The 45,327-nt window shown below is 59.5% G+C and carries 43 protein-coding genes and 1 riboswitch; of the genes, 19 read left to right on the forward strand and 24 right to left on the reverse strand.

Annotation, left to right across the window (positions count from 1 at the left end):
- Positions 1 to 273: 273 nt before the first annotated feature.
- From LRL22_RS19555 to LRL22_RS19570, 4 genes are all read left to right on the forward strand, one after another.
- Positions 274 to 726 (forward strand): pullulanase, encoded by a 453-nt coding sequence (locus LRL22_RS19555; protein ID WP_270906164.1) that lies wholly within the window; start codon positions 274 to 276, stop codon positions 724 to 726.
- Positions 727 to 937: 211 nt separating this feature from the next.
- The gene (locus LRL22_RS19560) at positions 938 to 3,085 is read left to right on the forward strand and encodes an adenosylcobalamin-dependent ribonucleoside-diphosphate reductase (protein WP_202003505.1); all 2,148 of its coding nucleotides are present in this window, start codon (positions 938 to 940) and stop codon (positions 3,083 to 3,085) included.
- A 10-nt stretch (positions 3,086 to 3,095) separates the two neighbouring features.
- Positions 3,096 to 3,779, forward strand: a complete 684-nt coding sequence (locus tag LRL22_RS19565; protein WP_021231985.1) for a TSCPD domain-containing protein — start codon at positions 3,096 to 3,098, stop codon at positions 3,777 to 3,779.
- A gap of 220 nt (positions 3,780 to 3,999) precedes the next feature.
- The gene (locus tag LRL22_RS19570) at positions 4,000 to 5,370 is read left to right on the forward strand and encodes a PhoH family protein (RefSeq protein WP_270906165.1); all 1,371 of its coding nucleotides are present in this window, start codon (positions 4,000 to 4,002) and stop codon (positions 5,368 to 5,370) included.
- Between the two features lie 80 nt (positions 5,371 to 5,450).
- Here LRL22_RS19570 and thiQ read toward each other — a convergent pair whose 3' ends face one another.
- From thiQ to thiB, 3 genes are read right to left on the reverse strand one after another with little or no spacing between them, the layout of a single operon-like run.
- Positions 5,451 to 6,146 (reverse strand): thiamine ABC transporter ATP-binding protein, encoded by a 696-nt coding sequence (gene thiQ / locus LRL22_RS19575; RefSeq protein WP_270906166.1) that lies wholly within the window; start codon positions 6,144 to 6,146, stop codon positions 5,451 to 5,453.
- Positions 6,133 to 7,752 carry a thiamine/thiamine pyrophosphate ABC transporter permease gene (gene thiP / locus LRL22_RS19580; protein WP_270906182.1) on the reverse strand — a complete coding sequence of 540 codons (1,620 nt, stop codon included), beginning with the start codon at positions 7,750 to 7,752 and terminating at the stop codon, positions 6,133 to 6,135. The genes thiQ and thiP overlap by 14 nt, the downstream gene beginning before the upstream one ends.
- Positions 7,749 to 8,729: a thiamine ABC transporter substrate binding subunit gene (thiB, locus tag LRL22_RS19585; protein ID WP_236324084.1), complete on the reverse strand. Its 981-nt coding sequence runs from the start codon at positions 8,727 to 8,729 to the stop codon at positions 7,749 to 7,751. Before thiB ends, thiP begins: the two co-directional genes overlap by 4 nt.
- 60 nt (positions 8,730 to 8,789) lie before the next feature.
- Positions 8,790 to 8,880: riboswitch (TPP riboswitch) on the reverse strand.
- An 89-nt stretch (positions 8,881 to 8,969) separates the two neighbouring features.
- Between thiB and LRL22_RS19590 the strand changes: the two genes are divergently transcribed.
- Positions 8,970 to 9,260 carry a PilZ domain-containing protein gene (locus LRL22_RS19590; RefSeq protein ID WP_005339160.1) on the forward strand — a complete coding sequence of 97 codons (291 nt, stop codon included), beginning with the start codon at positions 8,970 to 8,972 and terminating at the stop codon, positions 9,258 to 9,260.
- 30 nt (positions 9,261 to 9,290) lie between these two features.
- Here LRL22_RS19590 and LRL22_RS19595 read toward each other — a convergent pair whose 3' ends face one another.
- From LRL22_RS19595 to leuA, 5 genes are all read right to left on the reverse strand, one after another.
- Entirely contained in the window at positions 9,291 to 10,220 is a 930-nt protein-coding gene (locus tag LRL22_RS19595; protein ID WP_270906183.1) for a transglutaminase domain-containing protein, read from the reverse strand.
- Between the two features lie 117 nt (positions 10,221 to 10,337).
- Positions 10,338 to 10,937, reverse strand: coding sequence for a 3-isopropylmalate dehydratase small subunit (leuD, locus tag LRL22_RS19600; protein ID WP_270906167.1), 600 nt, complete (start codon positions 10,935 to 10,937; stop codon positions 10,338 to 10,340).
- Between the two features lie 12 nt (positions 10,938 to 10,949).
- Positions 10,950 to 12,347: a 3-isopropylmalate dehydratase large subunit gene (gene leuC / locus LRL22_RS19605; RefSeq protein ID WP_270906168.1), complete on the reverse strand. Its 1,398-nt coding sequence runs from the start codon at positions 12,345 to 12,347 to the stop codon at positions 10,950 to 10,952.
- Positions 12,348 to 12,380: 33 nt separating this feature from the next.
- Positions 12,381 to 13,466, reverse strand: coding sequence for a 3-isopropylmalate dehydrogenase (gene leuB / locus LRL22_RS19610; RefSeq protein ID WP_236767606.1), 1,086 nt, complete (start codon positions 13,464 to 13,466; stop codon positions 12,381 to 12,383).
- A 56-nt stretch (positions 13,467 to 13,522) separates the two neighbouring features.
- A complete protein-coding gene (gene leuA / locus LRL22_RS19615; RefSeq protein ID WP_058057212.1) occupies positions 13,523 to 15,085 on the reverse strand; it encodes a 2-isopropylmalate synthase in 1,563 nt (520 codons plus the stop codon).
- A gap of 408 nt (positions 15,086 to 15,493) precedes the next feature.
- Here leuA and LRL22_RS19620 point away from each other — a divergent pair, with 408 nt between their 5' ends.
- From LRL22_RS19620 to LRL22_RS19655, 8 genes are all read left to right on the forward strand, one after another.
- Entirely contained in the window at positions 15,494 to 16,114 is a 621-nt protein-coding gene (locus LRL22_RS19620) for a TetR/AcrR family transcriptional regulator (RefSeq protein WP_005349170.1), read from the forward strand.
- A gap of 126 nt (positions 16,115 to 16,240) precedes the next feature.
- Positions 16,241 to 16,744: a phosphatase PAP2 family protein gene (locus LRL22_RS19625; RefSeq protein WP_005339149.1), complete on the forward strand. Its 504-nt coding sequence runs from the start codon at positions 16,241 to 16,243 to the stop codon at positions 16,742 to 16,744.
- Positions 16,741 to 17,850 carry an MJ1255/VC2487 family glycosyltransferase gene (locus LRL22_RS19630; protein ID WP_204484112.1) on the forward strand — a complete coding sequence of 370 codons (1,110 nt, stop codon included), beginning with the start codon at positions 16,741 to 16,743 and terminating at the stop codon, positions 17,848 to 17,850. Before LRL22_RS19625 ends, LRL22_RS19630 begins: the two co-directional genes overlap by 4 nt.
- Positions 17,851 to 17,887: 37 nt before the next feature.
- Positions 17,888 to 18,040, forward strand: a complete 153-nt coding sequence (locus tag LRL22_RS19635; RefSeq protein ID WP_005341188.1) for a hypothetical protein — start codon at positions 17,888 to 17,890, stop codon at positions 18,038 to 18,040.
- Between the two features lie 390 nt (positions 18,041 to 18,430).
- Positions 18,431 to 20,149, forward strand: a complete 1,719-nt coding sequence (locus LRL22_RS19640) for an acetolactate synthase 3 large subunit (protein ID WP_043823044.1) — start codon at positions 18,431 to 18,433, stop codon at positions 20,147 to 20,149.
- Entirely contained in the window at positions 20,149 to 20,643 is a 495-nt protein-coding gene (ilvN, locus tag LRL22_RS19645) for an acetolactate synthase small subunit (protein ID WP_005311605.1), read from the forward strand. The genes LRL22_RS19640 and ilvN overlap by 1 nt, the downstream gene beginning before the upstream one ends.
- A gap of 104 nt (positions 20,644 to 20,747) precedes the next feature.
- Positions 20,748 to 21,374, forward strand: coding sequence for a LysE family translocator (locus tag LRL22_RS19650; RefSeq protein WP_236283348.1), 627 nt, complete (start codon positions 20,748 to 20,750; stop codon positions 21,372 to 21,374).
- Positions 21,375 to 21,509: 135 nt separating this feature from the next.
- Positions 21,510 to 22,469, forward strand: a complete 960-nt coding sequence (locus LRL22_RS19655) for a LysR substrate-binding domain-containing protein (protein WP_270906169.1) — start codon at positions 21,510 to 21,512, stop codon at positions 22,467 to 22,469.
- Positions 22,470 to 22,558: 89 nt separating this feature from the next.
- Here LRL22_RS19655 and LRL22_RS19660 read toward each other — a convergent pair whose 3' ends face one another.
- The 6 genes from LRL22_RS19660 to dusB form a co-directional block, all read right to left on the reverse strand.
- Positions 22,559 to 23,740, reverse strand: coding sequence for a M20 metallopeptidase family protein (locus LRL22_RS19660; protein ID WP_270906170.1), 1,182 nt, complete (start codon positions 23,738 to 23,740; stop codon positions 22,559 to 22,561).
- A complete protein-coding gene (locus LRL22_RS19665) occupies positions 23,740 to 24,189 on the reverse strand; it encodes a hypothetical protein (RefSeq protein ID WP_033114935.1) in 450 nt (149 codons plus the stop codon). The genes LRL22_RS19660 and LRL22_RS19665 overlap by 1 nt, the downstream gene beginning before the upstream one ends.
- Positions 24,186 to 25,004, reverse strand: coding sequence for a DUF3100 domain-containing protein (locus tag LRL22_RS19670; protein WP_270906171.1), 819 nt, complete (start codon positions 25,002 to 25,004; stop codon positions 24,186 to 24,188). Before LRL22_RS19670 ends, LRL22_RS19665 begins: the two co-directional genes overlap by 4 nt.
- A 258-nt stretch (positions 25,005 to 25,262) precedes the next feature.
- A complete protein-coding gene (locus tag LRL22_RS19675; protein ID WP_270906172.1) occupies positions 25,263 to 26,144 on the reverse strand; it encodes a DMT family transporter in 882 nt (293 codons plus the stop codon).
- Positions 26,145 to 26,256: 112 nt separating this feature from the next.
- Positions 26,257 to 26,553: a DNA-binding transcriptional regulator Fis gene (gene fis / locus LRL22_RS19680; protein WP_005309538.1), complete on the reverse strand. Its 297-nt coding sequence runs from the start codon at positions 26,551 to 26,553 to the stop codon at positions 26,257 to 26,259.
- Between the two features lie 26 nt (positions 26,554 to 26,579).
- Positions 26,580 to 27,545 carry a tRNA dihydrouridine synthase DusB gene (gene dusB, locus LRL22_RS19685; protein WP_005341156.1) on the reverse strand — a complete coding sequence of 322 codons (966 nt, stop codon included), beginning with the start codon at positions 27,543 to 27,545 and terminating at the stop codon, positions 26,580 to 26,582.
- Between the two features lie 338 nt (positions 27,546 to 27,883).
- Here dusB and LRL22_RS19690 point away from each other — a divergent pair, with 338 nt between their 5' ends.
- The 4 genes from LRL22_RS19690 (at position 27,884) to LRL22_RS19705 (ending at position 32,661) form a co-directional block, all read left to right on the forward strand.
- On the forward strand, positions 27,884 to 29,233 hold the full coding sequence (locus tag LRL22_RS19690) for a TolC family protein (RefSeq protein ID WP_270906173.1): 1,350 nt from the start codon (positions 27,884 to 27,886) through the stop codon (positions 29,231 to 29,233).
- A 73-nt stretch (positions 29,234 to 29,306) separates the two neighbouring features.
- On the forward strand, positions 29,307 to 30,311 hold the full coding sequence (locus LRL22_RS19695; RefSeq protein ID WP_080771367.1) for an HlyD family secretion protein: 1,005 nt from the start codon (positions 29,307 to 29,309) through the stop codon (positions 30,309 to 30,311).
- Positions 30,311 to 31,465: an ABC transporter permease gene (locus LRL22_RS19700; protein ID WP_270906174.1), complete on the forward strand. Its 1,155-nt coding sequence runs from the start codon at positions 30,311 to 30,313 to the stop codon at positions 31,463 to 31,465. The genes LRL22_RS19695 and LRL22_RS19700 overlap by 1 nt, the downstream gene beginning before the upstream one ends.
- The gene (locus LRL22_RS19705; RefSeq protein WP_270906175.1) at positions 31,465 to 32,661 is read left to right on the forward strand and encodes an ABC transporter permease; all 1,197 of its coding nucleotides are present in this window, start codon (positions 31,465 to 31,467) and stop codon (positions 32,659 to 32,661) included. The genes LRL22_RS19700 and LRL22_RS19705 overlap by 1 nt, the downstream gene beginning before the upstream one ends.
- A gap of 110 nt (positions 32,662 to 32,771) precedes the next feature.
- Here the strand turns inward: LRL22_RS19705 and LRL22_RS19710 are convergent, their stop codons facing one another.
- The 3 genes from LRL22_RS19710 to LRL22_RS19720 form a co-directional block, all read right to left on the reverse strand.
- A complete protein-coding gene (locus LRL22_RS19710; protein ID WP_270906176.1) occupies positions 32,772 to 33,407 on the reverse strand; it encodes an NAD(P)-dependent oxidoreductase in 636 nt (211 codons plus the stop codon).
- 133 nt (positions 33,408 to 33,540) lie between these two features.
- Positions 33,541 to 34,395 carry a DnaA ATPase domain-containing protein gene (locus LRL22_RS19715; RefSeq protein ID WP_236372495.1) on the reverse strand — a complete coding sequence of 285 codons (855 nt, stop codon included), beginning with the start codon at positions 34,393 to 34,395 and terminating at the stop codon, positions 33,541 to 33,543.
- A 71-nt stretch (positions 34,396 to 34,466) separates the two neighbouring features.
- Entirely contained in the window at positions 34,467 to 35,165 is a 699-nt protein-coding gene (locus LRL22_RS19720) for a DnaT-like ssDNA-binding domain-containing protein (RefSeq protein ID WP_270906177.1), read from the reverse strand.
- Positions 35,166 to 35,404: 239 nt separating this feature from the next.
- Here LRL22_RS19720 and LRL22_RS19725 point away from each other — a divergent pair, with 239 nt between their 5' ends.
- Complete coding sequence (locus LRL22_RS19725) at positions 35,405 to 36,376, forward strand: response regulator (protein WP_270906178.1); 972 nt, start codon at positions 35,405 to 35,407, stop codon at positions 36,374 to 36,376.
- A 74-nt stretch (positions 36,377 to 36,450) separates the two neighbouring features.
- Here the strand turns inward: LRL22_RS19725 and LRL22_RS19730 are convergent, their stop codons facing one another.
- From LRL22_RS19730 to LRL22_RS19750, 5 genes are all read right to left on the reverse strand, one after another.
- Positions 36,451 to 37,848, reverse strand: a complete 1,398-nt coding sequence (locus LRL22_RS19730) for a peptide MFS transporter (protein WP_270906179.1) — start codon at positions 37,846 to 37,848, stop codon at positions 36,451 to 36,453.
- Between the two features lie 213 nt (positions 37,849 to 38,061).
- The gene (gene galU / locus LRL22_RS19735) at positions 38,062 to 38,973 is read right to left on the reverse strand and encodes a UTP--glucose-1-phosphate uridylyltransferase GalU (protein ID WP_270906180.1); all 912 of its coding nucleotides are present in this window, start codon (positions 38,971 to 38,973) and stop codon (positions 38,062 to 38,064) included.
- Positions 38,974 to 39,068: 95 nt separating this feature from the next.
- Positions 39,069 to 39,389 (reverse strand): ComEA family DNA-binding protein, encoded by a 321-nt coding sequence (locus LRL22_RS19740; RefSeq protein WP_019445026.1) that lies wholly within the window; start codon positions 39,387 to 39,389, stop codon positions 39,069 to 39,071.
- A 377-nt stretch (positions 39,390 to 39,766) separates the two neighbouring features.
- Entirely contained in the window at positions 39,767 to 41,947 is a 2,181-nt protein-coding gene (gene pta / locus LRL22_RS19745) for a phosphate acetyltransferase (protein WP_005339119.1), read from the reverse strand.
- Positions 41,948 to 42,001: 54 nt separating this feature from the next.
- Positions 42,002 to 43,204, reverse strand: coding sequence for an acetate kinase (locus LRL22_RS19750; RefSeq protein WP_005349210.1), 1,203 nt, complete (start codon positions 43,202 to 43,204; stop codon positions 42,002 to 42,004).
- 304 nt (positions 43,205 to 43,508) lie between these two features.
- Between LRL22_RS19750 and yfbV the strand changes: the two genes are divergently transcribed.
- Entirely contained in the window at positions 43,509 to 43,949 is a 441-nt protein-coding gene (gene yfbV / locus LRL22_RS19755; RefSeq protein ID WP_005339116.1) for a terminus macrodomain insulation protein YfbV, read from the forward strand.
- Positions 43,950 to 44,008: 59 nt separating this feature from the next.
- On the opposite strand, the gene LRL22_RS19760 is transcribed toward yfbV, so the two are convergent.
- Positions 44,009 to 44,509: a YfbU family protein gene (locus tag LRL22_RS19760; protein ID WP_019446223.1), complete on the reverse strand. Its 501-nt coding sequence runs from the start codon at positions 44,507 to 44,509 to the stop codon at positions 44,009 to 44,011.
- A gap of 163 nt (positions 44,510 to 44,672) precedes the next feature.
- A partial coding sequence (locus tag LRL22_RS19765) for an IS3 family transposase (protein WP_270906181.1) occupies positions 44,673 to 45,327 on the reverse strand: 655 nt, incomplete at its 5' end.

The following is a 45,327-nucleotide window of genomic DNA, read 5'->3' on the forward strand; positions in this document are numbered from 1 at the left end:
TAAGAACCCCGCTCATCGAGCGGGGTTTTTTATTGGCTGCTATTCAGCATGTCGCCAGATTATTAAGCTTTTCCCTTCTTGTCATTCAATGAACTCCCCTCTATAGCTCCAAAGGAGTTCTTTTCTGTTCGGTATTTGCTCACTGGTTCAATGTGTTTGATATAAAAAACACAGAATGTGATGCCTCTACCTTTCTTGTTATGCCTGCTCTGGTTTAATTCTTCAGTCCACATGGATGGACCAAGGAATCACAATAATTTAAGGAATAGACTCATGTTCAAGAGAACAGTAACGATGATGCTGGCGGCGGGAACCCTGGTATTAGGCGGTTGCGCATCCAATGGTGGTGCAGAGCAGGTTGGGGCAGACAACAGCGACTTCGGTGGCAAGTCCATCTACCTGCGCGGGGAGATGAACGACTGGATGGCGACTGATGAAAGCAAGGTAGTCAAGGTGGCTGACAAGCTCTATATGGCCAAAGGCACTCTCAAGAAAGAGTGGGCCCCCTACAAGTTCAAGTTTGCTGATTCAGGCTGGAGCTGTGGCACCAACTTTGGCTACAAGAGCCCGAGTGATGGTGTTGCCGTACTGGGTGGTGAGGCTGTGCCGGTCAACCCCTGTTCCAAGTATGAGGACATGAAGTTCTCACCGGATGCCGATGGCGTCTACGAGTTCTATCTGAATATGGCGGGTGAAACACCGACGGTATACGTCAAGAAGCCCTGATCTATCTCTGAGTGTTAAATCTCTCAGTAAATTAATCAGTTAAGTGCCTCGGCCCAGAAATCTGCTGGCCGGGGCATTTTTTTAGGTTAGAATCGGCGCCCTCATGGCATCAGGTGTACTATATGTTGTGCCATTAATTTTAGATGGCACCATTGGTTGTGTTTTCTGCTGTTGTCATGATGTCGATGCATTCACATAAGGTTGATTGAAAATGGCTAAATCGAACCCGGTGCTGGAGAGTGAGCTTGGCTCCCGTCTTATCCCCATGCAGGAAACGTCCCTCGAGATCTGGGATAGCAAGTATCGCCTCAAGAGCAAGGATGGCACTCCCATCGACAGCTCTATCGATGAGACCTACCAGCGGGTAGCCCGTGCGTTGGCAGAGCAGGAGCTGGAGCCTGAGGCCTGGTATGAGCCGTTCCTGTGGGCGCTGCGCAATGGGGCCATTCCGGCGGGCCGGATCACCTCCAACGCCGGGGCGTTTGAGCACAAGCCTGCCACTTCAACTATCAACTGTACTGTTTCCGGCACCATCGAAGATTCGATGGACGATATCCTAGGCAAGGTGCACGAGGCTGGCCTGACCCTGAAAGCTGGTTGTGGTATCGGCTATGACTTCTCGACTCTGCGCCCGCGCGGTGCCTTTGTCTCCGGTGCCGGTGCCTACACTTCCGGCCCGCTCTCCTTTATGGATATCTATGACAAGATGTGTTTCACCGTCTCGTCAGCCGGTGGCCGTCGCGGTGCCCAGATGGGCACCATGGATATCCGCCATCCCGATGTGATCGAGTTTATTCAGGCCAAGCGTGAAGATGGCCGCCTGCGTCAGTTCAACCTCTCTCTGCTCATCACCGAAGATTTCGTCAAGGCGGTGAAAGAGGATGCCCCCTGGTCGCTGATCTTCCCCTATACCGCTAAAGAGGTGGAGCAGGATGGCATTGCGCTGGACGATCCCGCTCAGGTGCTATGGGCTGACTGGCCCAACAAGGAAGGGGTTGTATTCAACGAGTTGGGGCAGGTCGCTTGTAAGGTCTACAAGACCATGCCAGCCCGCAAGCTGTGGAATGTCATCATGACCTCCACCTATGACTATGCAGAGCCCGGCTTCATCCTGATCGACAAGGTCAACCAGATGAACAACAACTGGTTCTGTGAAGAGATCCGCGCGACCAACCCCTGTGGTGAGCAGCCGTTGCCGCCCTACGGTGCCTGTCTGCTGGGCTCGGTCAATCTGACCAAGTTTGTGCGCGACCCTTTTACTGAAAACGCGGCATTCGATTGGCAGGCGTTTCGCAAGGTGGTGGCCATCTTTACTCGCATGCTCGACAACGTGGTAGAGATCAACCAACTGCCACTGGCCAAACAGCGCGAGGAGATCACAGCCAAGCGCCGTCACGGCATGGGTTTCCTGGGTCTTGGTTCAACCCTCACCATGCTGCAGATCAAATATGGCTCTGCGGCATCCGTCGCCTTTACCGAGCAGGTATCCCAGGAGCTGGCGATGACCGGCTGGCAGGAGTCCCTGCGTCTGGCCAAGGAGAAAGGCTCTGCCCCCATCATGGAGCAGGAGTTTGAAGTGACCGGCAAGATGCTGCGTCTGCGCCCGGAAATGGCGGCTGATGGCATCAAGGTGGGTGACAAGGTGAAGGGCAAGGTGCTGCATGCGCGTTATAGCCGCTATATGCAGCAGGTTGCCGAAGTGGATCCTGCGCTGGTCGCCGAGCTGGCGGAAGTGGGTGGGCGTTTCACTCACCACAGCAGTATTGCGCCGACCGGCACCATCTCGCTGTCACTGGCCAACAACGCCAGCAACGGCATCGAGCCGAGCTTTGCCCACCACTACAGCCGCAACGTCATCAAGCCGGGCAAGAAGAGCAAGGAGAGCGTGGATGTCTACTCCTTCGAGCTGCTGGCCTATCGCGAGCTGGTGAATCCGGCCGCCATGCCCTATGCCGATGATGAGGCGAGTCGTCTGCCGGACTACTTCATTACTGCTGATGACATCACCCCGGCACAACATGTGGACATTCAGGCTGCGGCCCAGCGCTGGATTGACTCCTCCATCTCCAAGACTGCCAACGTGCCAACCGATTTCCCGTTCGAGCAGTTCAAGGACATCTACATGTATGCCTCGGACTCCGGCCTCAAGGGCTGCACCACCTTCCGCTTCAATCCGGAGGCCTTCCAGGGCGTGCTGGTGAAGGAGAAGGATCTGGAGAACACCCTGTACGATTTCACCCTGGAGGATGGCTCCGTCATCTCCGTCAAGGGGAACGAAGAGATCGAATACGATGGCGAGCTGCATACGGCCGCCAACCTCTACGATGCCTTGAAAGAAGGCTATTACGGTAAATTCTGAGAACGACATTATGGTCAAGAAGATCGACAAGAAAATCGTCGCCTACAAGGTGCGTACCAAGGATGAGCCGCAAGAAGATCTCTCTGCGCAGGATGACGTGGTGCACATGCACGAAACCGTGCTGCGCCCGGAGCGGCTGATGGGAACCACCTACAAGTTGAAGACGCCGGAGCATGTCTCCGAGCACTCGCTGTTCATCACCATCAACGACATCATTCTCAACGAGGGCACGGTGCACGAAACCCGCCGTCCGTTCGAGATCTTCATCAACTCCAAGAGCCTGGAGCACTACCAGTGGATCGTGGCGCTGACCCGCATTATTTCCGCCGTATTCCGCAAGGGGGGGGATGTCACCTTCCTGGTGGAGGAGCTGCGCTCGGTGTTTGATCCCAAGGGCGGCTACTGGAACAAGGGCAAGTATGTGCCATCGCTGATCGCCGAAATTGGCAACGTGATCGAGAGCCATCTCACCGAGATCGGCATGCTCAAGGCGCCGGGACTGGACGAGCATCAGCAGGCGTTTCTGGCCGAGAAGCAGGCCGAGTTGAAAGCCGCTCAGGAGGCTGAAGAGCAGCAGGCGAGCAGTGGTTTCCCGGCCAATGCCGCGCTCTGCTACAAGTGCCACACCAAGGCGCTGGTGCTGAAGGATGGTTGCATGACCTGCCTCAACTGTGGCGACTCCAAGTGCGGCTGAAAAACATGCCCAAGTAGTTGAACGATAGAAAAAAGACCGGCCACAGTGCCGGTCTTTGTATTGCTGTTTTTATGCGCAATCAAATCAGGCGGCCAAGTGATTTGTTGCGCGATAGTAAAATCGGGCGTAGCGTTGAGGGTAATAAAACTGTCACGGCCGTGTGGTTTCAATGACATCTGAGATTCACACACGTGGCCCTTCAGTGCCAAGGAGGATGCTTATGGACAATACGGACCGAAAGCTGTTTATCCTGGATACCAACGTTCTGCTTCACGACCCCCTCGCTATCTACTCCTTCAAAGAGCACGACGTGCTCATCCCCATGACGGTGCTGGAAGAGCTCGATAACATCAAGGATCGCAACAAGGATGTCAGCCGCGACGCGCGGGTGGCCATTCGTGCGCTGGAAGATGTGTTCCGCGATGCAACCCCGGATCAGATCACCCAGGGCGTGCCGCTGGCTGGCGAAGCGAGCGGCAATATCTGCATCTTCAGCGATCACCATCTGCCGCAGGATGCCGAGGTGTTTACCGACAAGGAGGCCGACAACCGCATCATCAACGCGGCCCTCTATCTGCAAAAGCATGAGTTGAAGCGTCAGGTGGTGCTGGTCACCAAAGACATCAACATGCGCCTCAAAGCCAAAGGGGCCGGTCTTGCCCACGTCGAGGATTATCGCAGCGACCAGCTGATCGACGATATCCGCCTGCTGGCCAAAGGCTTTCAGGTGGTGCCCGGCAGCTTTTGGGAGCGGGTTGGCGAGTGCGAGAGCGAGACCCATGGCCGCGACACCATCCATGTGATCGATGCCAATCTGCTGGAAGGGGTTCACGTAAACCAGTATCTGGTGGATGAAGAGAATTTCTTCGCCGCCCGGGTGCTCAGCCACGATGGCAGCAAGATCCGCATCAAGGATCTGGGCCGCGAGCGGCTGATGTCCCGCAAGGCGTGGGGTGTACATCCCAAGAATGTCTATCAGGGGATGGCGCTGGATGCACTGCTCGATCCGCACATCGATCTGGTGATCCTGACCGGCCCGGCGGGTTGCGGCAAAACCTTACTGGCAATGGCGGCGGCCTTGGAGCTGGTGATTGAGAAGGGCATTTACGAGAAGGTGATCGTCACCCGGAATACCCCGGAAATTGCCGAAAGCATCGGCTTCCTGCCCGGCACCGAAGAGGAGAAGATGATGCCCTGGCTGGCGGCGGTGACCGACACCCTGGAGGTGCTGCACAAGCAGGACGAGAACATGAGCGGCTCGCTCAGCTACATCATGGAGAAGGCCAATATCCAGTTCAAATCGGTCAACTTCATGCGCGGGCGCAGCATCCAGAACACCTTCGTACTGCTGGATGAGTGCCAGAACCTGACCGCGTCCCAGATCAAGACCATCATCACCCGCTGCGGCGAGGGCACCAAGATCGTCTGCTCCGGTAACCTGGCCCAGATCGACTCCAACTATCTGAGCCCGGTGACCTCGGGGCTCACCTACATCGTCGAGCGTTTCAAGGATTTTGACGGCAGTGCCAACATCTTCCTCAATGGTGTGGTGCGCAGCCGGCTGGCCTCGTTCGCCGAGGAAAATCTCTGATTTAGATGAATATTTCCAGATACAAAGGGAGGCCAAGCGGCCTCCCTTTTTGATCATGGCGCAGTCTTTATTCCCAAGGGCTATTGGCCAAGATAGCGCAGTAGCCCCGGGTGGTCACTGTTTTGCAGAATATCCGGCTTGCCTTGCAGGGCGATGCGCCCCTCGTCGACAAACAGCACCTGGTCGGCGATAAGCTGGGCATCTTCCGGATTGTGGGAAACCATCAGCACGGTGATGCCCTGTTCGCAGGCGAGGCGCGCCACTTCGGCTAGCATCTCCCGGCGTAGGGCGGGATCGAGGGCAGAGAAGGGCTCATCCAGCAGCAGCAGCGGTTTGTCGCGCACCAACGCGCGAGCCAGCCCGACTCGCTGCTGCTGGCCGCCGGAGAGCTGCTCCGGCAGGCGGCTTAACATCTCGCCAAGACCAACCCGTGCGGCTGCATCGATCACCTGTGCCCGCTGGGCGGCACTCAGGCGCAGACCCGGGTGCAAGCCGATGGCGATATTGTCGAACACCGACAGATGGAGGAACAGGTTGTGATCCTGAAACAGGGTGGTGACTGGTCGCTCGGCCGGGCCCAGCGGCAGCAGATCTTCGCCATCGAAGCTGAGGCTGCCTGACTCCACCGGCACGAAGCCGGCGATCATCCCGAGCAGGGTCGACTTGCCCGCGCCGCTTGGGCCTATCAGCGCGGTGATCTCCCCCTTGGGCAGGGTCGCGCTGAAGCTGACGCGCCAGTCGGGGTAGCTGGTCACCAGCGTATCAATGTTCAGCATGTTTTCCTCCAAGCCCCCGTTCCACCAGCCAGAACAGGGAGAAACAGAGTGTCAGCAGCAGCAGAGCGGTGGCGGCCGCCTCGGTCAATCGATAGCTGCCAAGCTGTTGGTAGAGCAGCCAGGGCAGGGTGGTGAGCTCCTGACTGCCAAACATGGCGATGGCGCCGAGATCCCCCAGCGAGAGGATCATCGACAGCGCCATCGCCAGTGCCAGCGGGCGGCGCAGCAGCGGCCACTCCACCAGTCGCAGGCGATGCAGGCCACGTACCCCCAGGCTGTCCGCCAGCCGGTCGTATTGGCGCACCACCAGCTGCATGGGGGCTGAGAGGGTGCGCATCACATAGGGCAGCGCCATCAGGGCGTTGACCAGTACCACCAGCCAGGGGCCGAGGGCGAACACGTCGGCAAAGGGCATAAACAGGATAAAGAGACCGGTAGAGAGCACCACCGCAGGGATCATCAGGATCACCGAACCGCTGGCCTCCCACAGGGCGGCAGCTCGCCGCTGGCGGGTGCGCACCTTGAGGTGACGGCTGGTGAGCAGCAGGCCGCTGCCGAGCAGGGTCGCCAGGGTGCCTGCCGCCAGCGCAATCAGCAGCGACTGGCCGCTCGCCTGCCACAGTTTGGCGGAAGTGAGCGCCGTCAGCAGACCGGGGTGGAGGCCAGCGACGACGATGGCCAGCAGCGGTGGCAGAAAGATGGCGAGGCCGATACAGAGCGAGAGCAGATCCACCACGGCCGTGCCCGGCTGATGACGGTCCGGCCGCAGACAGGGGCGACGGGGAGTCACCCTGCTGGCCGGGGTACTCTGCAGCTTGTGCTGCAGGGCGAGCAGGGCGGCGGTCAGGATCAGCTGCACCAGCGCCAATCCGCCCGCGGTGGCGAGATCGAAGTCAAAGCGCAGCGCCTGATAGACGGCCACCTCCAGCGTGGTGGATTTCGGCCCGCCCCCCAGCGCCAGCACGGTAGTGAAGCTGGTGAAGCAGAGCATAAAGATGAGGCTGGCCAGCCCCGGCAATATGCCGCGGATCAGCGGCCATTCCAGCAGCAGGAAGATATGGGATGAGCGCATGCCGAGCTGGCTGGCAAGGCGCCAGCTCGATTCGGGGATGCTCTCTATGCTCTGCAACATCAGGCGTGCCGCCAGCGGCATATTGAAGAAGACGTGGGCCAGCAGGATACCGAACAGACCGTAGAGGTAGTTGCCGGGATCCAGCCCCAAGGTGCGCAGCAGCTGCGGCAGCCATCCCTGTTTGCCGTGGACAGCCACGATACCGAAGATGGCGATGATGACAGGTAGTACCAGCGAGAGACCAAATAGCTTGATCAGCAGGGTTCGGCCAATGAAACGGCGCCGCGCCAGCGCGCGGGCCACCGGAATGGCCAGCCCGAGACTGAGCAGGGTGGAGAGCAGTGCCTGCCCCAGACTGAACCCCAGCACATGGCGCAGATAAGGATCTGCGAGCAGGGTGCGGGGGGCCAGCGAACCGGCCTGCCACAGCAGGGCCGCGAGCGGCCCGAGGGACAGCAACAGGATCAACAGGGTGGCTGCACTGCCCGGCAACCACCAGAGGGGACGAGCCTCTAGTTTCAGATAACGGTTCACTGGGTGACGGCTTGCAGCCACTCGCGGATCCACCCTTTGCGATTGGCGGCCACCTCATCGCTGCTGAAGGCGAGCGGCTTGGCTACGGTGATCATCTGCTCGAAGCCCTTGGGCAGCGGCGTGTCGATAACCGGATACATCCAGTTGCCGGTCGGGATTTCCTGCTGGAAGGCGGGGCTCACCATAAATTGCAGGAACTGGTCAGCCAGCTTCTCCTGTTTGGCGCTCTTCAGCTTGGCGGCCACTTCTACTTGACGGTAGTGACCCTCCTCGAAGGCGGCAGCCTGATACTGGGGCTTGTTCTCGGCAATCAGGTGATAGGCCGGAGAGGTGGTGTAGGAGAGCACCATGTCCGCTTCGCCATCGAGGAACATGCCATAAGCTTCTGACCACCCCTTGGTGACGGTGACCGTCTTTTTGGCAAGCTCGGCCCAGGCGGCAGGCGCCTTGTCGCCGTAGACAGACTTCATCCACAGCATCAGCCCCTGCCCCGGGGTGGAGGTGCGGGGATCCTGATAGATCACCTTGAGATCGGGCCGCTCCACCAGCTCTTTCAGGCTCTTGGGTGGTTGCTTGAGTTTGTCCTTGTCATAAACAAAGGCGAAGTAGCCGTAGTCGTAGGGGACGAAGGTATCATCCTGCCAGCCACCCGGCACCTTGATGCCGTCGAGCTTGGCGGGATGGGGGGCGAACAGGCCGCTCTGCTTGGCTTCACTGATGAGGGCATCGTCGAGCCCCAGTACCAGATCAGCCTTGCTGTGGTTGCCCTCCAGCCGCAGCCGGTTGAGGATGGCTACCCCATCTTCGAGGGGAACCAGATTGAGGGTGCAGTCGCACGCTTTCTCGAAGGCCTGTTTGATCTTGGGCCCCGGACCCCACTCGGCAGTGAAGGAGCTGTAGGTGTAGACGGTGAGGGTGTCGGCGGCGAACACATTGGCCGACAGCAGGCCGGTGGTGACCAGCAGCAGGGTCTTCATGGGTGGCACTCCCTATTACTTGTTAATAACGAGGTGCCAGCGGGTGAGGGCGCAAAAAATGAGCGCCATGCCTCAAATTCCTCCGCCAGCATTATCTGGATCAGGTACACGGGTATAATCTCAGCGGTAAACCGCACCCCGTTTGAGAAACGAACCGCATTGTATTAACGTTCTTTTGGGTAGACCAGCACAATTGTGCAATACCCATGAGATGACGCCCACCCAACAGAGGATGTTCGCGTGCTTACCAATACCAAGGAAAGGCGTGCTTTTGCGCGCATGGTCATCAATGCTCCGGTCACCGTCTATCAGCAGCAACTGGTGCTGGAGGGGATCTGCCGGGATCTCAGTGCCAACGGCATGGGGATTGCGGTCTCTGAACACCAGCTCGACATCAATCAACCCATCCGGATCAGTCTTGCCACCAACAACAACCTGTTACCTCCCTTTGAAGCCCATGCCCGTATTATCCGGGTGCTGGAGGAGGAGAGCGGGTTGTTGCTGGCGGTGGAGTTTCTGCCTCAGGGTTAATCCTCTCTCCCCATCGGCAGAGGGAGGGGATTAGCCTTTTTCCTGAACCAGCTGCACACTCAACTGCTTGCTATCGACCAGCGTTTTGCTGGTCGATGCTATTTGGCCTGCAGGCAAGGTGGCGGGACCGGTAGGTTCGAGCAGCAGGTAGTTCTGCCCCTGCCAGTTGAGGGTCACATCCCCCGGCTTGGCGGGCAGATCAACGGCAAGCAGGGCATGGCCGGGGACGAACACCATGGCCTGTTTCAGCTCGGGAAAGAGCTGGGCCAGCATGGCGGCCATCAGGGTTACCTTGCTGTCGCAATCACCCCGGTTCTGCTCCAGCACCTGACGGGGAGATAGAAATCCCTTGCCCTGCCTGCCGTTCAGGCTGTCGAGCTGCTGATAGGGGATGCTCTGGATAAAGGTGAGCATATGGGCCACGGTCTTCTGGCGCGCTTCCGTTTCGGTGCTGCCCTGCTGCTTGAGTTGATCCGCCAGCGGAGCCAGCCCGCTGCGACTCTCCAGCGCGATGCGCACATGATCCTGCTTCACCGCCAGCTGCCCGTCGGGGGTATTGAAGTACTGGAAGTAGTGTTTGGTCAGCCACGCCTGCTCCTCTTTGCTCCGCTTGGACTGCAGAAAGGCCATCGCCTCGCGCGCCTTGTCCTGATTGCGGCTTTTCAGATGCAGCTCCAGCGAGGGACGGGCGAGGGTGAACTGCACCTCGGGGTAGTTCTGGCGCACCTCCCGCAGCAATACCTGCAATACCTCCTCCTGCATTCTCGCCGGGCGATAGGCGATAAGAGGCGGCAACTTGCCCTGTTCGAGCCGGTAGGTGAGCTGTTGGGGTTTACCTTCGCTATCCTGCCAGCCAACGCTGATCTGGCCGAGGCTGTTGTTGAAGCTGGTTTGGCTGGCCCCCGCAGGCAGGGCAAGCAGCAGGGCACAGAGCAGAGGAATTGCCGTCGGTCTCTTCATCATCCTTTCCTGTGGCACGGGCCAGTTCCGGTGGCCCAAAGTGGGAAGCGTAGCGGACAGTAAAACAGGGAGCCGAAGCTCCCTGTTGATTCTACTCGTTTTTTTGCAACTGGCGCGTTAAATCCAGCTCGGCTGCTTCGCCTCAAAAGCGCTGATGGCGGCCTCGTGCTGCAGGGTCAGACCGATGGCATCCAAGCCGTTGAGCAGACAGTAACGGCGGAATTCATCGATCTCGAAACCGAAGCTGAGGCTAGCTGCGTGCACCTGATTCGCTTCCAGATCCACCTCGATCTCGATGCCCGGCTGGGCGGCCACCAGCTGGAACAGGGCATCGACCTCCTCCTCCTTCAGACGCACCGGCACCATGCCATTATTGATGGCGTTGCCGTAGAAAATGTCGGCAAAGCTCGGGGCTATGATGGTCTTGAAGCCGTAGTCGGCCAGCGCCCAGGGGGCGTGCTCGCGACTAGACCCGCAGCCGAAGTTCTCGCGGGCCAGCAGAATGCTGGCACCGGCGAATTGCGGCTGGTTGAGCACGAACTCGGGGTTGGGCTGCTGGCCGGCATCGTCGAGGAAGCGCCAGTCGTGGAACAGGTGCTTGCCAAAACCGATGCGGTTTACCTTCTGCAAAAACTGCTTGGGAATGATGGCGTCGGTGTCGACGTTGGCGCTGTCGAGGGGGACGACGATCCCTTTATGCTGTTTGAATCCTGTCATCTAAATGTCCTCTTACAGTGCGCGAATGTCGGCGAAGCGGCCGGTGACGGCGGCAGCGGCGGCCATGGCCGGGCTCACCAGATGGGTGCGGCCGGCGCGGCCCTGACGCCCTTCGAAGTTGCGGTTGCTGGTGGAGGCGCAGCGCTCTCCCGGTTGCAGCCGGTCGTTGTTCATGGCCAGACACATGGAGCAGCCGGGCAGGCGCCACTCAAAACCGGCCTCGATGAAGATCTTGTCCAGCCCCTCGGCTTCGGCCTGCGCCTTCACCTGCTCGGAGCCCGGCACCACCAGCGCCTGCACGCCAGCGGCTACCTTGCGACCGCGCGCGATGGCGGCGGCAGCGCGCAGATCCTCAATGCGGCTGTTGGTGCACGACCCGATAAACACCTTGTCGATGGCAACGTCGGAGAGCTTCTGGCCTGGCTGCAAATCCATGTAGGCGAGCGCCTTGCGGGCGGACTGCTGCTCCATCAGATCGGTAAAGGATTCCGGTGCCGGAATCGGCTCATTGACGGCAATCACCTGACCCGGATTGGTCCCCCAGGTGACCTGCGGGGCGATATCAGCGGCGTCCAGCACCATTTCGGCATCGAAACGGGCACCTTCATCGCTCTTGAGGCTCTGCCAGTAGGCGATGGCCTGCTCCAGCGCCTCGCCCTTGGGGGCAAACTCCTTGCCACGGATGTAGTCGATGGTGGTCTGGTCGGGGGCGATCATTCCCGCCTTGGCGCCCAGTTCGATGGCCATATTGCACACCGTCATTCGCCCTTCCATAGAGAGGCTCGCAATGGCCTCGCCAGCGAACTCCACCACGTAGCCGGTACCACCGGCGTGGCCGACCTTGCCGATAATGGCCAGCACCACGTCCTTGGCGCTGATCCCCTCGGCCAGCTTGCCGTTGACCGAAATCCGCATGGTCTTGGCGCGGCCCTGTTTCAGGGTCTGGGTCGCCATCACATGCTCCACTTCGGAGGTGCCGATGCCGAATGCCAGCGAGCCGAAGGCGCCGTGGGTGGCGGTGTGGGAGTCACCGCAGACGATGGTGGTGCCGGGCAGGGTAATGCCGAGCTCGGGGCCCATCACATGGACGATCCCCTGATATTTGTGGTTGAGATCGTAGAGGCGAACCCCGAACTCCTTGCAGTTGTCGGCCAGCGTCTCCATCTGGATGCGGGCCATCTCGCCGGAGGCGGCGATGTCCTTGGTGGTGGTGGAGACGTTGTGATCCATGGTGGCCCAGGTCAGGTCCGGGCGGCGCAGCTGGCGATTCATGGCGCGCAGGCCGTCGAATGCCTGCGGGCTGGTCACTTCATGCACCAGATGGCGGTCGATGTAGATGAGGGGGGTCTCCCCTTCCACTTCCCGTACCACGTGGGCGTCGAATACTTTCTGATAGAGGGTCTTGGCCATTGCTTCTCTCTTCCTTGTTCTCTGTTATGCGGCTCAGATCCGGGCGGCGATCTGGCTACCCATCTCGGACGTGCTCTGCACCGGATGGCGGGCGCTGGCCTGATGCAGGTCGGCGGTGAAGTAACCCTCGGCCAGGGTCTGGGCCACGGCCTGCTCGATGGCTTGAGCTGCGGCTTCCTGGCCCAGGCTGTAGCGCAGCATCAGGGCGGCGGAGAGGATCTGGGCGATGGGGTTGGCAATCCCTTTGCCGGCGATATCCGGGGCCGAACCACCGGCCGGTTCGAACAGGCCGAAACCCGATTCGTTGAGGCTGGCTGAGGGGAGCAGTCCCATGGAGCCGGTGATCATGGCGCACTCGTCGGAGAGGATGTCACCAAACAGGTTGGAGCAGAGCAGCACATCGAACTGGGACGGATCCTTGATGAGTTGCATGGTGGCGTTGTCGATATACATATGGTTGAGGGTTACGTCCGGATAGGACTTGGCGACTTGCGTCACCACCTCGCGCCACAGAATGGAAGAGGCGAGCACGTTGGCCTTGTCGATGGAGGTGACTTTGCCACGGCGCACGCGAGCCGACTCAAAGGCAATCTTGGCGATGCGCTCAATCTCGAAGCGATGGTACACCTCGGTGTCGAATGCCTTCTCGTTCGCCCCTTCTCCCTCACGCCCCTTGGGCTGGCCGAAGTAGATGCCACCGGTCAGCTCGCGCACGCAGGCGATGTCAAAACCGCGATCGGAGATATCGGCGCGCAGCGGGGAGAACTGTTCCAGACCGGTATAGATACGGGCCGGACGCAGGTTGCAGAACAGCTTGAAGTGGGCGCGCAGGGGCAGCAGTGCGCCACGCTCAGGCTGATCGTTAGGGGGCAGATGTTCCCATTTCGGGCCGCCCACCGAGCCAAACAGCACGGCATCGGCCGCTTCACAACCCGCGATGGTGCTTTGCGGCAGCGGGGTGCCGTGGTTGTCGATAGCGATGCCGCCCACGTCGTGGTGATCATACTCGAAGGCGAGGCCGAACCGGGCCTGCACCTTCTCCAGCACCTTGATTGCCTCGGCCATCACTTCAGGGCCAATGCCGTCACCCGGCAATACTGCGATCCGATAACTGCTCATACACTCTCCATCCTGATATTGTCATTCCATGCCGTCTGTTTGGTATCGAGTTCGGCTCAGACGGTTTCTGATTTGATGCTGTTATTGCGTTCCATCTGCTCGGCCACCTGATCGGCGCGCCAGATGCTGTTGATCACATGGAGCAGGGCGTGGGCCGAGGATTCGATGATGTCGGTGGCCAGCCCCATGCCGTGGAATTTGCGCCCCTTGTACTCGGCGACGATATCGACCTGACCGAGGGCATCTTCCCCTTCGCCCTTGCTCTTGAGGGCATATTTGTCGATGCGGATCTCATAGCCGGTGATGCGGTTGATGCACTGGTAGACCGCATCCACCGGGCCATTGCCGGTAGCCGCTTCGCAGATCAGATCCTGCCCCACTTTCAATTTGACCGAGGCGGTGGCCAGTACCGAGCTGCCGCTCTGGACCCCAAGATACTCCAGCTTGAAGTGTTCCGGCTCTTCGTGGATCTGGCTGAAGAAGGCCAGCGCTTCGAGGTCGTAGTCGAACACCTGCCCCTTCTTGTCGGCCAGGGTCAGGAACTTGCCGTAGAGGTGGTCGAGGTCGTAGCTGCTCTCGGCATACCCCATGGACTCCATCCGGTGCTTGATGACGTGACGGCCGGAGCGGGAGGTCATGTTGAGGTTGTTCTGGGTCAGGCCAATGCTCTCGGGAGTGATGATTTCGTAGGTATTTTTCGCCTTGAGCACCCCATCCTGATGGATGCCGGAGCTGTGGGAGAAAGCGTTGGCCCCGACGATCGCCTTGTTGGGTTGCACCGGCATGTTGCAGAGCTGGCTGACCAGCGTGCTGGTGCGATGAATTTCGCTGTGGCGGATATTGGTTTGTACCCCGAGCAGGTCGGCGCGGGTTTTGAGGATCATCGCCACCTCTTCCAGCGAGCAGTTGCCCGCCCGTTCGCCGATGCCGTTGATGGTGCACTCGATCTGGCGGGCTCCCATCTGCACCGCGCCGATGGAGTTAGCCACCGAGAGCCCCAGATCGTCGTGGCAGTGGACCGAGATGATGGCCTTGTCGATGTTGGGCACCCGGTTGAACAGGGTGTGGATGATGCCGGAGAACTCGGTCGGTACCGTATAGCCCACGGTATCCGGGATATTGATGGTGCGGGCGCCAGCCTTGATGGCGGCCTCCACCATGCGGCAGAGGTTATCGATGGGGGTGCGGCCTGCATCCTCGCAGGAGAACTCCACATCATCGGTGTAGCGCAGCGCGTGCTTGATGGCGCCGACCCCCATCTCCAGCACGTCTTCGAAGCTCTTTTTCAGCTTGCTCTCCACATGGATGGAGGAGGTGGAGATAAAGGTGTGGATGCGAAACGCTTCGGCGACCCGCAAGGCTTCGCCGGCGGCGTCGATATCCTTGGGCAGGGCGCGGGCGAGGGCGCAGACCCGGCTGTTTTTGATGTGGCGGGCGATGGTCTGCACCGATTGAAAATCGCCGGGAGAAGAGACCGGGAAGCCCACCTCCATGACGTCGACACCGAGCCGCTCCAGTGCCTGGGCGATCTGCAGCTTCTCCTTGACTGTCAAACTGGCCGCCAGGGCCTGCTCACCATCACGCAAGGTGGTGTCGAATATGATGACCCGATCTGACATGTGACTTCCCTCTTCCTAAGTTCGGTAACGTGCATCCTGCGGAGGCATAAAAAAACCCGTGCAGGGTGCACGGGTTTTTGTAAATTCCGGCTATGCCTTAGCCCGGCTACAAGGATCCCGCGCGAGTTAACGCGATTAGGGAGATTAGTAGTAGCGGGGTGGCGATACGCATGACGTTGTTATTCCTTCCAGTCGATAACGCTTTTACCAATATCGAGATTTTTATGCTGTGTCAACACGGAAGGTCAGGGGCAATCTGCTGACGTATTTAATCGGATTGTAAAGGATTGCAAATTTCCTTGTCCCATATTCGGCCCATGACCGATTATCTGGTCATTCCTGCTGTGCTCTATTCTCTGCACAACCAGATCGACTTATCAGCATTGGCTGAATTATCTGAGGTGTTAAATGGAAAAACGTAGACCTGGTCGTCCGGTCGGACGTTCTGACATTCGTGACAAGTTGCTTGCTGCCGCCCGCGAGCGTTTTCTCAATACTCCCTATAGCAAGGTAACTACACGCGAAATCGCGGAGCTGGCTGGCTCCAATCTGGCAATGATCCACTACTACTTCGGCAGTAAAGAGGGTCTTTACAAAGCGGTGCTGGGCGATGTGGCCGAGCCCCTCGACCATGCCTGGCAAGATGAACACAGCAATCACAGCCTCAACGAGCTGCTCAATACCTACTATCAGGTGATGGCGCCCAACAGCGAGCTGACCTCCGCTATCTCCAGCGCATTGTCGACCGAGAAAAGCCCGGGCCGGGATTTTGTGCTGAACCGCCTGCTGGAACGTCAGCTGCCGCAGTTCGATGCCCTGCTGGAAACCATGAAGTCTAACGGCGAGCTGGGTGACAACCTGGATCCCGACATGCTGAAGATCTCCTTCCTCAGCATGATGTGGCAGCCGTTCGTGATGAAAGATCTCTACGAGCAGGTGTTTGGCCTGAAAGTGGATGAGCACTTCATGGCCCGTCTGGCGGACCACAACTGCCGTCTGATGGAGACCGGTCTGCGCGGCAGCCACTGATTTTGCCGCCACATCGAGATTAAAAAGGGCCATTCGGCCCTTTTTTCATAAATCTGTTATCCCTTGTTCAACGTAACGTCATCCCGCTTTCTTACTCTGCAAGCAGAATTCAGGGAAGGAGGGGATATGAACAAGATCCAGCAATGGGACCTGCAGGTGTGCCGGGTCTGCCTGCTTCACGGCTACAACCGGCAGCAGGCGAGGGTGAGTCGTCTCATTTCCCGTACCGGTGATGGCCCGCTTTACGCCGTGCTGGCCGCCCTGCTCTGGTGGCAGGGGGAAGCAGAGCGGGAACTGGTGCGACTGGCGCTGCTTGCCTTCGCCATCGAACTGCCCCTCTATCTGCTGCTGAAAAACAGCCTGAAACGGCAACGGCCGGTCGGCTTGCCGGTCTTTATCACTCCTTCCGATCGTTACAGCCTCCCCTCCGGCCACACCGCCGCCGCTTTTCTGATGGCCACCATACTGGCCACCGGCTTTCCGCTCTGGGCGCCCCTGCTGTTTGGCTGGGCGGCGCTGGTGGGAGCATCCCGGTTGCTGCTCGGGGTGCACTACCTGAGTGATCTGGTAGCCGGTGCCCTGCTGGGTGGCGGTTGCGCCGTGCTGGCGCTCGGCTGGAGCCACTCATGAGGATACTGTTCGGGGTGCAAGGCACCGGCAACGGCCATATCAGTCGCAGTCGCACCCTGGCGCGGGCGCTGCGCACGGCAGGGGTCGAGGTGGATTATCTCTTTAGCGGCCGCCCCGCCGACCGCTACTTCGACATGGAAGAGTTTGGCGCCTACCGCGCCTTTCCCGGCCTCACTTTTGTCAGTCACGAGGGGCGCGTTTCTCCGTGGCGCACCCTGCAAGCCGCCTCGCCGCTCACCTTTTGGCGGGATCTGCGGTCTCTCGATTGCAGCGAATACGATCTGGTGGTGAGCGATTTTGAGCCGTTGACCGCCCACGCCGCTCGCCGCTATGGCAAGCCGAGCCTCACCGTCAGCCATCAGGCCAGCTTCAACTGGCCCATCCCGCGCTGGGGGGAGGATGGGGTCAGTCGCCAGCTGATGCGCCACTTTGCCCCGGTGGATCAGCCGCTCGGGCTGCACTGGTTTCACTTCGGTCACCCTTTGCTGCCGCCGGTGATCGACCCCATCACCGCTGCGCCGGATAACGGCGAGATCCTGGTCTATCTGCCGTTCGAGCAGACCGAGGCGATCGCCGCCCTGTTGTCGCGCTTTGGTCAGCAGCGCTTCGTCTGCTTTCACCCCGCCATTCGCACCCCTAGCCAATGGCGCAATCTGCGCTTCGAGCCGCCGTCGCGACACGGGTTTATCGCCGTGCTGGCCGGTTGTCGCGGCGTCATCTCCAACGCAGGTTTCGAGCTGGCTTCCGAGGCGCTCACCCTCGGCAAGAAACTGCTGGTCAAACCCCTCGGCGGCCAGTTCGAACAGCTGACCAATGGCAAGACCCTCGAGATGATGGGGCTGGCAACTCTGATGGATATGCTCGATGCCAATCTGGTGCGTACCTGGCTCGACAGCGCCTCGCCGGGGGCGGTTTGCTACCCCGATGTAGCGGGGGAGCTGGCCCGCTGGCTGGCGGCGGGCGCTGACGAGAGCGTGGCCTCTCTGTCGCGGCGGCTCTGGGCGCGCACCCTGTTTCCGGAGGAGGTGAGTGATCGCCTGAGCGAGCTGGATGGGGGCGACTGTTTATCCAGTTGCTGGTTATCGCAAGTGAGCGTTGTTGACTAGACTGAAAGGCGATCCCACCAAGGAGAGGACGGAGCAAATGCGCTTTACCAATGAAAACGGCGAAGTCATGAACCTGGCTGACAATCTCACCCTGCACGAGTTGCTCGATATGGGTGTCAGCATTTCGGTCAGTGAAGAGACCGATCCGGATCAGCAGATCTGGTTGGCGGAGCCGGATCAGGACAACTGAGTCATCATTCGGCATCAAGCCCATCGCTGAGCGGTGGGCTTTTTTGTGGCTGTTTTTCCCCTCTGCGGAATGATCCGCTGGCCATTCCCCGACTTCCTTCCCTTTTGTCTCATGGTCGCTACGGCAAGTCATTGAATGTTAATAGCCGGTTGAAATGTATGACTGTTCTGGTCAGATAAAGCCGTGGACAAGCGTTATGAAGCGGGTTAAGTTGGTTTTTCACCCTATTTTCGGGTGAATGACGGAAAAATCCTTTTTTTCTACTGTCGACGGGGCTGAATTGGGCCGATCTGCATTCAGATAACAACAAGAAACGGATCGGGCCGTGCCGGGAAGCACAGCATCGTCGGCGGGATTCGCTAAACGGAGCAAAGCCTGGAGGGCTTTATCATGGAGATGTTATCAGGCGCCCAGATGGTGGTTAGAGCGCTGGAAGATCAGGGAGTTGAGCACGTCTTCGGCTACCCTGGTGGCTCAGTGCTCGACATCTATGACGCTCTCTTCGAAAACGGCAAGATGGAGCATGTCTTGGTGCGGCACGAGCAAGCCGCGGTTCACATGGCTGACGGTTACGCCCGTTCCACCGGCAAGGTGGGGACTGTGCTGGTAACGTCAGGCCCGGGAGCGACCAACTGCATTACCGGTATTGCCACTGCCTATATGGATTCCATTCCGCTGGTGATCCTCTCCGGCCAGGTGCCGACCAGCATGATCGGTGAGGATGCGTTCCAGGAGACCGACATGATCGGTATCTCCCGCCCAGTGGTGAAGCACAGCTTCCTGTGCAAGAAGGCGAGCGATATTCCCGAGGCCATCAAGAAGGCCTACTACATTGCCGCCAGCGGCCGCCCGGGGCCGGTGGTGGTGGATCTGCCCAAAGATGTGCAGAACCCGAAAGAAAAATTCCCCTACCAGTATCCCGAGACGGTCTCCCTGCGCTCCTACAACCCGACCAAGTCTGGCCATAAAGGGCAGATCAAGCGGGCAGCCAAGCTGCTGGTGGATGCCCAGCGCCCAGTGATGTACGTGGGCGGCGGCGCCATCAACGCCAATGCGGACCATCTGGTGACCAAGCTGGCGGAGCTGCTGAATCTGCCGGTGACTACCACCCTGATGGGGCTGGGGGCTTTCTCCGGTGTCCATCCGCAATTTATCGGCATGCTGGGGATGCACGGCACCTTCGAAGCCAACAAGACCATGCACAACGCGGATCTCATCTTCGCCGTGGGAGCCCGCTTCGATGACCGCGTCACCAACAACGTGGCCAAGTTCTGCCCCAATGCGACCGTGGTTCATATCGATATCGACCCCACCTCCATCTCCAAGACGGTGCAGGCCCATGTGCCCATCGTCGGCTCGGTGGAAACCGTGCTGGAGCAGATGTTGGAAGTGATCCGCGAGTGTGGCTTCGATAACGACAAGGAGGCGCTGGCGGACTGGTGGAGCCAGATCAACCAGTGGCGCTCTCGTCACTGTCTGGCCTACGAAAAGTCGGCTACCCAGATCAAGCCGCAACAGGTGATCGAGACCCTCTACAAGGTGACTCAGGGTCAGGCGTTTGTTGCCTCCGACGTGGGCCAGCACCAGATGTTTGCGGCCCTCTACTACCCGTTTGCCAAACCGCGCCAGTGGATCAACTCGGGGGGCCTCGGCACCATGGGCTTCGGTATTCCGGCAGCCATGGGGGCCCAGTTTGCCAACCCGGATGCGGTGGTCTGCTGCGTCACCGGCGACGGCTCGGTGCAGATGAACATTCAGGAGCTCTCTACCTGCATGCAGTACGGGGTGCCCATCAAGATCATCTCCATCAACAACCGTGCGCTGGGCATGGTCAAGCAGTGGCAGAAGATGTTCTACGGCGGTCGTCACAGCCACTCCTACATGGAGTCCCTGCCGGACTTCGTCAAACTGGCGGAAGCCTACGGCCACGTCGGTATCGCGGTGAGCGATCCGGCCGAGCTGGAGAGCGCCATGGAGAAAGCCTTCGCCATGAAGGATCGGCTGGTGTTCATGGATATCTCGGTCGACCCGGATGAGCACGTCTATCCGATGCAGATCAAGTTTGGCGCCATGGATGAGATGTGGCTGAGCAAGACGGAGAGAACCTGATGAGACACATCATTTCAGTACTGCTGGAGAACGAATCCGGCGCCCTGAGCCGCGTGGTGGGTCTCTTCTCCCAGCGCGGCTACAACATCGAGACCCTGACGGTGGCGCCGACCGAGGATCCCACCCTGTCGCGCATGACCATAGTCACCATGGGTGACGAGCGGGTGCTGGAGCAGATCCAGAAGCAGCTGCACAAGCTGGTGGATGTGCTCAAGGTGTGCGACCTGAGCGAAGGGGAGCATATCGAGCGGGAGATCGCGCTGGTCAAGGCGCGCGCCGCCGGTGGAGCCCGTGACGAGCTGAAACGGCTGGCGGATATCTTCCGTGGCCAGATCGTCGATGTCACCCCCGAGCAGTACACGGTACAGCTGGTGGGCACCAGCGAGAAGCTGGATGCCTTTATCAAGACTGCCGCCCAGACCAACGAGATCATCGAAGTGGTGCGCTCCGGCGTCTGCGGCATCTCGCGGGCGGACAAGGCGCTGCGGCCCTGATGGCTGGCGGGACAGCTGATGATGCGTCAGCTGCCACAGAGTGAAAGAAAAGAGGGCTCTGCGGAGCCCTTTTTGTTTGGTTTTTCTTTACGAGGGGAGCGGGGATGTTCGGTATTCATGATCTTGCACTGTTTATGGTCTCGGGGTTGCTGCTCAATATCATGCCGGGACCCGACTCCCTGCTGGTCATGCTGCGCAGTGGCTCGCAAGGGTGGCGTGCCGGTTCGGTCGCGACGTTGGGCATCGGCACCGGTGTCATGGTGCATGTGCTGGCGGCGGCCCTAGGTCTGTCGGCCCTGCTCAGCGCGTCGGCCGAGCTGTTTGCCCTTATCAAGCTGGCTGGCGCCATCTACCTCATCTATCTGGGGTTTTCCTTGCTGCGCCAGCAGGCAACGGGTGCAATGGAGAGAGGGATCACCTTGCCTGCCCTATCCTATGGCCAGATTTACCGGCAGGGAGTGCTGACCAATGTGCTCAACCCCAAGGTGGCGCTCTTTTTTCTCGCCTTCGTGCCCCAGTTCATCGCACCGGATGCCCCCGACAAGGCGCTCGCCTTTATCCTGCTCGGTTGCATTTTCAATCTGGGCGGCATCATCTGGTGTCACCTGCTGGTCTTTACCACCGTCTATGCCAGCCACAAGGTTCGGTTGTCGCAGCGTCTCGGTCGCTGGCTCAACCGGGGCATCGGCACCCTGTTTGTCGGACTCGGGATCAAGCTCGCCAGCGACTAGCTCGCCGCTTTCTGACCTGGGGCAGATTATCGTGCGCCGCGCTGTGGTATGGTCGGCAGTCAGCTGCGGGGCCAGCCCCGCTCTCTCTTTTTCAGGTCAGCCCCACTGGCCGCAGCAGCGAGATCCCTTGCCCAGATGAACATCGCCCGGCTCAAGAACTTTACCGAGATTGTGAAGAACAACTTCAACATCTCGGCGACGGCGGAGAAGCTCTACACCTCCCAGCCCACCCTCAGCAAGCAGATGAAGATGCTGGAAGATGAGTTGGGGCTCGCCCTTTTTACCCGCAAGGGGAAGAATCTGGTCGGCTTGACCAGCGCAGGCGAGAAGGTGATGGAGTTGGCCAAGGGGGTAGTGGCGCAGGTGGAGCAGATCAACCAGCTGTCGCTCGGGGAGCAGCTGGCCACCAGCGGGGTGCTGCGTATCGCCACCACCCACACCCAGGCCCGCTACAAGCTGCCAGCGGTGATCACCGAGTTCAGCCGTCGTTATCCCGATGTGGCGATCCAGCTCTATCAGGGGGCACCTGCCCAACTGGCCCAGATGGTGCAAAGCGGCGATGTGGATATGGCGATCGCCACCGAGTCCATGTATCTGTTCGACGAGCTGGCCGCCGTCCCCTGTTATCGCTGGGGGCGCAGCGTGGTGGTGCCCCACGGTCATCCGCTGATCGACTGCCAGCCGCTGTCGATGGCCGATCTGGCTCGCTATCCCCTCATCACCTATGTATTCGGCTTTACCGGCCGATCCAAGATGGACAAGGCCTTCAGCCGCCATGGCATCTCGCCGAAAACCGTGCTGACCGCCACCGATACCGATGTGATCAAGCACTACGTTCGGCTCGGGATGGGGGTCGGGGTGATTGCCAGCGTGGCCTTCGACGAGGGGGACAGGGAGGATCTGGTGAGCCTCAACATCGACCACCTGATCGCCTCGAGCGCGACCCACATCTGCCTGCGCAAGCATGCCCACTTGCGCGACTACATGTACGACTTTATCCACCTCTACGCCCCCCATATCAGCCGGGAGACGGTGCAACTTCATCTGATCAATCAGCCGCCGACTGCTAATATGGCGGAGTTGCCGTGGCTCTAGCCGCAGGTTGTTTGTCGTACACAGAGCAAAAATACAGAGACAAAAAAGAGAGGCCTTGGCCTCTCTTGTTGTTTTATCGGTATGCGGGATTAAGCGCTGCGGGTCGCCAGATTGATAAAGATCTGGGCTCCGACCAGCAGGCAGTCGTCATCGAGGTAGTAGGGATTTGCATGCAGGTAGTTGCAGATCCCCTTGGCCTGACAGCCGCTGCCGAGGAAGAACATGGCCCCCTTGCGGCTACGGCAGGCGTTGACCATGTAGCTGAAATCCTCGCTGCCGGTCATCGGCTGACCCTGAGCGTTGATCCCCTCAGAGGGCAATACGTCGGCGGCCGCTTGCAGCAGACGGGCGCAGGCATCGGCGTGGTTCTCGACCGCCGGATACCCGGCATAGACCATCTTGGTCTTGAAGCCGCGCAGTTCGCTCTGGGCCACGATCTCCTTGAAGCTGTTCTTCAGGATCTGGTCGGTCTCGGCATCCATGGCGCGGATGGTGCCGCGCGCCTGCACATGGTCGGCGATAGCATTGGGGATGGTGCCGCCGTTGATCATGCCGCAGCCAAACACCGCCGGGCTGAACGGACTGGTGCGCTTGGCGACGATGTAGTCCATATCCTCGATGATCCGCACCGCTTCGCGGATGGCATCCAGCCCCTTGTGTGGGGTCGAGCCGTGGGCGGAGATGCCGTGCACATCCAGCGTCCAGGCGGAGCCCCAGGAGGACATCACACCGTGGTTGAACTTGATGGTGCCGGTCTCCATGGCGCCGTCGTTATGGAGGGCATAGACCTCGTCCACCCCCTTCATGCAGCCCAGTTCCACCATCTTCTCGGCGCCCGGCACCCGCATGTCCTCTTCCGCCATCTGGAAGATAAAGCGGACGTTGTACTGCAGGCGCGATCTGTTGGCGGCCAGAAACTTGGCTGCGGTCAGGGCGATCGCCATATGGGAGTCGTGACCACAGTTGTGAGCCATTCCCTCGTGGGTTGACTTGAACGCAACGTCGCTCATGTCATGCATCTCGAGGCCATCCATGTCGGCACGGAAGGCGATGGTCGGCAGCACCGGGTCAACCACCAGATCGCCGTGGAAACCGGTGAAGCCCGGGTAGTCGGTGAGACGGTAGCCAAAGCCTGCCATCAGCTCGCGGCAGTAGGCCGAGGTCTTGAACTCGACGCCGGAGGCTTCCGGAATGGTGTGCAGATGGTGGCGCACTTCCTGACTGAAGTCGCGCAGGGCCAGCAGGGCCGGTTCAATGTGGATGTTGTTCATCAGATGATCCCTTGGATGGAGAAACCGAGCTGGGCCACCAGCGAGGCGCCGAAGAAGCAGCAGGTGGAGACGATCATGAAGATCAGGATCACTTTCCAGGACATCTTCTTCAGCTCTTCCAGCTGACCGCCCACCGAGAGACCGGCAAAGGCCAGCAGCGGTACGCAGCAGGAGAGGAAGGAGATCTTGGCGACGGCGTCGATAAAGAGGCCGCGTACCGGGGTCTCCGGCAGGCAGATCAGAATGCCGATGATGGTGGCATAGGCAAACGCCGGCAGGGATGAGGGCAGGTAGCGCTTGGCAATCAGCGAAGCGAACACCACCAGTGACATGGCGATGAAGCTGTCACCCATCAGCCAGAGTGGAGTGCCGGTGGTCAGGGTCTGGGTAAACATAGCCAGCAGGATCGCCAGAAAGACGAACCGCATATCCATTACGATGCTTTTCATGCGTTCTCTCCTTTGGCAGTCAGGGCATAGATTTTTTCAGCGAGCGGCAGACCCAGATAGGTGAGGGACAGCGCCCCGAGGGCAGACGAGAGCAGGTTCGAGGCAGCTGCGATACTCAGCACCTGCTGGGCCAGCGCCTCATCGAGACCGTTGATCAGGGCGCCGGAGGCGGCACTCAGCATGGAGCCTGAGCCCACACCAGAGCCTGCAGCCAGCGCCAGCGGGTGTAGACCGGTGAGCGGGGCGATACTGCCCAGCACGCTGAACCAGAGGGTGCCGATAACGGAGCCGCACAGGTAGATAGCCAGCACGCCGATGTACTCCTGGGAGCCGGTGCCGAACTTGCCTTGAATCACCGCGACCGACGGCTCACGGCTGATGGAGGAGCAGGCCCCGATGGCGCGACGGCCAAAGCCGAACTTCACCGCCAGCGGAATGGCGATCAGGATTGGCAGCAGGTTGCCGATCTCCTGCAGGAACAACGGCACGCCGACGCTCAGGATCATCTTCAGGTTGGGGATGATCATCCCCGCGTACTGGGTACCCAGGATCAGCAGGCTGAAGCCCACCATCTTGCCGCAGAAGCCCTCTTCTTTCTCGGTGAAGAGCTGCTTCCAGCCGGGTATGCGATCCTTGACCGGTTTGGCGGAGACAATCATGCCGATGATGACGGCAAAGAGCATCGGCAGGATCGGGATGATGGCGATGCCGATCTTGATCTCCTGTTTGCCTATTAGGTACTGGGCCACAAAGATCAGCATGGCGGTTGCCAATATGCTGACCGTGACCGTCTTGAGGGGGCTGGTTTGCTGCATAGTTTTTTCTCTTGTTATTCCCATGTGTGGCCATCGTCAGGATTGTCCAGACCGATGATGGGGGCATCATAGGGAGCTAAGAGGGGCAGGTATGTGACCTTCATCAAGCTGGCCATATGGCATTTTTTCATGGGGTATGCCCTTTAACCCTCTGGATACCAAGGGTTAAAGGCCGTTAACAGAACGTCAGCATTGGCAGGACAAGATAAGCAAACAGGAGGGAAATGGTGACACCGCCCCGCAGGGCGGTGACGCGGATCAGACGGGCGTTTTGAGCCGTGCACTGCGCAGCAGCAGGGGCAGTTGGTAGAGCACCAGGGCGCCGAGTACCAGTCCGGCACCGGCCAGTTTGGCGCCGCCGAGGGGTTCGCTGTAGAAGAGGGTGCTCAGCAGCAGGGTCCAGACCGGTTCCAGCAGCATCATCAGGGCGGCGTGGGCGGTAGTCATCTTGCTCAATGCATGGGTGAGCAGCCAGTAGCGCAATGTGGTGGCGATCAAGACGCTCGCTGCAAACCAGCCCCAGATGCCGTGGCTGACTCCAGCCTCGGGCCACTGTTCGGTCAGCAGGGAGAGCAGGGTGCCGAGCAGGCCGGTCATCGCCAGCTGGATGCAGGTGAGCCAGGTTGGGGCAATGGATTGGGCGAAGTGGCGATGGACGGCAAGCTGGATGCCGAGGGTGGTGGCTGCCGTCAGAAACCAGAACAGCGAGAGCGACACGCCCCAGTGGGTGCTGCTGGAGAGCAGCAGCAAACCGGCGATGGCGATGGGCAGGGTGAGCCAGTAGTGGCGGCCGGGCTTGGCTCGAAAGGCGCCCCAGGCTGCCAGCGGGGCCATCAGGGTGGCGACGCTCATGATAAAGGCGCCGCTGCCCAGCGCATCGCTCTGGCTGATGGCGGTGACCCACAGCAGCAGGCTGGCGCCGAGCAATGTGCCGCAGCCGGCGGCGCGCAGCAGTTGGGCGCGAGTCGGCGGTGGCTCGCGCAACCAGGCCAAGGGCAGCAAAAGCAGCGCCGCCAGCAGAAAGCGGCTGCCGATAAAGGCGGCAGGGGGCAGTTCGTGGATCGCCTCTTTCGAGAAGAGCCAGCCAGCGGCGGCCAGCAGGGTGACCAGTACCATCAGCAGCAGGGGAGTGCGGTTCATCGGGGTCGCCATGGTGAAATGGATGGGAGAGCATAAAGGAAAGGCGCCAGGTATTGCTACCTGGCGCCTTTCGCATCTGCCTTGAACCGCCGTCGCGGCTCGCGGCCAGCAATCAGTTCATGCCGTAACGCTTGAGCTTCTTGCGCAGGGTGCCACGGTTGATACCCATCATCACGGCAGCGCGAGTCTGGTTACCACGGGTGTACTGCATGATCACGTCCAGCATCGGCGCTTCGACTTCGGAGAGAACCATATCGTACAGATCAATCACTTCCTGACCGTTCAACTGGGCCAGGTAGTTACGCAGGGCCTGTTGCACAGAGTCACGCAGGGGGCGCTGGGTCGGCTCGGCAGCGTGATTGTGAGTAGTTGTTACCAATGCATCAGAAGTCAGGGTTTGTTCGAACATATTCGGTCGGCTCTTTAGTTATCTTGTTAACCTAATCCATCGAAATACGCTTCGAGTGCTTCTAGTTGTGCGTCAGCACAATCCAGGGCATTGAAGTGCTTACGGAATTCTCGGCCCGTCTCTTCTTCATCCAGATACCAGCCCACGTGTTTACGGGCGATGCGCGCTCCCAGATATGCACCATAAAACCGGTGCAGGTTGGTGACATGCTCGTTCATCAGGGTGCGAACCTCTTCCCTCTCGGGAGGTGGCAGCTTGGTGCCCGTCTCAAGAAAATGACGGATTTCCCGGAAAATCCAGGGTCGTCCTTGCGCAGCGCGGCCGATCATCACGGCGTCCACACCGGTATAGTCGAGGACATACCGGGCTTTCTCCGGGCTGTTGATGTCGCCATTGGCGACAACAGGAATCGATACGGCCTGCTTAATCGCCTTAATCGTGTCGTACTCCGCTTCGCCCTTGTAGAGGCAGGCACGGGTACGACCGTGCACGGCAAGGGCCGCGATACCGCAATCTTCGGCGATTCGGGCGATCTCCACGCCATTGCGGTTATCCGGATCCCATCCTGTGCGGATCTTCAAGGTGACAGGTACTTCCACTGCATCCACCACGGTCCGGCAAATTGCTTTGACCTGATCGGGGTAACGCAGCAGGGCTGAACCTGCCAGCTTCTTATTCACTTTTTTTGCCGGGCAGCCCATGTTGATGTCGACGATCTGTGCGCCCTGCTCCACGTTGTAGCGGGCAGCAAACGCCATCATCTCGGGGTCGGCCCCGGCAATCTGGACCGATCGCAAACCGCCTTCTGCAGAGTGATCCATCCTCATCCTGGTTTTCTGGGTATCCCAGACATCCGGGTTGGCCAGCAGCATCTCGGAAACGGCCATGCCGGCACCCAGCCGCAAACAAAGTTCACGGAATGGTCGGTCTGTTACACCGGCCATGGGCGCCACAATCAGGGGAGTTTCAAGCGTGTGGGGACCTATCTGCATTCCACGGTTACCATCGGCTTAGGGCGGCGTATATTACGCATTTTTTAGGCAGGAGAAAAGGTTAGTATTTGAGCGTCAGCCATTTTTTTCTGAAAAAAACGTCGAGCCAAGGCTTGCAAATTCAGGAGTTATTGAAAAACAGCCAGATTGACTGGTCAGGAGTGCTGTACCATTCGGGTCACCTCCTTGCTCAATTGTCAGTCCACTTGTCAGTCCCGTTTGCGTTATGATGGCTGGCTTATGTGAGCAAAAGCTCCAAACATTTTTGCAACAGTGCGAATCGGGGTTCTATGACGTCAAGGTTCATTACATCACTCTGGCCGTGTCTGCTGGGGGTCATGTTGGGGTCTGCGCAGGCGCAGACCATCAGCTTCGGCGAGGCCTGGACCCGGGTCATCCAGCAGGATGAGGAGCTGGCTGCCGAGCAGGCCGGGGTCGATCGGGCCAAGCAACTGCGTGAGGCCGCCAAATCCATGTATCTGCCCAAGGTGGATGTGGGAGCCAGTTATACCCATCTTGATCAGCCGATTGAACTCGATGCCCTCGATCTCAATCCGCTGGCCAAGCAGAAAGATCTGATCCTGGCGCTCGGCAGTCTGTTCGGGGTCGGGGCCAACGCATTTGTCACTCCCCTGACCAAGCAGAATGTGGTGACCAGCTCGGTCAAGATGCTCTGGCCGCTGTTTGCCGGTGGCCGCATTGATGCGGCTCAGGATATCCGTCAGGCGCAGGTGAGCGAGGCGCAGCAACTGCTGGTGCTCAAACAGCAGTCTGCCTTCGAGAGCCTCTCCCAGACCTATTTCGGCGTGGTACTGGCTGCTCAGGTGGTGCAGACCAGGCAGGAGATTGAGGACGGGCTGGCCCACCATCTGGATCATGCCAAGAAGCTCGAAGCGCAGGGTCAGATTGCCCGGGTGGAGCGTCTCTCGGCCCTGTCGGCCTATGACAGAGCGCGCATCGATACCCAGAAGGCCCGTCGCAGCCTCGAGATCGCCGAGCTGGCCCTCGGCCGCATGCTGAAGCTGCCGGATGCCCAGCCGGGCAATGGTCTGTTCGTCAACAAGGAGCTACCGCGTCTTGAGGGGTTGGTAAGCCAGACCCTGGAAGTGCACCCCGGCCTCAAGTTGCTAAACGCCAAGAAGGAGCAGGCCAAGGGGCTGATCCGGGTCGAACAGGGCAAATATGCCCCCGAGGTATTCCTGTTCGGTAATTACAACCTCTATGAAGATGATTCGATCGCTTCCAAGACCACGCCGGACTGGCTGGTGGGGGTGGGGGTCAGCATGCCGCTGGTGAGCCGCGATGGCCGCTCCGAGACGGTGCAGGCGGCCAAGAGCGCCGAACTTCAGGTTAATCTGCTGCAGGCCAAGACCCGCGAGGATCTGAAACTGTTGGTCGAGAAGACCTGGCGCGAAGCAGCACAGGGGCTGGAGGAGTATCAATCCCTCTCTTCCACCCAGGCGCTGGCCGAGGAGAATGTGCGGCTGCGTGACAAGGCGTTCGGGCAAGGGCTTTCTACCTCCCTTGATGTGGTGGATGCCCAGAACCAACTGGCAGGAGTCAAGACCCAACGTGCGGCGGCGGCTTATCAATATGTGGTGTCGCTGGCCCGCCTGCTGGCCCTCTCCGGCCAGATGAACAGTTTCAATCAATATCAGCACGGTCAGGTGATCGAGGTGAACTCATGATCACCATCCGGTTCGTGCCTTTTTCTATCTCTGTTTCGACCGCCAAGGGTCGCCCGTTTGTCGAGGTGAAGTGATGAGCCATCCCCCCATCAAAAAGAAGATGAGCCAGGGTAAACCGCTGTTGTTGCCGCTGGTGCTGGTGATCCTGGTGGTCTGGCTCGGCTGGCGCTTTTGGCTCGCCTATCAACCGGAGCCGGTGCATCTGCAAGGGCAGATTGAGGCTCAGCAGTATTCAGTCTCTTCCAAGGTGCCGGGGCGCATCGACGAAGTGCTGGTGAAAAAGGGCGATCAGCTGACCAAGGATCAGCTGGTCTTTACGCTGGCAAGCCCCGAGATTGAAGCCAAGCTGAGCCAGGCCAAGGCGGGTGAAGCCGCTGCAGGGGCGCTGGCGCAAGAGGCGGAGAAAGGGGCTCGTGCCCAACAGATCGCTGCCGCCAAGGATCAATGGCAAAAAGCCAAGGCTGCCGCCCAGCTGCGTGGCAAGACCTATGAGCGGGTGGCCAGCCTGCACCGCGATGGCGTGATGCCGCTGCAAAAACGCGACGAGGCGTGGACTGCCTGGCAAGCCGCCCGCTACAGCGAAGGGATGGCGTGGCAGCAGTACCAGATGGCGTTGGAAGGGGCGCGGGAAGAGACCAAGATCGCCGCTCGCGAGAAGGCCAAGATGGCGGCGGGTTCCGTGGCCGAGGTTGAGGCCTATCTGGCCGATACCCGCATCACCAGCCCCCACAATGGTGAAGTGAGTCAGGTACTGCTGCGCAGCGGCGAGCTGGCACCCCAAGGTTTCCCGGTGGTGACCCTGCTCGACATGAGCGATGCCTGGGCCCAGTTCCACGTGCGCGAGGATCTGCTGCCCCGCTTCCCGGTCGGTACCGAGTTCGATGCCCGCATCCCGGGCCTTGGCGATCAGATGGTGCGCTTCAAGGTGACCCATGTCGCCGTGATGGGGGATTTTGCCACCTGGCGTGCCACCGATACCCGTCAGGGTTTCGACATGAAGAGCTTCCAGGTGGAGGCTCGCCCGCTGCAACCGGTTGAGGGGCTGCGGGTTGGCATGAGTGTGCTGGTTGAACTCTGATGGGACGTGAATTTCGGCTGCTGTGGCAGGATCCGTTCAGCCGTGCCCTGATGAGCTGGGTGCCGCTGCTGCTGATGGGTAGCCTCTGCTGGATCTTCTCGGCAGGGCTGGCCCGCGACCTCAAGGTAGGGCTGGTGGATCTCGACCATAGCGTGCTCTCGCGCCAGCTCGCTTTCTCGCTGGATGGCTCGGCCGGGCTCAAGGTGGCGCAACAGTTTGACTCCATCGATGCCGGCGCCCGAGCCCTGCGCGGCGGCGACATCTATGCGCTGGTGGTGATCCCCAACCATCTGGAGCGGGATGCCCGTCAGGGCACCCAGCCGCAGGTGACTGTGTTCAACAACGGCCAGTTCATTCTCATCGCCAAGCTGGTTAACTCAGCGCTGGCGCAGGTGGTAGGCACCCTTAACGGTCAGGTGGGCGTGCTGGAGGCGATGGCCGATGGCAAGGCGCTGCCCGGCGCGCTCGGGCAGTCGGTGCCTATCAGCAGTCAGGTCACTGCGCTCTATAACCTCAACTCCAGCTATGCCCAGTTTCTGTTGAGTGCCATTCTGCCAGCCGTATGGCAGATCCTGGTGGTGCTGTTTGGCCTCAATGCACTGGCCCGTAATGATCGGCTGGGGCTGGACTGGACTACTCGCGGTGTCTGGTTTGGCCTCTGGCGCACCCTGCTGCCCCACATGCTGATTGGCTGGGGGTGGGGAATTGTCTGGACACTGCTGCTGTTCAAGGGCTTCTCCTACCCCATGCACGGCAGCTGGTTGGTGCTGGTGGTGGGGCTGGGACTCGCTTCGGCGGCCTGCGTCACCATGGGGGCCTTTTTCTACGGCATCATCCGGGATCCGGCGCGCGCCCTGTCGCTGGCGGGGGCTTACACTGCGCCCGGTTTCGCCTTTATGGGGGTCACCTTTCCGGTGAGCGCCATGGGGGATTTCGCCCGCTTCTGGCGCAGCCTGTTGCCGGTCTCTCACTATGTGGAGCTGCAGATTGGTCAGAGCAACTACGGTCTGCCTCTCGCATCGGCGTTGCCGCAACTGGGGGCGCTGCTGCTGTTTCTGCTTCCCTTGCTGCTGGTGGTACGTCGTTACAAGCAGCAGGCCGAGCTGGCCCGTCAATCAGCCGCAGTGGCGAGCGCCGAAAAGGAGCCTGAGTGATGCTGGGATTTGTCGATCTGTTGCGCCTAGAGCTGCGCACCCTGCTGGCGGATCGCGCCATCATGCTCACCCTGTTTGGCGGGGTGATCTTCTACTCGTTTCTCTATCCCCAGCCCTATCTGCATCAGCTGCCGCGGGAAGAGGCGGTGGTGGTGGTCAACGACGATGGCAGTCAGCTGTCCCGTCAGCTGGAGTTTATGGCCGATGCCACGCCGCAGGTAAAGCTGGTGGCGCGAGCCAATTCGCTGGCCGAGGCGCGCCAGCTGATGATGGCCGGGGAGGCGAGCGGGATCCTGCATATCCCCAACCACTTCTATCGGGATCTGATGCAGGGCAAGAGCGTCACCCTGAGTTATGCCGGTGATGCCTCCTACTTTCTGGTCTACGGCACCATTGCCGAAGGACTGGCGCAGGCCGGTGGCACTCTCGCCGCCCAGGTGAAGGTGGCGCGGCTGCTGAGCCACGGCGAGGCGCAGCCACAAGCGGCCACGGGCTGGAATGCGGTGGCCCTCAACGTGGTGCCGGTGTTCAATCCCACCATGGGCTACGTCAACTACGTGGTGCCGGCGGTGTTCGTGCTGATCCTCCATCAGGTGTTACTGATGGGGGCGGGGATCCTGGGGGCGACCCAGAACCAGCGCAGCTGTCGCGGCGAGCACGGTTACTGGCAAAGCGCGCCGGTGTTGCCGCTGCTGCTGGCCAGAACTCTGGTGCTGGCGGGGTTGTTCCTGCTGCCGGTGAGCTACTTCCTCGGCTTCTGCTTCGAGCACTACAATATTGCCCGTCATGCCGATCCGCTGGAGCTGTGGTTGTTCGCCCTGCCGTTCCTGCTGGCGACCTGCTGGTTCGGGATTGTGCTGGGGGCGATCTTTACCCGGCGCGATCTGCCCACTCAGGTGGTACTCATCTCCTCCCTGCCGCTGGTCTTTCTGGCGGGCTTTATCTGGCCGCTCGAGCTGATCCCGGCGCCTCTCAACTGGCTGGCTCAGTGGGTGCCCACTATCCCCGCCATCGAGGGGTTTCTGCGCCTTAACCAGATGGGGGCCGACTTTGCGCAGGTCTCCCGCTACTGGTGGCAGCTATGGGGACTGGCGCTGCTCTACGGCGTGCTGGCCTGCCTGCTGCTGCGTTGGCGGCAGCAGTCGCTGCCAGTTGCTCGCCCGTCAGTCGTGCAGGGTGAAACGACCGCCGGTTAAGCGAGATAGGGCAAGCGCCAGTGAGATGGCGTGTGCGGTAAAGCGAAAACGGTCAGCCCTTGGGCTGACCGTTTTGTTATGTGGTGGAGTTAAGCGATTTTACTGCTGGTTTAGCCGCGCTGGAGTTCGGGATCGCCGATGGCGTAGATCTGCCCCACAGCCGTCTCATCCGCCAGCAGACGCAGCCCTTGGGCGGCCACATCGGCGCGGCGTACCAGTCCGTGTACCTCCTTGCCCTGACTCAGTTCGGCGCGACCGGTGGCGTCGCCATCCTGCAGGCCCGCAGGGCGCAGAATGGTCCATGCAAGGGAGCTGGTCTGCAGCCAGCTCTCCGCCAGACTCTTGAGACGTACCTCGTGACCGAAGGCTGCGCGGGCCCGCTCCGGCAGATACTGCCAGCTGTCGCCACAGCCGAGGGAGGTGACCAGCAGCAGCCGTTTCAGGCCTGCCTGCTCCATGGCATCGATTACATGGCGGTTGCCCTGATAGTCCACCGGCGCGGCCTGACGGAAGCTGCCGAGGGTAGAGACGACCTGTGCATCTTGCCCCGCCAGAACACATGCCTGCTGTACCGCAGCCGGATCCAGCGCATCCCCCTCGATCACCTCGACTCCCAGCGCACTCAGTTCCATGGCCATCTCGGGGTTGCGCACCAGCGCAACGACCCGGTGACCCTGGCTCAGGGCGTGGTGAGTAAAGGCGCGGCCCAGCCCGCGGCTGGCTCCGAAAATCAGTGTGGTTGGCATAGATGAGCTCCCTTGGCAAAAGGGGCTAGCCTAGTGGCTTGTTCGCCTGCTGTAAATGAGAGTTGTTTCTATTTGTGAGCTGACAGGGAGGAGAGAGTGCGAGCCGCCAGCGACTCGCACTCTTTGGGAGGGATCAGCCGTTGTAGTTGCCGATGCTGGGGCGACGGCTTGGGCCGCTCAGGTGGATATCCACCGGATTGAACGCCTTGATCGCCTCATAGCTGAAATCACCGATCGCCTGATGCAGGCTCTGGGGTGTGTGGTTGGTGATGATGATGACGCTCTTTGACAGGTTGCGACGGCGGCGCAGCAGGTGGCCGAGGAAGCTGGACTGGCTCTCCGCCATCTTGGCGCGGTTGGCCGATACCTCGTCGATGATCAGCAGGTCCACCTCTTCCAGTGCGCGGCGGTACTGGTTGCGCTCATCCTGGTCGGGGATGACGTTGAAGAACAGTCGATCGACGATGGAGGCCCACTGCTGGAAGATCACCGATTTCTGGTGACGGGCGATCAGCTCGTGTGCCACCGCCCCCGCCAGGGTCGACTTGCCGGTGCCGTAGTCGCCGTAGATCAGCATGCAGCCGCCACCGCTCTTCTCCCAGTGCTCGAAGCCGCTGATAAAGTAACGGGCTGTTTCGATGGGGTATTGCAGCGCCGGGTCACCGGCATCCATCTTGTCAAATACCCAGTCAGGGTTGAGGTCGGCCTGGGCGATCAGCTTCTGGATCCGCTCCTGACGGGCCGCCTTCTGCAGCTCGCGCACCTCGGCGTTGGCCTTGGCGTCGTACTCCTTGCGCAGGGTCTCGTAGTCATACTGGCCGCCACCTGTCTCTTGTTGCAGGCGACGAATGCGCTCCAGCAGGCCACCCACATGGCGGCTCAATTCCGGGTCGTGAACACGGTGGCCCTGCTTGGCCTTGGCGATCTTCTGGCGCTTGGCTTCGATCTCTTCCAGCTCCTGGCGCAGGGGATCTTGCGGGTCAGTCATGGAATGCTCCTTCTGCTCGATCAGGGATGGGTAGACAAGGGGTTGATTCTGCCTGCAGGCGGGGGCCGCTATCAATCATTATCCGGCTCCTGCTGCGCTGCGGGTTCTTGCGTCTGCTGTTGGGCCAGTCGCTTGGCCTCTTCAATCATCTGTTGGGCCCGTTTGCTGGGGCCCGACTCAGCCGGGGCCGGCGTCACCTGCTGGTAGCCCTGCACCTCCATCGGTTTGCGACGGGTATAGCGGCGGGTCTTGAGGGCGCGAATGAACTTGAGCATCCATTGATGCTGGGAGTCGAACACCTCGGGGCGCCCCAGCCAGTAGGCGATAAACTCCCCCAGATCTTCTTCGCTATAGCTGGCATCGATCACCCCGCACAGGCGGGCGAGGGCGGGCAGTTCCTCGTCCGGTCGCCATTGCAGATGCATCTGGAAGGGGCGTTCCGGCAGCGGGCTGCGCAACTTCTGGGTCAGCAATGGCAACTGGAACGGGCACTGATGGTAGTGCTCACTCTCGGGCTGGGCCTCGACTTGCAGCAGGCCCGCCTCCATCAGTTCATCGAACAGCTCGGTGAGCTGGCGGGCATTGACCTGAAACGAGAAGCCGCAGGGATCTCCCGGATCGACCACTGCCAGCGCCCGACCCAGCTCGGGATAGTTGAGCCGGGCCAGCTGATTTTCCAGCACCAGTCGGCGCAACTGCAGGGTATAGAGACTGCGAGCCGGATGGGACAATCTGGGGTGGGCGAGGGCACTGTATTCGGCTGGAGTCATGGTCTTCTTTATGCGCTTGTGTGGCGGCCATTATCCCCTATGGCAGGGGCTTGCACAATTCGCATGGAGGTAGCGACATTGTGGGGAGAGGTTGTGCTGCCATGTGGTTGTTAATAGAGCAATCTGTCGTTCAGAACCTGACCAAGGTCTATTTTTGACGCATCGTTTCCGCGGATACCTCACTTTTGAACTAGTCTTAATACCTAAATAACCAATTGACTAATAAGAGCTTTATCAAGATGTCAAAAGCCGGGCTACGGATCCTGATGGTGGAGGACGAAGCTGTTTTTCGCCACTCGTTAGTGAGTTACCTCGCACGGGACGGGGCAACGGTCTTTCAGGCCGAAGATGGTATTGAGGGGCTATCGGCGGCGGCCCTCTATCATCCCGATGTGGTGCTCTGCGATCTCAATATGCCCAATATGGATGGCCACGAGGTGATCGCCTGCCTCTCTGCGCGCTATCCCCATATTCCGGTTATCGTCATTTCGGCCCAGAGCACCATGGAGGCAGTCGCCAGCGCCTTGCGTGCCGGTGCGCGGGACTATCTGCTCAAACCCCTTGAGGATTACGCGCTGGTCGAGCGCAGCATCGAACAGTGTCTCAACGGCAGCGTCAACCGGGCGCAGCAGCTGGAGCTGATGGATCACATCGACTATTTCAGTGCCCACGACAAGGCGGCCAGCCGCCTTCTGGCGGGGCTCAAGCCGCCGGGCTTGCAGGAGTGGGGCCCCTGGCAGGTCACGTTCAAGGGGCTGGGGCAGTTGTTTATTCCCGATACCTTCAAGGTGGAAGACAAGCTGCTGGTGCTGGTGATGGAACTGCCGATCATGGGGACGGATGCGGCATTTTGTGGTGCACTGGTGCGCTCCTTGATGAACGTCCCCTATCGCCAGTTTCAGCAGAACGAGAGCCGGTTGCTGAGCCAGCCGCACCGGTTGCTAGAATACCTCAACCATCAGTTGATGGCGTCCGGGCTTCGCCACTCTTTTGCCATGGCGGCGCTACTGTTTGATCAGCATGATGGGTTGGTGTTTGCCAACGCAGGGCTCACCTCTCCCCACTGGCTGATGCGCTCCGGCGGGCTACCCCTTGGTCTGATGCGCAGCAGCCACTACGCCCTGCACAAACGCAGCTGGCATGAACCGTTCGCCCTGCAGTTTCGCAGCGACAGCGGCGGCTCGCTGGATGTGCAGGTTCGTCATCACTGATGCCGCCTGATAAACAGGCTAAAACAAACAGGGCGCCGATGGGCGCCCTGTTTGTTGTTTACAATCCTGACCGTTTAGACGGTGGCGGAGTGCAGTTTCTTCTCTTGAGCTTGCGGCTCTTTGGCCGGGCCTTCGGCACCGTGCATCCAGTAGACCAGGCGGTTGGCCATGGTCAGCAGGATCAGGGCGCTAAGTACTGCAGCCAGGGCGATGCCACCGAAGATGGCGATCGGGCCGGCTTCACCCACGAAGGAGCCGATAAAGCCCGCAGCGTAGTTGGCCAGGGCAACGAAGCCAAACCAGGCACCCATCATCAGGGAAGCCAGACGCAGCGGAGCCAGCTTGGTCACCATGGAGAGGCCAATCGGGGAGAGGCAGAGCTCGCCCAGGGTGTGGAACAGGTATGCGCCAACCAGCCAGAACATGGAGGTCTTGACTGTGTTGTCACCACCCTGCTGCAGCACGGCACCCACCATGAACAGGAAGCCGATAGCCAGGAACAGCAGACCCATGGCGAATTTCACCGGAGAGTTCGGCTCTTTCTTGCCGAGCTTGATCCAGATGGCCGCAACGACCGGTGCCAGGGTGATAATGAAGAAGGGGTTCAGGGACTGGAACCAGGCGGTCGGCACTTCGAAGCTGCCGATCATGCGGTCGGTATACTCCTGGGTGTAGAGGTTCATCAGACCACCGGCCTGTTCGAAACCAGCCCAGAAGATGATGGTGAACAGACCCAGTACCAGGATAACCTTGATGCGATCCACTTCCTGCTTGGTCAGCGGTGCTTTCTGCTCGGTAGTACGCAGGGCTGCTGCGCGTTGGGCGGCAGTCACACGACCGATGTCACCCAGGAAACGCTGGGCCATGGTGGCCTGGATCACCAGAGAGAGCAGCATACCGATACCGGCGCCGACGAAGGCTGCTTGCCAGCCGTAGGCCGTAGCGGCAGCACCACAGATCACACCTGCCAGCAGGGAACCCAGGTTGATACCCATGTAGAAGATGGTGAAAGCACCATCACGGCGATGATCGCCCTCTTCATAGAGGTCACCCACCATGGTGGAGATGTTCGGTTTGAACAGGCCGTTACCCACGATCAGCAACGCGAGGCCCGCGTAGAACATGGTGTTGACCATATCCGAGAACATGGCGTGGGGCAGTGCCAGAGTGAACTGACCTGCGGCCATCAGCACGGCACCGATCAGGATGGCGCGACGTTGACCCAGGAAGGTGTCAGCCAGCCAGCCGCCGATCAGCGGAGTGATATAAACCAGGCCGGTATAGATACCGTAGAGTTTGAGGGCATCTGCCTGACTCCAGCCCAGACCGCCGTTGGCAGTCAGGTCGGTCAGATAGAGCACCAGCACGGCACGCATGCCGTAATAGGAGAATCTCTCCCACAGTTCGGTACTAAAGAGCAAAAAAAGCCCTTTAGGGTGACCTAAAAAGGTCCCTTTTGACGGGTTATTCATTGGAACTTCCACCTGTGTCTTATATTTTTTTGAGTTTTTTATGCAAGGGCGAGAAACACGCCTCAATCCTTATAGAGCATGTGTGAATAAATTACAACATTATGATTTGCTGAGAGTTTATTTACTCTTGATTGATTTTTTGTTGCAAAAATGAAAAAGGAGCATCATTTGATGCCCCTTAAATACGTCTATAAAAAACAGATTTATCAGCGATTACAACTGCTTGACGAACTGCTTCAGCCAGCCGATGAATTCACCATTCAGCTCGTGATGGCGCACACCATATTCCACATTGGCTTTCATGTAGCCCAGCTTGCTGCCGCAATCGTGGCTCTTGCCCTTCATGAAGTAGGCGTTGACCTGCTCCTGTTCCATCAGCATGGCGATGGCGTCAGTCAGCTGGATCTCGTCACCGGCACCGGCCGGGGTCTTCTCCAGCAGCGGCCAGATATTGGAGGAGAGGACGTAACGACCCACCACCGCCAGATTGGAGGGGGCTTCGTCACGGGGCGGTTTCTCGACAATGGCCTGCATCGGCAGGGACATCCCCTCGGTCAGCGCCTCACCCTTGATGTCGGCGATGCCATACTTGTCCACTTCGCTCTCGGGAACCGCTTCCACCATGATCTGGCTGATCTGGTTCTCTTCGTACATGTGCACCATCTCGGCCAGGTTGTCCTGCTTGGGGTTGCTGGCAACGTCGTCGATCAGCACATCCGGCAGCAGCACGGCGAAGGGGTTGTCACCGATCAGCGGACGGGCACACAACACCGCGTGGCCCAGACCTTTGGCCTCGCCCTGGCGGACGTGCATGATGGTGACGTCTTTCGGGCAGATCTGTTGCACCTCTTCCAGCAGCTGACGCTTGACTCGCTTCTCGAGGGTCGCTTCCAGTTCGAAACTCTTGTCGAAGTGGTTTTCGATGGAGTTCTTGCTCGAGTGGGTGACCAGCACGATCTCTTTGATACCGGCGGCGATGGCTTCGCGCACTACGTACTGGATCAGTGGTTTGTCGACCACCGGCAACATCTCTTTCGGGATGGCCTTGGTGGCTGGCAGCATACGGGTACCCAGACCGGCTACCGGGAGCACGGCCTTACGAACAACAAGAGGAGTCTTTTTCATGGAAAACTATCCAGCGGGATTAAAGTGCGGCAATCATACCCCAAGAAAAATGGGGCAGCCACAGGCTGCCCCATTTGCAACTGATCCATTCGACTTTATTTGACTATTATCATGTCCCTGTTGGCTTCCAGCGTGGCTGGGCCAATGCCATTGACATCTGCCAGCTGATCGACCGAGGTGAACTTTCCCTGTTTTTCCCGATAGTCGACGATGGCTTGTGCCTTCTTGTCGCCAATCCCTTTCAGGCTGGTGAGTTCGGCAAGGGTGGCCGTATTGATGTTCAGCTTACCGGTCTCCTTAGCGACCTCGGTCGTGGTTGTTTGCTTGGGTGCTGCCTTATCTGCGGCCAGCACAGGTTGGCTGAACAGGGGCAAGCAGGCCAGCAGCATGATTGCAGAGAGCTTCTTCATCAGCATTTCCATTCCTCCATGATGTGGATATTGCCGAGTGGCACATTGATGAATAGCGTATCGAACGGGTCTTTTTCACTGCTATTTCTAACAGGTCAAATCCTCATGCCGATGGCGAAATATTTGCTATAAGCGCTTCACTATGAATGCCCTCATATATCCAACCGTATGATCTTGAATCTATTTTAGATACATCTTTAAGGTGGCGGGCACGCTTTCCCACAGCGCTACGCTCGAGACATTTCTGGCACATCACATGGCATTATTCTGCATAAAACTGCACTGATGGCATGTTTCACTGGTATTCAAAAGAGAACTAAGAAAAAAGGCTGCTCACCAGGGGTGAGCAGCCTTTGTGATCGGTTTTTTCAGGCTAGAGCTGATTAAGCTTGTTCGTCAGCCTGTGCAGCCTGGATACCGGTCAGGGCGATGGTGTAGACGATGTCGTCAACCAGGGCGCCACGGGAGAGGTCGTTGACCGGCTTGCGCATGCCTTGCAGCATGGGGCCGATGGAGACCAGGTCAGCGGAACGCTGCACCGCTTTGTAAGTGGTGTTACCGGTGTTCAGGTCAGGGAAGACGAACACGGTGGCTTTACCGGCAACCGGTGAGTTCGGTGCCTTGGACTTGGCCACGTTCTCCATGATGGCCGCGTCGTACTGCAGCGGGCCATCGATTATGAGGTCGGGGCGCTTGGCCTTGGCCAGCTCGGTCGCTTCACGCACTTTCTCTACATCGGCACCGGCGCCGGAGGTGCCGGTAGAGTAGGAGATCATGGCGACGCGCGGCTCGATGCCGAAAGCGGCTGCGGAGTCGGCTGACTGGATGGCGATCTCGGCCAGCTGCTCGGCAGTCGGATCCGGGTTGATCGCGCAGTCACCGTAGACCAGCACCTGGTCAGGCAGCAGCATGAAGAAGATGGAGGAGATCAGGGAAGAGCCTGGAGCAGTCTTGATGATCTGCATCGGCGGACGGATGGTGTTGGCAGTGGTGTGTACCGCGCCGGATACCAGGCCGTCAACTTCATTGCGCTCCAGCATCATGGTACCCAGTACCACGTTATCTTCCAGCTGCTCGCGGGCAACCACTTCGGTCATGCCCTTGTTCTTGCGCAGCTCGACCAGACGCGGCACATAGCGCTCGCGCACAACGGCCGGATCGATGATCTCGACGCGATCGGTCAGAACAACACCCTGCTGTTCGGCAACGCGACGGATCTCTTCCGGGTTACCCAGCAGCACCGGACGGGCAATGCCACGCTCGGCACAGATTGCGGCAGCCTTGATGGTGCGCGGCTCGTCGCCTTCCGGCAGCACGACACGCTTGTTGGCCTGACGGGCCAGCTCGGTCAGCTGATAACGGAATGCCGGCGGGCTCAGACGACGGGAACGGGTAGAGCTGACAGTCAGCGACTCGATCCAGTGTTTGTCGATGTGGCCAGCGACGTAGTCCTGTACCAGCTCGATACGCTCGCGGTCATCTTCCGGAATATCGACGTTGAAGTTCTGCAGGCTGACGGCGGTCTGCCAGGTGTTGGTACCGGTCATCATGATCGGCAGGCCGGTGGCCATGGCCTGTTGGCACAGCGCCATGACCTGCGGCTCCGGATGATAGTTACCGGTCAGCAGCAGGGCGCCCAGCTTGACGCCGTTCATGGCGGAGAGGCAGGCGGAGACGATGACGTCAGAGCGGTCGCCGGAGGTGACCAGCAGGCTACCCGGACGGAAGTGCTCGACCATGTTGTGGATGGAGCGGGCGCAGAAGGTCACGGTCTGCAGGCGACGGCTGTCCAGCTCACCCTTGTGCAAGATCTTGGCGGCCAGATGCTTGGCGAGATCCTTGGCGCGCGGGGCGATCAGCTGGGTGTTCCAGGGGATGCAACCCAGGATGCGCAGCGGGCTCTTGCCGAACACTTGCAGCACTTCCAGGTTGTGAGCCGCGTCAGAAGCGTGGTGATGGGCTTCGAACATCTCGGTCAGGTCAGGGCGGGTTACGCCATGCTCGTCAACCGGCGCGCCAACCTTGTTGATCACGCAACCAACGATGCGGGGGTTGTTGACACCACCGAAGTTGGAGCAGGCCAGCTCGATGCGCTCTTTCAGTTTCTGGCTGGAGTCATGGCCCGGGTGGGTCACGAATACCATGTCAGCGTCCAGCGCCTTGGCGACGTCGTAGTTCAGCTTGTTGGCAAAGGGCTGCTTGTCGGTCGGCACCATACCTTCGACAACCAGCACTTCGGCACCACTGGATTTCACGTGCTCTTCGAAGCGGGCAACGATCTCTTCCAGCAGGATGTCGGTGTTGCTGGAGCTGATCATGTTCTCGGCGTAGGAGAGGGTGAACGGCTCGGGTGGGTTGATGTTGGCAGCAGCGCGGATAACGGCGGTTGAGCGCTCGGCACCGGTTTCACCCGGACGCGGCTGGGCAACCGGTTTGAAGAAGCTGACATTGACACCGTGACGCTCCATGGCGCGAACAACGCCAAGACTCACGGAAGTTACGCCGACACCAGTGCCGACCGGGATAAGCATAATAGTGCGTGCCACTTTATACCCCTTGTTCATTTTTTGGGATCAGGAAAAGGCCGCCCTGTGGGCGGCCTCGAGTTACTGCGTCAATTAAGCGCCGACCAGTTCCAGCGCGTCGTGGGCGATAACCCACTCTTCGTTGGTCGGGATAACCAGAGCCTTGGTAGAACCAGCCTTGGTGATCTCGCCACCCTTGCCGAAACGAGCCTTCAGGTTGGCGTCGTGATCGACGTCAAAGCCCAGCAGACCCAGTTTGTTCAGGGTGATTTCACGGATCGGGGCAGAGTTTTCACCGATACCACCGGTGAAAACAACGGCGTCCAGACGACCGTCCATGGCGGCAGCGTAGGCGCCGATGTACTTGGCCAGGCGATAGCAGTAAACGTCCATAGCACGCTTGGCTTCTTCTTTGCTGTCGTAGTTGTCTTCAACAAAACGGCAGTCGGAGGTCACTTCGGTCAGACCCTGCAGGCCGGACTCTTTGGTCAGCATGGTGTTGATATCGGCCACGCTCATGCCCAGCTTGTCGTGCAGGAAGAAGATGATGGCCGGGTCCAGATCGCCGGAGCGGGTACCCATCACCAGGCCTTCCAGCGGAGTCAGGCCCATGGAGGTATCAACAGACTTGCCGTTCTTGATGGCGCAGACGGAACCGCCGTTGCCCAGGTGGCAGTTGATGATGTTCAGCTCTTCAACCGGCTTGTTCAGCTGCTTGGCAGCTTCCAGGCTGATGTAGTAGTGGCTGGTGCCGTGAGCGCCGTAGCGACGGATGCCGTTCTCTTTGTAGAGCTTGTACGGCAGGGCGTACAGGAAGGCTTCTTCCGGCATGGTCTGGTGGAACGCGGTATCGAATACTGCCACGTTCTTGTCAGCCAGCGCCGGGAATACGCGGCGAGCTTCACGGATACCGATCAGGTGAGCCGGGTTGTGCAGCGGTGCGTACGGAACAGCAGCTTCGATGCCGGCGATCACGTCTTCGCAGATGACAACGGAAGAGGTGAAGCGCTCGCCACCGTGAACAACACGGTGACCGATGGCGATCAGGTTCTTGGACAGTTCCGGATTGAGCGGCAGGATCTTGTTGACGATGAAGTCCAGCGCTTCCTGGTGAGCGGCACCCGCGCCCAGATCGGCACTGCCTTTCTCGCCATTCAGTTTCCACTTGATGCGGGCGTCGTCGAGGTTGAAGCACTCGGCCAGGCCGGACAGCAGGTCATCACCGGTGGTTGCGTCAATGACGGCAAACTTCAGGGAAGAGCTGCCACAGTTAAGAACAAGAACCAGCTTACTCATGAATAAATCCTATCGCAGATTGGGTTGTGTAGGCGGATGCGTTGGACGCGGTGCGGCCAAAAACTTTCAACTTATCCTTATGAGGGTTGGCAATCTGTTGCTTGCCCCTTGTATAGTGATACAAGACCCGAAATCCAGACGTCCCTGACAGGTCAATAGCAAGAAGCTTTTGACGCAAAAATGGGCGTACAAAGGATAACCCGATTGTTGAAAAATAACAAAGTCATCCTCAACCTTTGTTACTTCGCATCAAATTTTGTCGAGGTTTTGCCGTTAGTACGTTCAAAAAGCGCTCGGAGGTAGTATGAGCATGAACATTTTTGGAACTAAGTTACAGCAAGGCCGCCATTATATGACGCTTTGGCCGCGCCGTCCCGAGCTCAATTCGATGTTTCCTGAAAATCGGGTGATCAAGGCGACCGAGTTCGCCCTCAAGGTGATCCCCGCGCTGGCGGTGCTGAGCGTGATGCTGCAGTTCCAGTTTGGCGAGCTGCACTACTGGCCCTCCGTTATCACCTCCGTGCTGTTTCTGCTCAGTTTGCCGCTGCAGGGTTACTACTGGCTCGGCCAGCGTGCCGACACCCGCTTGCCCCCGTCGCTGGCGAGCTGGTATCGTGAGATCAACGGCAAGATGAACGAGCAGGGTGGCCGCCGTCAGCTGGTGTCACAGCCCCGCTATGAAGAGCTGGCCGATACCCTCAAGGCCGCCTTCCAGCAGCTCGATAAATCTTTTCTCTACGAATAACCCGTTTCAGATGCAAAAAGGCGCCAGTGGCGCCTTTTTTGTTGCGGTCGGTGTGCGGATCACGCTGCCAGTACCTTGCGGATCTCCTGGATGGAGAGCTTGTACTGACGAGGGCACTGACGCCATACAGTCAGCATCCGCTGGTACTTGTCGCGCATGGCGATGTCGCTGGAGAGCTCGTCGCACGGGCACTTGAGCTCGGGGAAGCGCTTGTCCACCTCCAGCAGGAAGCAGACATAGTCGGCCAGTTCACGCTCCTGGCTGCGGCTGTAGCCATTGAACTCCAGCCGACTGGCATTGATCTCGCCCTGATCGGCGGCATCCAGATTACCCCATGAGATGGCCAGTGCGTGGTGCAGCTCAAGGGTGTCGATCACCTCCTGGCAGGTCGCCAGATCCAGATGGCCGAAGCTCTTCTCCAGCTCGAGGATCTGCAGGCAGTAGCCGCGCTCGATGATGGTGCTGGCGCGCTGGTAGACGTCCGCTTTCTCCGGATTGAGTTTCGCCAGAATTTCGTACTGGTTGCTCAGGATCAAACGCTCAGTGTTGCTCATGTTCATGGGATATCTCGCTGGAAGATGATTCTGGGGTCACGTTAACCCATATATAAAATGAATTTTTTGATCTGGGCGGGGGAGTTGGTGAGAAAAATCCGCTGGCAAGGGGCTACTGACTGTCTAGTCCTGAAATAGGTTTACACATTTTCGGCTAGCGTTGCTCCACTCAGAACCTCCTATGTACCGCATCGGGGGTTCTGTATTTCAACGCATGATGCGGCCGCTCCTCGTTGTAAATATCTACTGCTTCACGCACCATCTCCCGCGCTTGCGTCAAATCCTGCGGGCTTTGCAACAATAACTCTCCTTTCAAAATCCCGTTCACCCGCTCCGCCAACGCATTCTGGTAACAGTCATACCCATCCGTCATCGAGCACTTCACCCCGTACCGTTCATGTAGTGACTGATACAGCCCAGAGCAATACTGCACGCCGCGGTCCGAGTGATGGATGAGTTCACCGCCGCCACGCCGTTGCTTCAGTGCTTTCTTGAACGCCATCGCCACCGACTCGGAGTGCATCCCTTCGTGCACGTGATGGCCCACTATCTTGCGTGAGTAGGCATCCGTCACCAGGCTCAGGTACAGCGGCCCGCTCCTGGCTGGCAGATAGGTGATATCTGCGACCCAGACCTGCTCCGGGGCCACCGGTGTGACCTGCTCTGGCCCCGCCTTGAGCAAGTTGGGATGACGGTAGAAACGGTGAAAACTGTGAGTGGTCTTGTGATACGCCCGTCTGGGTGGCACCAGCAGGCGGTGCTCGGCCAATATTTGAAACAGCCTGTCACGCCCGACCTTGAGCCCGCCATCATCCTGACTCTGG

Source organism: Aeromonas sp. PI_26 (genome assembly GCF_027854445.1).
In the GTDB taxonomy this organism is placed as follows: Bacteria; Pseudomonadota; Gammaproteobacteria; order Enterobacterales; family Aeromonadaceae; genus Aeromonas; species Aeromonas veronii.

Excerpts from the sequence above, each read along its gene's own strand:
- LRL22_RS19555 (WP_270906164.1), top strand. The coding sequence starts at position 274 with ATGTTCAAGAGAACAGTAACGATGATGCTGGCGGCGGGAACCCTGGTA.
- LRL22_RS19560 (WP_202003505.1), top strand. The coding sequence starts at position 938 with ATGGCTAAATCGAACCCGGTGCTGGAGAGTGAGCTTGGCTCCCGTCTT.
- LRL22_RS19565 (WP_021231985.1), top strand. The coding sequence starts at position 3,096 with ATGGTCAAGAAGATCGACAAGAAAATCGTCGCCTACAAGGTGCGTACC.
- LRL22_RS19570 (WP_270906165.1), top strand. The coding sequence starts at position 4,000 with ATGGACAATACGGACCGAAAGCTGTTTATCCTGGATACCAACGTTCTG.
- thiQ (WP_270906166.1), bottom strand. The coding sequence starts at position 6,146 with ATGCTGAACATTGATACGCTGGTGACCAGCTACCCCGACTGGCGCGTC.
- thiB (WP_236324084.1), bottom strand. The coding sequence starts at position 8,729 with ATGAAGACCCTGCTGCTGGTCACCACCGGCCTGCTGTCGGCCAATGTG.
- LRL22_RS19595 (WP_270906183.1), bottom strand. The coding sequence starts at position 10,220 with ATGAAGAGACCGACGGCAATTCCTCTGCTCTGTGCCCTGCTGCTTGCC.
- leuD (WP_270906167.1), bottom strand. The coding sequence starts at position 10,937 with ATGACAGGATTCAAACAGCATAAAGGGATCGTCGTCCCCCTCGACAGC.
- leuC (WP_270906168.1), bottom strand. The coding sequence starts at position 12,347 with ATGGCCAAGACCCTCTATCAGAAAGTATTCGACGCCCACGTGGTACGG.
- leuB (WP_236767606.1), bottom strand. The coding sequence starts at position 13,466 with ATGAGCAGTTATCGGATCGCAGTATTGCCGGGTGACGGCATTGGCCCT.
- leuA (WP_058057212.1), bottom strand. The coding sequence starts at position 15,085 with ATGTCAGATCGGGTCATCATATTCGACACCACCTTGCGTGATGGTGAG.
- LRL22_RS19620 (WP_005349170.1), top strand. The coding sequence starts at position 15,494 with ATGGAAAAACGTAGACCTGGTCGTCCGGTCGGACGTTCTGACATTCGT.
- LRL22_RS19625 (WP_005339149.1), top strand. The coding sequence starts at position 16,241 with ATGAACAAGATCCAGCAATGGGACCTGCAGGTGTGCCGGGTCTGCCTG.
- LRL22_RS19630 (WP_204484112.1), top strand. The coding sequence starts at position 16,741 with ATGAGGATACTGTTCGGGGTGCAAGGCACCGGCAACGGCCATATCAGT.
- LRL22_RS19635 (WP_005341188.1), top strand. The coding sequence starts at position 17,888 with ATGCGCTTTACCAATGAAAACGGCGAAGTCATGAACCTGGCTGACAAT.
- LRL22_RS19640 (WP_043823044.1), top strand. The coding sequence starts at position 18,431 with ATGGAGATGTTATCAGGCGCCCAGATGGTGGTTAGAGCGCTGGAAGAT.
- ilvN (WP_005311605.1), top strand. The coding sequence starts at position 20,149 with ATGAGACACATCATTTCAGTACTGCTGGAGAACGAATCCGGCGCCCTG.
- LRL22_RS19650 (WP_236283348.1), top strand. The coding sequence starts at position 20,748 with ATGTTCGGTATTCATGATCTTGCACTGTTTATGGTCTCGGGGTTGCTG.
- LRL22_RS19655 (WP_270906169.1), top strand. The coding sequence starts at position 21,510 with ATGAACATCGCCCGGCTCAAGAACTTTACCGAGATTGTGAAGAACAAC.
- LRL22_RS19660 (WP_270906170.1), bottom strand. The coding sequence starts at position 23,740 with ATGAACAACATCCACATTGAACCGGCCCTGCTGGCCCTGCGCGACTTC.
- LRL22_RS19665 (WP_033114935.1), bottom strand. The coding sequence starts at position 24,189 with ATGAAAAGCATCGTAATGGATATGCGGTTCGTCTTTCTGGCGATCCTG.
- LRL22_RS19670 (WP_270906171.1), bottom strand. The coding sequence starts at position 25,004 with ATGCAGCAAACCAGCCCCCTCAAGACGGTCACGGTCAGCATATTGGCA.
- LRL22_RS19675 (WP_270906172.1), bottom strand. The coding sequence starts at position 26,144 with ATGAACCGCACTCCCCTGCTGCTGATGGTACTGGTCACCCTGCTGGCC.
- fis (WP_005309538.1), bottom strand. The coding sequence starts at position 26,553 with ATGTTCGAACAAACCCTGACTTCTGATGCATTGGTAACAACTACTCAC.
- dusB (WP_005341156.1), bottom strand. The coding sequence starts at position 27,545 with ATGCAGATAGGTCCCCACACGCTTGAAACTCCCCTGATTGTGGCGCCC.
- LRL22_RS19690 (WP_270906173.1), top strand. The coding sequence starts at position 27,884 with ATGTTGGGGTCTGCGCAGGCGCAGACCATCAGCTTCGGCGAGGCCTGG.
- LRL22_RS19695 (WP_080771367.1), top strand. The coding sequence starts at position 29,307 with ATGAGCCATCCCCCCATCAAAAAGAAGATGAGCCAGGGTAAACCGCTG.
- LRL22_RS19700 (WP_270906174.1), top strand. The coding sequence starts at position 30,311 with ATGGGACGTGAATTTCGGCTGCTGTGGCAGGATCCGTTCAGCCGTGCC.
- LRL22_RS19705 (WP_270906175.1), top strand. The coding sequence starts at position 31,465 with ATGCTGGGATTTGTCGATCTGTTGCGCCTAGAGCTGCGCACCCTGCTG.
- LRL22_RS19710 (WP_270906176.1), bottom strand. The coding sequence starts at position 33,407 with ATGCCAACCACACTGATTTTCGGAGCCAGCCGCGGGCTGGGCCGCGCC.
- LRL22_RS19715 (WP_236372495.1), bottom strand. The coding sequence starts at position 34,395 with ATGACTGACCCGCAAGATCCCCTGCGCCAGGAGCTGGAAGAGATCGAA.
- LRL22_RS19720 (WP_270906177.1), bottom strand. The coding sequence starts at position 35,165 with ATGACTCCAGCCGAATACAGTGCCCTCGCCCACCCCAGATTGTCCCAT.
- LRL22_RS19725 (WP_270906178.1), top strand. The coding sequence starts at position 35,405 with ATGTCAAAAGCCGGGCTACGGATCCTGATGGTGGAGGACGAAGCTGTT.
- LRL22_RS19730 (WP_270906179.1), bottom strand. The coding sequence starts at position 37,848 with ATGAATAACCCGTCAAAAGGGACCTTTTTAGGTCACCCTAAAGGGCTT.
- galU (WP_270906180.1), bottom strand. The coding sequence starts at position 38,973 with ATGAAAAAGACTCCTCTTGTTGTTCGTAAGGCCGTGCTCCCGGTAGCC.
- LRL22_RS19740 (WP_019445026.1), bottom strand. The coding sequence starts at position 39,389 with ATGCTGATGAAGAAGCTCTCTGCAATCATGCTGCTGGCCTGCTTGCCC.
- pta (WP_005339119.1), bottom strand. The coding sequence starts at position 41,947 with ATGAACAAGGGGTATAAAGTGGCACGCACTATTATGCTTATCCCGGTC.
- LRL22_RS19750 (WP_005349210.1), bottom strand. The coding sequence starts at position 43,204 with ATGAGTAAGCTGGTTCTTGTTCTTAACTGTGGCAGCTCTTCCCTGAAG.
- yfbV (WP_005339116.1), top strand. The coding sequence starts at position 43,509 with ATGAGCATGAACATTTTTGGAACTAAGTTACAGCAAGGCCGCCATTAT.
- LRL22_RS19760 (WP_019446223.1), bottom strand. The coding sequence starts at position 44,509 with ATGAACATGAGCAACACTGAGCGTTTGATCCTGAGCAACCAGTACGAA.